Annotated in this window: 51 protein-coding genes and 1 pseudogene (1 of these 52 only partly in view); 27 read left to right on the top strand and 25 right to left on the bottom strand. The window is 63.6% G+C overall.

What is annotated here, in order from left to right:
- Nucleotides 1–12: 12 nt before the first annotated feature.
- The 3 genes from AB3X89_RS18685 to AB3X89_RS18675 all read right to left on the bottom strand — a co-directional run bounded on the left by AB3X89_RS18685 (nt 13) and on the right by AB3X89_RS18675 (nt 1,491).
- Nucleotides 13–720: a glutathione S-transferase C-terminal domain-containing protein gene (locus AB3X89_RS18685; protein WP_368584590.1), complete on the bottom strand. Its 708-nt coding sequence runs from the start codon at nt 718–720 to the stop codon at nt 13–15.
- Between the two features lie 128 nt (nt 721–848).
- Entirely contained in the window at nt 849–1,070 is a 222-nt protein-coding gene (locus tag AB3X89_RS18680) for a hypothetical protein (protein ID WP_368584589.1), read from the bottom strand.
- A 229-nt stretch (nt 1,071–1,299) separates the two neighbouring features.
- Complete coding sequence (locus AB3X89_RS18675) at nt 1,300–1,491, bottom strand: CsbD family protein (RefSeq protein WP_013088810.1); 192 nt, start codon at nt 1,489–1,491, stop codon at nt 1,300–1,302.
- Between the two features lie 205 nt (nt 1,492–1,696).
- Between AB3X89_RS18675 and AB3X89_RS18670 the strand changes: the two genes are divergently transcribed.
- From AB3X89_RS18670 to AB3X89_RS18650, 5 genes are all read left to right on the top strand, one after another.
- Nucleotides 1,697–2,023, top strand: a complete 327-nt coding sequence (locus AB3X89_RS18670) for a hypothetical protein (protein ID WP_368584588.1) — start codon at nt 1,697–1,699, stop codon at nt 2,021–2,023.
- Nucleotides 2,024–2,181: 158 nt separating this feature from the next.
- On the top strand, nt 2,182–3,486 hold the full coding sequence (gene dcm / locus AB3X89_RS18665) for a DNA (cytosine-5-)-methyltransferase (RefSeq protein WP_368584587.1): 1,305 nt from the start codon (nt 2,182–2,184) through the stop codon (nt 3,484–3,486).
- 30 nt (nt 3,487–3,516) lie between these two features.
- Entirely contained in the window at nt 3,517–3,963 is a 447-nt protein-coding gene (locus AB3X89_RS18660; protein WP_368584586.1) for a very short patch repair endonuclease, read from the top strand.
- Nucleotides 3,964–4,200: 237 nt separating this feature from the next.
- The gene (locus AB3X89_RS18655; protein WP_013088806.1) at nt 4,201–4,704 is read left to right on the top strand and encodes a YbhB/YbcL family Raf kinase inhibitor-like protein; all 504 of its coding nucleotides are present in this window, start codon (nt 4,201–4,203) and stop codon (nt 4,702–4,704) included.
- 118 nt (nt 4,705–4,822) lie between these two features.
- The gene (locus tag AB3X89_RS18650) at nt 4,823–6,241 is read left to right on the top strand and encodes an MFS transporter (protein ID WP_368584585.1); all 1,419 of its coding nucleotides are present in this window, start codon (nt 4,823–4,825) and stop codon (nt 6,239–6,241) included.
- Between the two features lie 179 nt (nt 6,242–6,420).
- On the opposite strand, the gene otsA is transcribed toward AB3X89_RS18650, so the two are convergent.
- From otsA to AB3X89_RS18620, 6 genes are all read right to left on the bottom strand, one after another.
- Nucleotides 6,421–7,848 carry an alpha,alpha-trehalose-phosphate synthase (UDP-forming) gene (gene otsA / locus AB3X89_RS18645; RefSeq protein ID WP_368584584.1) on the bottom strand — a complete coding sequence of 476 codons (1,428 nt, stop codon included), beginning with the start codon at nt 7,846–7,848 and terminating at the stop codon, nt 6,421–6,423.
- A 231-nt stretch (nt 7,849–8,079) separates the two neighbouring features.
- A complete protein-coding gene (locus AB3X89_RS18640) occupies nt 8,080–8,292 on the bottom strand; it encodes a hypothetical protein (RefSeq protein WP_013088803.1) in 213 nt (70 codons plus the stop codon).
- A 191-nt stretch (nt 8,293–8,483) separates the two neighbouring features.
- Complete coding sequence (locus AB3X89_RS18635; RefSeq protein WP_368584607.1) at nt 8,484–8,729, bottom strand: hypothetical protein; 246 nt, start codon at nt 8,727–8,729, stop codon at nt 8,484–8,486.
- Between the two features lie 120 nt (nt 8,730–8,849).
- Nucleotides 8,850–10,250, bottom strand: coding sequence for a sigma-54-dependent transcriptional regulator (locus AB3X89_RS18630; protein WP_368584583.1), 1,401 nt, complete (start codon nt 10,248–10,250; stop codon nt 8,850–8,852).
- A 287-nt stretch (nt 10,251–10,537) separates the two neighbouring features.
- Nucleotides 10,538–10,789, bottom strand: coding sequence for a hypothetical protein (locus AB3X89_RS18625; protein WP_368584606.1), 252 nt, complete (start codon nt 10,787–10,789; stop codon nt 10,538–10,540).
- A gap of 99 nt (nt 10,790–10,888) precedes the next feature.
- Entirely contained in the window at nt 10,889–11,206 is a 318-nt protein-coding gene (locus AB3X89_RS18620) for a YqjD family protein (RefSeq protein WP_368584582.1), read from the bottom strand.
- 408 nt (nt 11,207–11,614) lie between these two features.
- Between AB3X89_RS18620 and AB3X89_RS18615 the strand changes: the two genes are divergently transcribed.
- The 3 genes from AB3X89_RS18615 (at nt 11,615) to AB3X89_RS18605 (ending at nt 14,034) form a co-directional block, all read left to right on the top strand.
- Nucleotides 11,615–12,673 carry a sigma-54 interaction domain-containing protein gene (locus AB3X89_RS18615; RefSeq protein ID WP_368584581.1) on the top strand — a complete coding sequence of 353 codons (1,059 nt, stop codon included), beginning with the start codon at nt 11,615–11,617 and terminating at the stop codon, nt 12,671–12,673.
- Between the two features lie 249 nt (nt 12,674–12,922).
- Nucleotides 12,923–13,501 (top strand): hypothetical protein, encoded by a 579-nt coding sequence (locus tag AB3X89_RS18610; RefSeq protein ID WP_368584580.1) that lies wholly within the window; start codon nt 12,923–12,925, stop codon nt 13,499–13,501.
- Nucleotides 13,498–14,034 carry a hypothetical protein gene (locus AB3X89_RS18605; protein ID WP_368584579.1) on the top strand — a complete coding sequence of 179 codons (537 nt, stop codon included), beginning with the start codon at nt 13,498–13,500 and terminating at the stop codon, nt 14,032–14,034. Before AB3X89_RS18610 ends, AB3X89_RS18605 begins: the two co-directional genes overlap by 4 nt.
- Before the next feature lie 67 nt (nt 14,035–14,101).
- On the opposite strand, the gene AB3X89_RS18600 is transcribed toward AB3X89_RS18605, so the two are convergent.
- A complete protein-coding gene (locus tag AB3X89_RS18600) occupies nt 14,102–15,448 on the bottom strand; it encodes an AAA-associated domain-containing protein (RefSeq protein ID WP_176109243.1) in 1,347 nt (448 codons plus the stop codon).
- 19 nt (nt 15,449–15,467) lie between these two features.
- The gene (locus AB3X89_RS18595) at nt 15,468–17,219 is read right to left on the bottom strand and encodes an ABC transporter permease (protein WP_368584578.1); all 1,752 of its coding nucleotides are present in this window, start codon (nt 17,217–17,219) and stop codon (nt 15,468–15,470) included.
- A 781-nt stretch (nt 17,220–18,000) separates the two neighbouring features.
- Between AB3X89_RS18595 and AB3X89_RS18590 the strand changes: the two genes are divergently transcribed.
- A complete protein-coding gene (locus tag AB3X89_RS18590) occupies nt 18,001–19,692 on the top strand; it encodes a diguanylate cyclase (protein ID WP_368584577.1) in 1,692 nt (563 codons plus the stop codon).
- 167 nt (nt 19,693–19,859) lie between these two features.
- Entirely contained in the window at nt 19,860–20,126 is a 267-nt protein-coding gene (locus AB3X89_RS18585; protein ID WP_013088792.1) for a hypothetical protein, read from the top strand.
- A 61-nt stretch (nt 20,127–20,187) separates the two neighbouring features.
- Here the strand turns inward: AB3X89_RS18585 and AB3X89_RS18580 are convergent, their stop codons facing one another.
- A complete protein-coding gene (locus AB3X89_RS18580) occupies nt 20,188–21,504 on the bottom strand; it encodes an ATP-binding protein (RefSeq protein WP_368584576.1) in 1,317 nt (438 codons plus the stop codon).
- Nucleotides 21,488–22,213 (bottom strand): response regulator, encoded by a 726-nt coding sequence (locus tag AB3X89_RS18575; RefSeq protein WP_018419780.1) that lies wholly within the window; start codon nt 22,211–22,213, stop codon nt 21,488–21,490. Before AB3X89_RS18575 ends, AB3X89_RS18580 begins: the two co-directional genes overlap by 17 nt.
- 218 nt (nt 22,214–22,431) lie before the next feature.
- Between AB3X89_RS18575 and AB3X89_RS18570 the strand changes: the two genes are divergently transcribed.
- Nucleotides 22,432–22,965, top strand: coding sequence for a periplasmic heavy metal sensor (locus tag AB3X89_RS18570; protein WP_368584575.1), 534 nt, complete (start codon nt 22,432–22,434; stop codon nt 22,963–22,965).
- Between the two features lie 148 nt (nt 22,966–23,113).
- On the opposite strand, the gene AB3X89_RS18565 is transcribed toward AB3X89_RS18570, so the two are convergent.
- A complete protein-coding gene (locus AB3X89_RS18565; RefSeq protein ID WP_368584574.1) occupies nt 23,114–23,824 on the bottom strand; it encodes a pirin family protein in 711 nt (236 codons plus the stop codon).
- A gap of 568 nt (nt 23,825–24,392) precedes the next feature.
- On the opposite strand from AB3X89_RS18565, the gene AB3X89_RS18560 reads away from it, so the two are divergent.
- The 5 genes from AB3X89_RS18560 to AB3X89_RS18540 all read left to right on the top strand — a co-directional run bounded on the left by AB3X89_RS18560 (nt 24,393) and on the right by AB3X89_RS18540 (nt 29,469).
- Nucleotides 24,393–25,169 (top strand): ABC transporter substrate-binding protein, encoded by a 777-nt coding sequence (locus tag AB3X89_RS18560; protein WP_368584573.1) that lies wholly within the window; start codon nt 24,393–24,395, stop codon nt 25,167–25,169.
- Between the two features lie 307 nt (nt 25,170–25,476).
- Complete coding sequence (locus AB3X89_RS18555; protein WP_013088786.1) at nt 25,477–26,166, top strand: ABC transporter permease; 690 nt, start codon at nt 25,477–25,479, stop codon at nt 26,164–26,166.
- On the top strand, nt 26,163–26,876 hold the full coding sequence (locus tag AB3X89_RS18550) for an ABC transporter permease (RefSeq protein ID WP_368584572.1): 714 nt from the start codon (nt 26,163–26,165) through the stop codon (nt 26,874–26,876). The genes AB3X89_RS18555 and AB3X89_RS18550 overlap by 4 nt, the downstream gene beginning before the upstream one ends.
- A gap of 40 nt (nt 26,877–26,916) precedes the next feature.
- Complete coding sequence (locus AB3X89_RS18545; RefSeq protein ID WP_368584571.1) at nt 26,917–27,696, top strand: ABC transporter ATP-binding protein; 780 nt, start codon at nt 26,917–26,919, stop codon at nt 27,694–27,696.
- A 615-nt stretch (nt 27,697–28,311) separates the two neighbouring features.
- Nucleotides 28,312–29,469 (top strand): porin, encoded by a 1,158-nt coding sequence (locus AB3X89_RS18540; protein ID WP_368584570.1) that lies wholly within the window; start codon nt 28,312–28,314, stop codon nt 29,467–29,469.
- A 184-nt stretch (nt 29,470–29,653) separates the two neighbouring features.
- Here AB3X89_RS18540 and glnK read toward each other — a convergent pair whose 3' ends face one another.
- Together glnK and AB3X89_RS18530 are read right to left on the bottom strand one after the other, a co-directional pair.
- The gene (gene glnK, locus AB3X89_RS18535; protein WP_006048444.1) at nt 29,654–29,992 is read right to left on the bottom strand and encodes a P-II family nitrogen regulator; all 339 of its coding nucleotides are present in this window, start codon (nt 29,990–29,992) and stop codon (nt 29,654–29,656) included.
- Nucleotides 29,993–30,093: 101 nt separating this feature from the next.
- Entirely contained in the window at nt 30,094–31,818 is a 1,725-nt protein-coding gene (locus AB3X89_RS18530) for an NAD+ synthase (RefSeq protein WP_368584569.1), read from the bottom strand.
- A 150-nt stretch (nt 31,819–31,968) separates the two neighbouring features.
- Here AB3X89_RS18530 and AB3X89_RS18525 point away from each other — a divergent pair, with 150 nt between their 5' ends.
- Nucleotides 31,969–33,138 carry a GNAT family N-acetyltransferase gene (locus tag AB3X89_RS18525; RefSeq protein WP_368584568.1) on the top strand — a complete coding sequence of 390 codons (1,170 nt, stop codon included), beginning with the start codon at nt 31,969–31,971 and terminating at the stop codon, nt 33,136–33,138.
- A gap of 10 nt (nt 33,139–33,148) precedes the next feature.
- Nucleotides 33,149–33,466, top strand: a complete 318-nt coding sequence (locus AB3X89_RS18520; RefSeq protein ID WP_368584567.1) for a GIY-YIG nuclease family protein — start codon at nt 33,149–33,151, stop codon at nt 33,464–33,466.
- Nucleotides 33,467–33,472: 6 nt separating this feature from the next.
- Here the strand turns inward: AB3X89_RS18520 and AB3X89_RS18515 are convergent, their stop codons facing one another.
- Together AB3X89_RS18515 and ppa are read right to left on the bottom strand one after the other, a co-directional pair.
- Nucleotides 33,473–35,557: an FUSC family protein gene (locus tag AB3X89_RS18515; protein WP_368584566.1), complete on the bottom strand. Its 2,085-nt coding sequence runs from the start codon at nt 35,555–35,557 to the stop codon at nt 33,473–33,475.
- 287 nt (nt 35,558–35,844) lie between these two features.
- Nucleotides 35,845–36,372, bottom strand: coding sequence for an inorganic diphosphatase (gene ppa, locus AB3X89_RS18510; RefSeq protein WP_013088778.1), 528 nt, complete (start codon nt 36,370–36,372; stop codon nt 35,845–35,847).
- A 297-nt stretch (nt 36,373–36,669) separates the two neighbouring features.
- On the opposite strand from ppa, the gene AB3X89_RS18505 reads away from it, so the two are divergent.
- From AB3X89_RS18505 to AB3X89_RS18490, 4 genes are all read left to right on the top strand, one after another.
- Nucleotides 36,670–38,109 carry an aldehyde dehydrogenase family protein gene (locus tag AB3X89_RS18505; RefSeq protein WP_368584565.1) on the top strand — a complete coding sequence of 480 codons (1,440 nt, stop codon included), beginning with the start codon at nt 36,670–36,672 and terminating at the stop codon, nt 38,107–38,109.
- A gap of 91 nt (nt 38,110–38,200) precedes the next feature.
- The gene (locus AB3X89_RS18500; RefSeq protein ID WP_090803537.1) at nt 38,201–38,959 is read left to right on the top strand and encodes an SDR family oxidoreductase; all 759 of its coding nucleotides are present in this window, start codon (nt 38,201–38,203) and stop codon (nt 38,957–38,959) included.
- 139 nt (nt 38,960–39,098) lie between these two features.
- The gene (locus AB3X89_RS18495) at nt 39,099–40,418 is read left to right on the top strand and encodes an MFS transporter (RefSeq protein ID WP_368584564.1); all 1,320 of its coding nucleotides are present in this window, start codon (nt 39,099–39,101) and stop codon (nt 40,416–40,418) included.
- Between the two features lie 216 nt (nt 40,419–40,634).
- On the top strand, nt 40,635–41,852 hold the full coding sequence (locus AB3X89_RS18490) for an NAD(P)/FAD-dependent oxidoreductase (protein WP_368584563.1): 1,218 nt from the start codon (nt 40,635–40,637) through the stop codon (nt 41,850–41,852).
- 62 nt (nt 41,853–41,914) lie between these two features.
- On the opposite strand, the gene AB3X89_RS18485 is transcribed toward AB3X89_RS18490, so the two are convergent.
- The 3 genes from AB3X89_RS18485 to AB3X89_RS18475 form a co-directional block, all read right to left on the bottom strand.
- A complete protein-coding gene (locus tag AB3X89_RS18485; RefSeq protein ID WP_368584562.1) occupies nt 41,915–42,208 on the bottom strand; it encodes a hypothetical protein in 294 nt (97 codons plus the stop codon).
- Between the two features lie 143 nt (nt 42,209–42,351).
- On the bottom strand, nt 42,352–42,993 hold the full coding sequence (locus AB3X89_RS18480; protein ID WP_368584605.1) for a glycine zipper 2TM domain-containing protein: 642 nt from the start codon (nt 42,991–42,993) through the stop codon (nt 42,352–42,354).
- 181 nt (nt 42,994–43,174) lie between these two features.
- Entirely contained in the window at nt 43,175–45,211 is a 2,037-nt protein-coding gene (locus tag AB3X89_RS18475) for a sigma-54-dependent Fis family transcriptional regulator (protein ID WP_368584561.1), read from the bottom strand.
- Nucleotides 45,212–45,521: 310 nt separating this feature from the next.
- Here AB3X89_RS18475 and AB3X89_RS18470 point away from each other — a divergent pair, with 310 nt between their 5' ends.
- Nucleotides 45,522–47,048, top strand: coding sequence for an aldehyde dehydrogenase family protein (locus tag AB3X89_RS18470; RefSeq protein ID WP_368584560.1), 1,527 nt, complete (start codon nt 45,522–45,524; stop codon nt 47,046–47,048).
- 108 nt (nt 47,049–47,156) lie between these two features.
- Here the strand turns inward: AB3X89_RS18470 and AB3X89_RS18465 are convergent.
- A pseudogene (locus AB3X89_RS18465) lies at nt 47,157–47,434 on the bottom strand (glutamate dehydrogenase); the annotation flags it as partial.
- A gap of 386 nt (nt 47,435–47,820) precedes the next feature.
- Between AB3X89_RS18465 and AB3X89_RS18460 the strand changes: the two are divergent.
- From AB3X89_RS18460 to AB3X89_RS18445, 4 genes are all read left to right on the top strand, one after another.
- A complete protein-coding gene (locus tag AB3X89_RS18460; protein ID WP_368584559.1) occupies nt 47,821–51,597 on the top strand; it encodes a type VI secretion system Vgr family protein in 3,777 nt (1,258 codons plus the stop codon).
- An 8-nt stretch (nt 51,598–51,605) separates the two neighbouring features.
- Nucleotides 51,606–52,196: a hypothetical protein gene (locus tag AB3X89_RS18455; RefSeq protein ID WP_368584558.1), complete on the top strand. Its 591-nt coding sequence runs from the start codon at nt 51,606–51,608 to the stop codon at nt 52,194–52,196.
- Between the two features lie 234 nt (nt 52,197–52,430).
- Nucleotides 52,431–52,667 carry a hypothetical protein gene (locus AB3X89_RS18450; protein WP_368584557.1) on the top strand — a complete coding sequence of 79 codons (237 nt, stop codon included), beginning with the start codon at nt 52,431–52,433 and terminating at the stop codon, nt 52,665–52,667.
- On the top strand, nt 52,664–53,026 hold the full coding sequence (locus AB3X89_RS18445; protein WP_368584556.1) for a hypothetical protein: 363 nt from the start codon (nt 52,664–52,666) through the stop codon (nt 53,024–53,026). Before AB3X89_RS18450 ends, AB3X89_RS18445 begins: the two co-directional genes overlap by 4 nt.
- Nucleotides 53,027–53,047: 21 nt before the next feature.
- Here AB3X89_RS18445 and AB3X89_RS18440 read toward each other — a convergent pair whose 3' ends face one another.
- From AB3X89_RS18440 to AB3X89_RS18430, 3 genes are all read right to left on the bottom strand, one after another.
- Complete coding sequence (locus AB3X89_RS18440) at nt 53,048–54,787, bottom strand: SulP family inorganic anion transporter (RefSeq protein ID WP_368584555.1); 1,740 nt, start codon at nt 54,785–54,787, stop codon at nt 53,048–53,050.
- Between the two features lie 114 nt (nt 54,788–54,901).
- Nucleotides 54,902–55,936 (bottom strand): SDR family oxidoreductase, encoded by a 1,035-nt coding sequence (locus AB3X89_RS18435; RefSeq protein ID WP_368584604.1) that lies wholly within the window; start codon nt 55,934–55,936, stop codon nt 54,902–54,904.
- 158 nt (nt 55,937–56,094) lie between these two features.
- Nucleotides 56,095–56,663 carry the final stretch of a heme biosynthesis protein HemY gene (locus AB3X89_RS18430; protein ID WP_368584554.1) on the bottom strand. Its footprint extends 622 nt past the window's final position, so only the last 569 of its 1,191 coding nucleotides appear in the window; its start codon lies off the right edge, out of view — the gene reads right to left on this strand; the stop codon is at nt 56,095–56,097.

The raw sequence follows: 56,663 nt of genomic DNA, 5'->3' as shown, positions 1-56,663 counted from the left end.
CGACGCAGGCCATCAGGCCGGCCGCTGCGGAATATTCAGGCCGCGCGCTACCGCCGGACGCTCGACGAACGCAGCCAGCACGCGCCGCACGTTCGGGAAGTCCTGAATGCCGACCAGCTCTCCCGCCTCATAAAAGCCGACCAGATTGCGCACCCACGGGAAGATCGCGATATCGGCGATCGAATACTGGTCGCCCATCACCCAGGCGCGTCCGTCGAGGCGTTGTTCCAGCACGCCGAGCAGCCGCTTCGATTCGGCGATGTAGCGATCGCGCGGACGCTTATCCTCGTATTCCTTGCCGGCGAATTTGTGGAAGAAACCGACCTGGCCGAACATCGGACCGATGCCGCCCATCTGGAACATCACCCACTGGATCGTCTCGTAGCGCCCAGCGGCGTCCTTTGGGATCAGCTGGCCGCTTTTGTCGGCCAGATAGATCAGGATCGCGCCCGATTCGAACAGCGGCAGCGGTTTGCCGTCGGGACCGTGCGGATCGAGGATCGCCGGAATCTTGTTGTTCGGGTTCAGCGACAGAAACGCCGGCGTCATCTGATCGTTGGTGTCGAAGCGCACCAGATGCGGCTCGTACGGCAAGCCGGTTTCCTCGAGCATGATCGAGATTTTTACGCCATTGGGCGTCGGCAGCGAATAGAGCTGAATCCGGTCCGGATGCTCGGCCGGCCATTTCTTCGTGATCGCGAAAGCGGATAAATCGGTCATGGGTTCGGGTCGCCCTAGGGTCAGAAATTGCAAGACCGCCCAATATAAACCGACTCGCCACAACGCGTGCGAGGCCGCGCGAAGACCTTACAGACGCCGCGGCAACAGCGCCGTTCGCGATCGGCGGATCACCACAAGTCCTTCGTCGCCGTGCCCGCGCGCAGGTTGAAGCCCTCTCGCCACAACGTCGCGCCGACCGTCACCAGCAGCGTCTTCTCGGTGCCGTCGAGCAGTTCCCACGCGGCCGCAAGCCACGTCGCGAAGCTCGCACAGGTCGCTTCGAGATCGGGCGGCGCCTTGCCTTCCAGGTACTGCCGTTCGAACATCGAAAGTATCTTTTCGGGTGTCATTGGCGCGACCTCCTGCTGGGATTTGCGCCAAGTCTAAAGGGCTCGCGGCGCGTGCGGAATGCCCATCATCGTGATCACGGGTTACTCCCAGGCCGGCCGCCGCGCGAGCGTCAGCCGCGACCCAAACAGTGAAATCGGACTGGCGCGCTCCGATCTGCACCGTCCGAAAAACAAAGGCGCCGCGACAGTCGCGACGCCTCGCCGTTACGGCAACCTACGCCGAACGGGGTCAGTGATGACCGCGCTTTGCATTGTCCTTGGCGTCCTCCTTCGCATCGCCATAGGCCTTCTGCACCTTGCCGGCGCCCTGCTGCACATCGCCCTTGAGTTCCTTCGCGGGGTCGTTCGTGGCCTTGCCGACGGCCTCGTTGACCTTGCCCTTGACCTGCTCGCCAACGCCCTTCACTTGATCCTTGTTCATGTTCGGCTCCCATATGCGTAGTCGACAGAGATGCCGGCGCGGTATTCCGCCGGTATGTGGGAATCAGCAACGGCTGTTCCCGGGGGCCGTGCCGCGCGCGGCGCGGCGCCATCGTCGAATGCCGATGGGCGATCGGGCAAATTTTTTATCAAATTAGGCCTAAAGTCTCGCCGCGCACCGCCGTAAATGCGTTCAGGGAGGAGTCATGGACCATACGGACACTACGATTTCGGGATCATCGCAAGCTGCGTTGATCGACCACGATATCGCGCACATCGCACGCGTGATGCACGTATCGCTGCGTGGCGATTTCGGCGGTCCGATCCTGCCCGCCACCTATTGGCGCAAACGGCTGACCGCGCTGGTCGACAGCGGCCAGCTATCTCCCGCCCAATTGGATAAAGTCGACAGCCTGCTGCTGCAGCTCGATCGGCTCGCCTCGACGCCGCTGCCCGAATGGGAACGCTTCGCGCCCGCTCCGACCTCGCGATTCGAACCGGCTCAGCCGGCGAAGAAGGCGAAGTCGGCCTGATCTCGCCAGCCCACACACTGCCTCACCGCTCCTACGCCGCCGACAATCACAGCAACGCGACATATCGCGAAAAAATCCTGATCAATCCGCGCTAAAAATAGGGAAAGGGGACGACCTTAGGTCATAATGTCCGCAAAAATTCCCAGCCAGGACGCCACGTGACCCTCGTCGCCCCATTCGACCTGCTCAAGCAGGCGCGCGCCCGTTTCACCCAACGCGAAATCGCAGCCCATGTCGGCAAGGACATCAAGACGGTGCGTCGCTGGGAAAAAGGTGAAACGCCTTGTCCCGCGATGCTCGAACCCGCGTTGCGCGATCTGCTGCGGCAAGGCGCGCGTGAGGCGCAACAGGCGGGCGACACGGCGCGCTTCCGCTTCATCGATCTGTTCGCGGGTATCGGCGGCATTCGGATGGGCTTCGAGGCGCACGGCGGCGAATGCGTGTTCACCAGCGAGTGGAACGAATTCTCGACGCGGACTTATCGCGAGAACTACGGTCAGAACTACGGCGACAGCGCCGCGAGCGGCGGCGCGCACGCGCTGATCGGCGACATCGTCACGTTTCCCGCCGAGGACGTGCCGAGCCACGACGTGCTGCTCGGCGGCTTTCCGTGCCAGCCGTTTTCGATCGCCGGCGTCAGCAAGAAAAACGCGCTTGGCCGGCCGCACGGTTTCGAATGCACGACCCAAGGCACGCTGTTTTTCGACGTCGCGCGGATCATCGCCGCGAAGCGCCCCGCCGCATTCCTGCTTGAAAACGTGAAAAATCTGCTGTCGCACGACAAGGGCCGCACCTTCGACGTGATCCTGCAAACGCTGCGCGACGAGCTCGGCTACGAAGTGCACTACCGCGTGATCGATGGCCAGCATTTCACGCCGCAGCATCGCGAGCGCATCATCATCGTCGGCTTTCGCGGCAAGACCGCGTTCACGTGGGACGACCTGCGGCTGCCCGACGAGGGTCCCCGGCTCGGCGCGATCCTGCATCGCACGGACGGCACGGAACCCGTGCTGCCGTGGGACCATGACCGCTTCTTCGACCACGCCGCGCGCCGCGTGCAGCCGAAGTACACGCTCACCCCGAAGCTGTGGGCGTATCTGCAGAACTACGCGGCCAAGCATCGCGCGGCGGGCAACGGCTTCGGTTTCGGCATGGCGTATCCAGATAGCGTGACGCGCACGCTTTCCGCGCGTTATCACAAGGACGGCTCCGAAATACTCGTCTATCAGGGCGAGGCGCTGCGCCCGCGTCGTCTGACGCCACGCGAATGCGCGCGGCTGATGGGCTTTCCCGACACCTTCAGGATTCCGGTCAGCGATACGCAGGCCTACCGGCAGTTCGGCAACAGCGTCGTGATGCCGGTGATGCGCGAAGTGGCGCGTATCATGCTGCCGCATGTGCAAACCCTGCTCGCCCACCCGACCCGCGATGCCTCGAAACACTCCCTGCCGCTGTACGCCTGAGCGGCCGCGCGACCCGTTGGCCCTCTGACGATGGTCGATATCGTCGATAGCGCGACGCGCAGCCGGATGATGTCCGGCATTCGCGGCCGCAACACCAAGCCGGAGGTGCTGATCCGCAGCCTGCTGCATCGGCGGGGTCTGCGCTTCAGGCTCGACGCGCGCGATCTGCCCGGCCGCCCCGACATCGTGCTGCCGCGTTATCGCGCCGTGGTGCTTGTGCATGGCTGCTTCTGGCATGGCCACGACTGTCATCTGTTCAAATGGCCGCAGACGCGGCCCGACTTCTGGCGCGACAAGATCGGCCGCAATCGCAGCAACGACGACAAGGTGCGCGCCGCGCTGATGGCGAGCGGCTGGCGCGTCGCGGTTGTGTGGGAATGCGCTTTGCGGGGTGCGAATCGCGATATCGCGGGTGTGATCGAGCGGCTCGTCGCGTGGATTAGAAGCGACGCGCCGGAGTTCGAGGAACGCGGCTGAAACCACACGCGGGCTGCCTTGTGCGCGAGTCTCCGGCCGCTGGTGCTACACTCGAAAAGCTCACCCGGCATGCTTTCGAGATACCTTCGAGGCACGCTTCGGCGGCGTTTTCCGGGTGCTTTCCCGGCGCTTTCACGGCACGTCCTCACGCGCTCCGGCATGCCGCGAGATGCGCCTCGCCGCCGGGACATCGCGCACTCCGACGATCCCAGAAGCAATCAACAAGGGAGGCACATCATGGCTGACTTCCGTCTCTGGTCCGACGACTTTCCCAACAACGGCTTCATGCCGAGAGACCACGAGTACAACGACAAGGCGTTCGGCGGCGACGGCGAAAACATCTCGCCGTCACTGCAATGGGAAGCGCCACCCGCGGACACGCAAAGCTTCGCGCTCACCGTTCACGATCCCGACGCGCCGACCGGCAGCGGCTTCTGGCATTGGGTCGTCGTCAACATCCCGGCCGACGCGCGCTCTTTGCCGCGCAACGCCGGCAAGGCCGACGGCTCGTTGCTGCCGCAGGGCGCGATACAGTTGCGCAACGACTATGGGACAGTCGGCTTCGGCGGCGCCGCGCCGCCGCGCGGTGATCGCACGCATCGGTTTATTTTCCGGCTGCATGCGCTGAAGGTGCCGCATCTGCCGGTCAGCGCGGAAACCACCAACGCGGTCGCGCGCTTCATGACGCATCTGAACGAAATCGACTCGACGACCCACACCGGCCTTTACGAACTTAAATGACGCGAGCGCGGCGCCGGCGCGCTGGTAACGCCGCCGCCGCGCCGACCGGTATGCCAAGAGCGGCCGGCGCGTGAGCCGCGCACAGGCGCGGCAACATCTCCGACAAATCGAACAATCGATGCACGCACCCTCCCCGCGCACGGATGGCCCGACGCCCTCCACTCCCCGCTTCGAAGGCAAGGAACTAGGCCTGCCGGTTCCACAACGCTACTGGGCGATGCTCGTCATCGCGCTGTCGCTGACGCTCGCGGTGCTCGACAGCGCAATCGCCAACGTCGCGCTACCGACGATCGCGCGCAATCTCAACGCGAGCGCCGCTGCGTCGATCTGGGTCGTCAACGCGTATCAGCTCGCGATCACGATCTCGCTGCTGCCAATGGCGTCGCTCGGCGACCGCATCGGCTATCGGCGCATTTATCTATCCGGTCTGATCCTGTTCACGGTCGCGTCGCTCGGCTGCTCGCTGTCGAACTCGCTCGCGACGCTCGCGCTCGCGCGCGTGGTCCAAGGCTTCGGCGCGGCCGGCATCATGAGCGTGAACACCGCGATCGTCCGCATGATCTATCCGCCGGCGCAGCTCGGGCGCGGCGTCTCGATCAATGCGATGGTGGTGGCGGTGTCGTCGGCGGTCGGACCGACGGTCGCATCTGGCGTGCTCGCGATCGCGACGTGGCCGTGGCTGTTTGCGATCAACGTGCCGATCGGGATCGCGGCGATCGTCGGCGGCTTCAAGGCGCTGCCGATGAACCCCGGCCACGAATCACCGTATGACTATCTGAGCGCGGTGATGAACGCGATCGTGTTCGGCCTGCTGATTTTCGCGGTCGATGGCCTCGGCCACGGCCAGCGCTTCGGCTACGTGACGCTCGAAGCACTCGGTGCTCTGGTGGTCGGCTACTTCTTCGTGCGCCGGCAACTGACGCGGCCCGCGCCGCTGCTGCCGATCGACCTGCTGCGTATTCCGGTGTTCGCGCTGTCGATCGGGACGTCGGTCTGCTCGTTCTGCGCGCAGATGCTCGCGTTCGTGTCGCTACCGTTCCTGCTGCAGGAAACGCTCGGTATGTCGCAGGTCGAAACCGGTCTTTTGATGACGCCGTGGCCCGCGATCATCATCGTCGCGGCGCCCATTGCAGGGGTCCTGTCGGACAGGATATCGTCCGGCTGGCTCGGCGGCGTCGGGCTCGCCGCGATGACGGTCGGCCTGCTGCTGCTCGCAACGCTCGGACCTCACCCGGACGCACTGCAGATTTCGTGGCGCATGGCGCTGTGCGGCGCGGGCTTCGGCATCTTCCAGTCGCCGAACAATCGCACGATGCTGTCGTCCGCGCCGCGCGAACGCAGCGGCGGCGCGAGCGGCATGCTCGGCACCGCGCGCCTGACCGGGCAAACGCTCGGCGCGGCGCTGGTCGCGCTGATCTTCGGCGTCGCGCCGCAAAGCGGGACGGTCATCGCGCTGTATGTGGCCGCGGGGTTCTCGGCGGTCGCGGCGGTCGTCAGCACGATGCGGGTCATGCAGAAGGCGACGCAGCCGGCTTGAGGGTTGTGGCCGCGTTGTGGCTGGGTTTGTGGCCGCTCGACGCGCAACGCACCCACGAAAAAGGGCGCGCATCGCACGACGCGATGCACGCCCTTTTTGCTTCGATCTTCGTTGTCACTTCATTCACGACGTGACCGGCCCACGCATCGCCCGCCCACGCGCGGGCCGCGACTGTCCGCTCAGGACGATGCCGTCACGTCAGCGAGCTTTACCGCTTTGGCCGTCACCGAAGAAGCGGTCGCGACGTGGCGCAGATCGTCCAGGAAGGTATCGCGCCAAACCGACAGATTGTTCTCGCGCATCGGCTCCATCATGTCCGCATGACGCGCCTGACGCTCGGCGAGCGGCATCGACAGCGCGCGTTCGAGCGCTTCGGCCATCTGCGACAGATCGAACGGATTCACGACGAGCGCGCCCGGCAGCTGCTCGGCCGCGCCCGCGAATTGCGATAGCACGAGCACGCCCGGATCGGCCGGGTCCTGCGACGCGACGTACTCCTTGGCCACCAGGTTCATGCCGTCGCGCAGCGGCGTCACATAGCCGACCTGCGACTGGCGGAATAGCGCCATCAGCAGATTGCGCTCGTACTTGCGGTTCAGATACTGGATCGGCGTCCAGTCGAGTTGCGCGAACCGGCCGTTGATGCGGCCCGCTTCGCCTTCGAGCGTCTGCCGGATGCGCTGATAAGTCTGCACGTCCGCGCGGGTCGGCGGCGCAATCTGCACGAGCGACACGCGGCCGTGCCAGCCCGGCGCGTTCTGCAACAGCCGCTCGAATGCCTGGAAGCGCTCGACCAGCCCCTTCGAATAATCGAGCCGGTCGACGCTCATGATCAGCTTGCGCCCGCGCATGCCGTCACGCAGGCTGCGCACCGCCTTGCGGTCGGTGAACTGCTCGGCGGCCTTCGCGATCGCATCCGGATAGATGCCGATCGGGTACGCGCCGACCTTCAGGAAGCGGTTGTACGCGTGCACCATGCCGTCTTCGCTCGACGTGCCGTGGTGACCGCGCTCGATATAGTCGACGAACGACTGGCGATCCGCCTCGGTTTGAAAACCGATCACGTCGTAGCTGCACATCGCCTTGACGAGCTCTTCGTGCGGCGGAATCGTGCGCAGTACCTCGGGCACCGGAAACGGAATGTGCAGGAAGAAGCCGATCGGGTTCTTCACGCCGAGATCGCGCAGGCAACGCGCGAACGGCAGCAGATGGTAGTCGTGCACCCAGATGATGTCGCTGGGCTTGAGCAGTTCCTTCAACTGCTTCGCGAGCGTCGCGTTGACGCGCTGGTAGCCCGCGTAGTCCTCGCGGTTGTAGCGGGACAGGTCGTTGCGATAGTGGAAGGTCGGCCACAACGTGGTGTTCGAAAAACCGCGGTAGTACTCGTCGTAATCGCGCTTGGTGAGGCCCACCGTCGCGTAGGTGACGTTGCCCTGCTTCTCGATCACGGGCGCGGATGGCTCGCTGACCGTTTCGCCGCTCCAGCCGAACCAGACGCCGCCGGTTTCCTTCAGTGCGTCCAGCACGCCGATCGCGAGCCCGCCCGCTGCCGGACGCGCTTCCTGAATCGGTGCGACACGATTCGATACCACGATCAATCTGCTCATTAGTGCTCCATTGTTTCGTTGTATGCGGAATTGCGCCAAAACGGTGCATGCAAGCAACGTGCCGATATTTGAGATATCGGAAATAAAGCTGTATGGAAATGTGACAAACGAGCTAATCCCCGCAATCATCACTTATTGCGAAGAAAATTTTTCTGTTAAATCTGACCAAAGCGGAGGTCTTCTTACCGGCGTCATAGTCGCCGGAACACTCCGCCCGCGTACTGCGCTGCGTCAGGCGTCCTGTTCCGAGCCGAGATCGCGCTGGTATTCGAGGCCTTCCTGACGCACCCCGCCCTGGTTGTGCTCGCCGTCCGGCGGCGTATGCGGGGCGATCCGGTTCTGCGCGGCCGGGTCCGGCGACTCCGCCGGTTCAGTCTTGACATCGGCCGGCCGTGGTCCGCGCTTGGAGTGCCGCGCGGAACGTCGCAATGCGGGGTGTCTCATGATCGTGCCTCCGGGGGAAGCCTGCCGCTTGTTGCGGCATCCCTACAGTCTAGGGGGCGAAACCGTAAATTGCCGGTAAAACATGCGCCGGCTTTGTAACAAGTACAGCAATGCACTGCAGCGGACCAAGGTCCGCTGCAGTGCGGGGGCGGTTGGATCGAGCGCGCGATCGTACGTCATCGAGGGTCGCATCAGCGTTGCGGTGGTCGCGACCGTCGGACGGCGGCTTGAGGCGTTTGGGTTGGCTGCGGCGGCGGATCGCCGATCGGCGGCGTGACCGGTTCCACGGGTTCGATCGGCTCGGGTGTCGGGCCGGGAATCGTGTCGGGTTCGGCCGGGTTCGGCGGCGTGGCGGGAGGCTCGACCGGTTCGGGCCGGTGAGCGCGCAACGGCCCGGACGGCGGGGAAACGGCAGCGGAATGCGGCAGGTGCGGCATGTCGGTGACCTCGTTTTGCGTTCCACTGGAGCGCAGCAAGGCCTGTGCCGTTCGGATGCCCGCCCAGAAGCCCGGGCGGGCGATCGCTGATGATGCAGATGACGCGCGAACGAGCGCGAATCAGGCGTCCGCGTCGCCGAGCGCGCGTGATTCGTCGGTGGGATCGCCGTCGTCGCGCGCATCGTTGCCGTACTCGACGAGCCGGTTGTACAGCGTCTTCAGGCTGATGCCGAGAATTTCCGCGGCGCGCGTCTTCACGCCGCCGCATTGCTCGAGCGTCGCCAGGATCAGCTGACGGTCGGCCTCCGCGAGCGAGGTGCCGAACGGGATCGTGATCGCGGTGCCGGTCGCGGGCTTCGATAGCGTGATCTGCAACGGCACGGTCGCCGTGGTATCCGAATCCGCGCTCGACATGATGTGCGCACGCTGCACGTAGTTTTTCAGCTCGCGCACATTGCCCGGCCACGGATACGACAGCAGCATCTCCTTCACCGCGACCGGGAAATGCTTCTTCGTGCCGTGACGCTCGTTGAGCTCATCGAGGAACGATTGCGCGAGCAGTTCGACGTCCTTGCCGCGATCGCGCAGCGGCGGCAGGCTGATCGGAAACACGTTCAGCCGGTGGTAAAGGTCCAGCCGCAGCTTGCCTTCGAGCACCGCCTGCTCGGGATCGCGATTGGTGGCCGCAATCAGGCGCACATCGGTTTCGATTTCCTTGGTCGTGCCGACACGCATGAACATGCCGGTCTCGAGCACGCGCAGCAGCTTCACCTGCAGCTCGATCGGCATCTCGGTGATTTCGTCGAGGAACAGCGTGCCGCCGTTCGCGCGCTCGAAATAGCCCTTGTGCTGCCGGTCAGCGCCGGTGAACGAACCGCGCTCGTGGCCGAACATTTCCGACTCGATCAAGTTCGGGGAAATCGCGCCGCAGTTGACCGCGAGGAACGCGTGCTTGCGGCGCAGGCTCAGCTCGTGCAGGGTCTGCGCGGCGACTTCCTTGCCGGTGCCCGATTCGCCGACCAGCATCACCGAGGCCGCCGTCGGCGCGACGCGGCTGATCTGGTCGTAGACCTCCTGCATCGCCGGCGAATTGCCGAGCATCAGACCAAAGCGGCCCATGCGGCGCAACTCGCCGCGCAGCGTGCCGATCTCGGCCTTCAGGTCGCCGGCGCGCGGCAGACGCGACAGGATCGCCTTCACCCGCTGCATGTTGATCGGTTTCACGAGGTAGTCGGCCGCGCCCATTTTCAGCGCGCTGACCGCCGACTCGACCGTTGCGTGACCGGTGATCACGATCACTTCGACGCCGGAGCGCGGATCGAGATCTTCGAACAGATCGACCCCGCTGCCGTCGGGCAGCTTCAGGTCGGTAAATACGACGTCCGGCATCTGCCGGATCAGTTGAATACGCGCTTCGCGCAGATCGCCCGCGGTGGCGGTGGTCAGCCCGTCTTCCCCAATGATGGCGGAAAGCGCCTCGCGGGTACTTGCGTCGTCATCGACAATCAGTACATGTGGCATCGCGTTTCGAAAGCCTGCAAGCGTGGGTCAGAAAATATGCGGAACATCCCCATGGGCATGCCGCTGGATCGGGTCGGCTGAATGACGCGGATTCGACGTGTGTCCCGCCTCGCCGACCATTTGATGAAAAAGCGCAACAATAAAGGCCAAATTCCGGCCGATTACTGCGTGATTGTTGTCTATTTGCCTATTATACGGGTTTATAGAACTTCATTTAACAATCCTTCCAGGCGCCGACCGCCGATCTGGCTGCACCGCCGCCCACCCTGGGATTCGAGCGCAGCGCGTTAGCCACGCGGAAACGGCCATGCGCGGTGTTCGCCGTCAGCCTGCCCTGAACCGTTCGTACTCTGGGAGGCGGGCGCGAGCTCCGTCGACAAGGTTGCCGGCGCCGCTACCGCACCGCCCTCGTTTTCCCAGCGGCTGAGTTCTCGGGCCGGGGAAATCTGGCCCGTGCGTTTGTGCTGCACGTAGCGAACCGCCAGAAAGCCGCCGAGTGCCATCAATGCGCCAAAAAAACCAATCGTGGGTCGTGTCATCATGAACTCCTTGGATCGTGATGCGGATGAGTGCGGCTCGTGCCAGACGTGCCCCCGCCATCCAGCGAGCCGATGCGCGCGTCGCTCGCCGCGCCGCCTCTAACGAGCAACCAGCACGCCGAGCAGAAATCCGGTGCCCGCCGCGAGCGCAAGCGAACGCCACGGGTTGTGGCGCACATAGTGCTCGGTGCTAACCGCCGCCTCGCGATAGCGTCGATGCACGTTGCGTTGCGCGTCGCCGAGCGTCGATTGCAGCGTTTCCACATGCGTGCCGAGCCGGTCGCGCAACGCATTGACGCCTTCGCCCGGCACGTTGGCGGCGAGCCGCAGCATTTCCTCCGAGTCCCTCAGCAGCACCCGAAGATCCTCGACGATCTTCTGTCCGCCGAGTGCAAGTTGTTGCGTGGTGTCAGTCATCGTTTACTCCTCGTCTGCTTCGGCGTTCGTGGCGTTGCCGCGGAATTGCCGCTCCAAGCGGTGCGATCGTTTGGGCTTAGCCGCGCGATGCGGGTTGACAGGTTGCCGCTTTGCGCTGGTCGGCAGCGCTGCGACGTAGCCGTCAAAAGCTCGCACGACTCGGTCAAACGGTCAATGATGCAATGCATGTGCCCGGTATATTTACCGCTTCAGCGCGCTGAAAAAGGCCAATTTCGAGCACTTTCGACCGATTGCGCGCACGGCGGCCGCCGCGGCTGCCAGTTCGATTGCGGGAAGCCGTGTCGAAGTGGTTAAATCGTCTTTTATGAGATAGTGGCTGTACGGTCTATCGCATTCAAGGCCTGCGCGCCGCATCACGAACTTCATTTGCACAGGACTCCCCTTTTTATGGCGTCAATCGATCTGGACTCGCCCACCGTGTCCGCCGGCGGCAATGCTTCGCCACAAGCGAAGCAGCGCGTCGGGGATGCCGTCGCGGGACTGAAATCGTACGGGCTGCTGTACGGCTCGTCGCCGGTGATGCTCGATCTGTACGAGCAGATCGAACGCGTCGCCGATACCGACGCGACCGCGCTGATCATCGGCGAATCCGGCACCGGCAAGGAGCTGATCGCCCGCACCATCCACGAGCGCAGCGGCCGCAAGGACGGCGCGTTCGTCGCCGTGAACTGCGGCGCGATTCCCGATGAGCTGATCGAAGCCGAGCTGTTCGGCCACGAAAAAGGCAGCTTCACCGGCGCGGTCCAAGGCCGCATCGGCTACTTCGAACATGCGAACGGCGGCACGCTGTTTCTCGACGAAATCACCGAAATGGCGCCGGTGCGCCAGGTCAAGCTGCTGCGCGCGCTCGAAACCGGCACGTTCTATCGGGTCGGCGGCAACGAGCTGATCAGCGGCAACGTGCGCGTGATCGCCGCGACCAATCGCGACCCGGCGGTGGCGGTCAAGGAAAACGGCTTGCGCGAGGATCTGATGTACCGGCTCGCGGTGTTTCCGCTGCGCGCGCCGCCGCTGCGCGAGCGCGAAAACGATCGCGAGTTGCTTGCGCAATACTTCCTCGCGCAATTGAATCAGCAGGAAACCACCAACAAGAGCTTCAGCAAACGCTCGATCGAAACGCTGCGTTCATGGTCGTGGCCGGGCAACGTGCGAGAGTTGAAGAACGCCGTGTATCGCGCGTTCATTCTCGCGGAGAAGACCGTCGAATTGCCGCATCCGCATCTTGCGTCGCGAGTCAAGAAAGCGGTCACGCAAGGCGACGCGATGAGCGTGTGGATCGGCACGCCGCTCGCCGACGCGCAGAAGCAGATCATTCTCGGCACCCTCAAGTACTGCGGCGGCGACAAGCGGCGCGCGGCCAAGGCGCTCGGCGTGAGCCTCAAAACGCTGTACAACCGGCTGAGCGCATACGGCGACGAAAGCGGCGAAGACGAAGCCGACTCATAGGCGCGCTGCAACGTAGGCCGTTCGCCCATGGCGGCGGCCGTTCCCAAATACCTGGCAGAGCCAGGCAAGCCTTCCCGCCCATGCAGCAGAAAACATCGCGGCGCACGATGTTTTGCAATTTCTTGCATTTTTTCGCTGCCAATTACAAAACGCATCCTGCACAATGCGGCAGCGTAATAATACGACGTGTCCTTCGTTTACACGCGCGACGCGTGAACGCAGGCACCTGTACGGGCAGGGACAGGAGAAATGCAAAAGAACATGGTGTGGGCCGACAACGCGAACTCCGTTGTCGCAGGCAAACGCCCCCACGTAACAGCGCTGATCGCGCTGGCGCTGGCAATATCGTCGGCATTGAGCGGCTGCAGCTCGTTGTACTCGGAAGGCGCGGTCGCGGGCGCCGGTATCGCGGGTGCCGCGGTCGCGGGCAAGGTCACCAGCAATGCGGCGGTCGCGACCGGTATCGGTCTCGGCGCGGTCGCCGCCGCGCGCGCCGGCGTGCAGTATTCGGAGCGCGTGGTCCACACGAATACGCAGAACAGCATCGCGCAGGCGGCCGGTCCGCTCGAGATCGGGGCGGTCGCTCCCTGGAGCATCACCCACTCTTTCCCGATCGAAGACGACGAGCACGGCCGCGTGACCGTCAGCCGCCTGATCAGCACCGGCGCGCTCGACTGCAAGGAAATCGTTTTTTCCGTCGATCAGACCGCAACGCGCGACAAGCCCGCGAGCAGCGCGTTTTACATCGCATCGGTTTGCCGTGACGGTAAGGACTGGCGTTGGGCATCGGCCGAACCCGCCACCGAGCGCTGGGGTGCGCTGCAATGAAATTGCGTTCGCCTGGCGTTCCGTGGGGTGATCGGCTTCGGCTCGTCGCGGCCGGCGCGCTATGCGTCGGCGCGAGCCTGCTGGCGAGCGGCTGCGCGTCGATCGGCGCCGCGAGCGGCGCGGCGGCGGGTGTCGCTTCGGGCATCGTGACCAGCAATCCGGCCGTCGCGCTCGGCGTCGGCGTGGCGGTGCAGGCCGCCACCGACGAAGCGGTCGCGCGCTACATGCGCAGCATGCACAAAGACCAGCAGGATCTGATGGCGGCGCTGGTCGGCACGATGCCGGTCGGCGAAACGAAACCATGGTCGGTCAAGCACACGTTGCCGATCGAGAACGGTCACGGCCAGGTGCGCGTGACGCGCGCGGTTAACTCGGCGCTCGCGCTGTGCAAAGACTTCGTGTTCTCGGTGCAGGACGGCGACGGCCCGAACGCGCCCGAGAGGTGGTTCACGGCCAGCGCGTGCCAGCAGGACAAGGGCTGGAAGTGGGCGACGGCCGAGCCGGCGGTCCCACGCTGGGGCAACCTGCAATAAAAAAGCGGCGAGGTTTTCCTCGCCGCTTTTTTGTCTGAACCGCGATCGTTTCCGCGGCAACCCAGACTCAAGACTCCACGTCTTCCAGACTGAAGATTTCCGTCTGGTCGTTATACGAAAAGATCTCGCCGTAACGGCCCCAGTTGATCACCGCGTCGAGCGTCTCTTCCGCCGCGCTGTCCGACAGGAAGTCTTCCAGCTCCTGCTCGAAGCGCACGCGCGGCGCACGATGCCCCGGCCGCTCGTTCAACACCTTCTTGATCCGCGCCGCGAGCGGCACGTGCCGCAGCAGATGCTCGGCGAACATCATCTTCCGTTCCTGCGTACCGAACTCGGAGAACACGCGCGCCGGCGGCGTCAGGAAAATGTCGCCCTCGCGCACGTCGGCGAAACCGAGGTGCTGCAGCACTTCGGCGATCGGGAACAGATCGTCGACCTCGAGATGCAGAGACCGCGCGATTTCCGGCATGTCCGCGCGGCCGTGATACGGCGCGGCGGCGAGCGTCTCGATCAGACCGGCCATCAGGTTGGTCGACACGTGCGGCAGCCAGCTGCCGAGCTCGAGCCCCTTCTTGGTCTTTTCGTCGGTCTGGCGCGCGGTCATCTTCGCGTAGATCTCGTCGACGAGGCGGCGGAACGCCGGGTCGAGACGATTGCGCGGATGCTTGAACGGCACCTTGATCTCGGCGATCACGCGGCCCGGGTTCGACGACAGCACCAGAATGCGGTCGCACATGAACACCGCTTCCTCGATGTTGTGCGTGACGATCAGCACCGCCTTGATCGGCATGCGCCCTTGCGTCCACAGATCGAGCAGGTCGGTACGCAGCGTTTCCGCGGTCAACACGTCGAGTGCGGAGAACGGCTCGTCCATCAGCAGCAGTGTGGGATCAACGACGAGCGCGCGCGCGAAGCCGACGCGCTGGCGCATGCCTCCCGACAGCTCACGCGGATACGCGTTTTCGAAGCCGTCGAGACCGATCAGGTCGATCGCCGCGAGCGCGCGCGTGCGCCGCTCCGACGCGCCGACACCTTGCGCCTCGAGACCCGCTTCCACGTTCTGCAGCACCGTCAGCCACGGAAACAGCGCGAAGGTCTGGAACACCATCGCGACACCCTTCGCCGGGCCTTCGAGCGGCTTGCCCATGTACGTGACTTCGCCGTCGGTCGGCTCGATCAGGCCGGCGATGATACGCAACAGCGTCGACTTGCCCGAGCCCGAACGGCCGAGCAGACCGACGATCTCGCCTTCGCGCAGCGACAGATTCGCGTCGTCGAGGACGAGCAGTTCACCCTGAGTCTTGTTGAAGCCGCGGCACACGTCCTTGACGCGCAGGATTTCCTCGCCGAGGCGCGGGGGCTTCGGCGGCGTCTGGATCGGCGCGGCGGTCATAGCAGCTTTAGGATTTTGCATCGCGTTAAGCCTTCATTTCTCAATCTAGACGGAGCTTGCCTTCGGCGTAGGCGTACATCGGGCGCCACAGCAGACGGTTGAACAGGGTCACGAACAGGGACATCACGGCGATGCCCACGATGATCTTCGGATAGTCGCCGGCCGCGGTGGTCTGCGCGATATAGGCGCCGAGGCCATGCGCGGCAACCCTGGTATCGCCCCATTGCACGAACTCCGCGACGATGCTCGCGTTCCACGCGCCGCCCGACGCGGTGATCGCGCCCGTCACGTAGTACGGAAAAATGCCCGGCAGCATCGCCTGACGCCACCACTGCCAGCCGCGGATGTGAAAATTCTTGGCCGCCTCGCGGTAGTCGTTCGGATACGAGCTTGCACCGGCAATCACGTTGAACAGGATATACCACTGCGTGCCGAGCACGATCAGCGGTGACAGCCAGATGTCCGGATTCAGGTGAAAGCGCACGATGACGATCACGAACACCGGGAACAGCAGGTTCGCCGGGAACGCCGCGAGGAACTGCGCGAGCGGCTGCACCTTCTCCGCGAGCGCCGGGCGCAGGCCGATCAGCACGCCGACCGGCACCCAGATCACGGACGCGATCGCGATCAGCACGACCACGCGCAGCAGCGTGATCAGGCCCAGCACGAGCACGTGGCCGATTTCGTCGAGCGTCACGCCGGTACGCACATACAGGAACACGCGGTACACCACGTACACCGTGGCGAGCAGCACGATCGTCGCCCAGATGATGTCACCGAGCTTCGAGTTCTTCTCCCGCTGCGGCATGTGAAAGCGCGGCGCGCTGAACGCGGGCAACTGGAAGCGCACGCGAGCCGCGCGCGCGAACATCCAGCCGAGCGGCACCAGCAGGCGGTGAATCAGCCGCGTGCGGCGGATCAGATCGAGCAGCCACGATTCCGGCGCATCGCCCGAACTCGTGAACTCCATGCGGAACTTGTCGGCCCACGCGACGAGCGGACGGAACAGCAGCTGGTCATAGGCGAGGATCACGACCGTCATCGCGAGGATGACCCAGCCTATGGCGTGCAGGTTCTTGTCGCCGATCGCCTGCGCCAGGTAGGCGCCGATGCCCGGCAGCGTAATCGTGTTGTTGCCGACCGTGATCGCTTCGGAAGCGACCACGAAGAACCAGCCGCCCGACATCGACATCATCATGTTCCAGATCAGGCCCGGCATCGAGAACGGCACTTCGAGCTTCCAGAAGCGCTGCCACGCGGTCAGGTGAAAGCCGCGCGACACTTCATCGAGGTCGCGCGGCACCGTGCGCAGCGACTGGTAGAAGCTGAACGTCATGTTCCACGCCTGGCTCGTGAAGATCGCGAAGATCGCGGCGAGTTCCGCGCCGAGCACGCGGCCCGGGAACATCGCGAGGAAGAAGGTGACCGTAAACGAGATGTAGCCGAGCACCGGCACCGACTGCAGGATGTCGAGAATCGGCACCAGCACGAGGCCGGCGCGGCGGCTCTTGGCGGCCAGCGTGCCGTAGACCAGCGTGAAGATCAGCGAGGCGACCATCGCCGCGAGCATGCGCAGCGTGGTGCGCATCGCGTACTCGGGCAGGTTGGCCGGATCGAGCGAGATCGCCTGGGTCTTTAGCGTCGACATCGGCGCGAGCGTCTCGTGAAAGCCGATCGACGCCATCGCGATCAGGCAGATGATCAGCGGGAATGCGACGAAGTCCCAGCGGTTGGGCAACACCCGCCATGCCGACGCATTGGCGGTGCGCTTCAGGTTGAAGCTGAAATCCATCAGATGCCCTCCCTCTTGAAACAGGCATTCGAACGCTCGAAGGAGGCCGCGGCTGCTCCGCGGCGGTCTATGGGTCGGTCCGGAAAGCGGAAATCAGGCATGGCAAAACGCGCGTGCGTGGTAAATCGTTAGCGTTGGAGGCACATGGGCCGGCAATGGACAGCTACGTGGACGCGTCGCCCACGACCACAACCATCACGCCGAACTCCTGTCGCCGCGTGCGCCGCCCGAGGGCTGGCGGGCTTTCCTCGTTTTGGACGGCACGACACTACACCATCCTATGTTTCAGGCACAACCTTTCGCCGCAAATCGCGAGACGGCGTCGCAAGGCCGTGGCGTAAGGCTTCAGCAAGCCCCGGCACGCGCCGCCGCGCCGCACTGTACCCTGCTCGCGCGTACGTCAGCGTGACAGGTCGCGGGACTGTCTCGTCGCGTGGTGCGCAAGCCACATCGGCGCGACACCGCGGCCGTCGCCGCTCATTCGCTCCATCCGTCCACACACCTATCAAGAATGCCGCGCGGATGCCGTTAAGAATCTGATCGGCGCGGCATATGCAGACAGCATCCCAGCAATAACGGTGGCAACGTGCTTCGCGACGGTTAAAATCGGGAAACGACGTACCTGTTTATCAGCGGTTCAATCCGGGCATGGCGACGGCGCAACGCACGTCGCTCGTGACGGAACGAAACCGCAGCTGACGCAGATAACGACACAGCGTTGAGAGCGCGCTGCCCACCAACAAGCAAGTTGCATGTCACAGCCAGACGGATCAGAGGGTCGATGAACAGGACAACCTTGCGCCAGGTAGCCGGGCCGGTCAGTTTCGTGCTGATCGTCCTCGTCTGCTGGTTCGTGGCTGGCATGGTCGCGGACCGGATGGTACAGCAAGAGCTGGACGCGGCGTTGCACACGCAGCGGCAAATGTCCACGTCGATCGTCGACAACATGGCTGAAGTGATTGCCAGCGACCTCGCGATGTCCCGCGCCATCCCCGCAACCATGGCCGAAATGGACGTGGTCCAGCGTGCCCTCGTGCAATCGCAGAATTATGCCGTGAACGGCGAGGCGGCGGAACCCGCCTTGCGCGCCGCATTGCTGAAGGATCCGCAGATGGCCGCGGTCAGCCGATTCCTGCATGAAGCGCAAGGCTTCTCCGGGCTCGATCAGGTCTGGATCGTCAACGCGAACGGCATTTGCGTCGCCTCCAGCAATACGATGTCGAACCCCGAGGGCGCGCAGCAATCGTTCGTCGGCGTGGATATGCGCGCGCGCGGCTATCTGACGAGCGCACTGCTCGGCGCGTTCGCCGAAGCCTACGGCGTCGGTCGCGCGAGCGGCGAGCCGGGCATCTTCATCGCCGCGCCGGTGTACTCGGACGGACTGCTGGTCGGCGCGGTGGTCGCGAAGGTCGGCATCGCGCGGTTGCGCCACTGGGTCGCGCACGCGGGCACCTTCGTCTCCGACGACAACGGCGTCATCATCATGGCGCACAACAGCGCGCTCGAAGGCCACGCATTGCCGAACTCCCGCGTCACGCAGATGAGCCCCGCCGAGCGGCGCATCATCTACCGCCGTGAGACATTCCCCGATATGCTGATCCGCGAAGACACGCAAGTGCGTGAGCAGGCGCCGTGGGTACCGGCCTCGGTCGCCGCGCAGCTATTCGGCATGATCGAGCAGCCGGCCCCGGCGCTCTATCAGAACCGCGGCGGCCTGAACTCCGGACTTTCCGCGCATCTGGTCGATCCGCTCGCCGCGTGGCCGGAGCTGCTGCGCAACCACAAACGCGACCATCTGCTGGTGTTCCTGACACTGTCCGGCACCGTCGCGCTCGCGTGGGTGATCACCGTGTCCTACGTGCGCGAGCGGCGCCACCACCGCGCGACCCGCGATCTCGCCGAGCAGTTGCAGTCGGCCAATACGCTGCTCTCCGCGGAGGCGCGGCACGATGCGTTGACCGGCGCGCTGTCGCGGCGCTATTTCCTCGACCTGCTGCGCCACGAGATCGATCGCGCGCACGCGGGCCGCGAGCCGCTGTGCATGGCGATCGCCGATCTCGACCACTTCAAGCAGATCAACGACCGCTTCGGGCACGCCGCCGGCGACCGCGCGCTCGAACATTTCGTCGATACGTGTCGCGCCGAGCTGCGCAGCTCCGACGCGATCGGCCGGCTCGGCGGCGAAGAGTTCGGCCTGCTGCTGCCGGCCACCGATCTGGCAGGCGGGCGCGAAGTCGTCGAGCGGCTGCGGCTGCGGCTGAAAGCGATACCCTCGCCGAAGCTGCCGGCCGCGGCGGGGCTGAGCGTGAGCATCGGCATCACCGAGCTGTCGCCCGACGATCTGCCCGAGCGCCTGATGAGCCGTGCCGATACCGCGCTGTACGCGGCGAAGACCGGCGGGCGCGACCGCACCGAAGCGCTGCCGCCCGACGATACTGCGCCGCCTGCGCGCACAGCGGTGAATGCATGGTGAATGCCTGACGCTCGCCGAAATACTCAGCGCGACGGTATCGCCCTCTCCGCATAGCCAACCCACGCCAAGCCCTGCCCGCGCGAAAACGACGCCGAGCTTCCCGCAACGAAGCAGGTATCATCAATCCTGATATCGGAGTGTCACTACCGCACTAACGGGAGATTCGCATGAAGGGAAATCTGGTGATCGTCTGTCGCGATCAGGACGCTGAGGCATTCGACCATCTGCTCGCCGAATACGGCGCGTTCCAGACGCGTCTGTCGTCGACCGCGTGGTATCTGAAACTGGAGGTCGCGCCGGAACTGATTCAGGAGGAAATACTCGCGCGTCTCGGCAAATATACGACGCACTATATTTTCGAGGCGGAATCGGTGACGTGGAATACCGTCGATAGCGAAACGGCGAATGCGTTGAATACGCTGTTTTCGGACTGACCGCTCGCCGCGCGCGATGCCGACGCCCCCGCGCGCGCATCGCGACTGCAACACTCTGCTCTTACCACGCGTTTTCCGAGGCCGTCGCAACCCGCGGCAGCACTTCGAACGGAAAGCTCATCAACACCCGCAAACCGCGGCCGTCGTGATTGCCGATTTCCCACTCACCGCCCGCGCGCCGCACCAGCCGCTCGACGATCGCAAGACCCAGCCCGCTGTGGCCGTTGCCGCCGCGCGCCGGATCGAGCCGCACGAACGGCCGGCTCGCGCTGATCAGATCCTGGGCGGCGATGCCCTTGCCGTTGTCGCTAACGGATAGCGTAAAGCCCTGCGGTGTGCGCGCGGTCGCTACAACCACCGGCGGCGCCCCATATGCATGCGCGTTGTCGATCAGATTCGACAGGATCCGGTCGAGCGTGGCGGCCGGCAACAGAAACGACGGCCCGGCGTTCAGCTCCGTGTAAACGGTCGGAGCATCGCTGGACACCGCCCGATAGCTGCGCACGACACGCTCGCACTGCGCATCGACTTCCACGGGTTCGCTGCGGTCCGCGCCGTCGTGCGCGAACAGCAGGAACTGCTCGACGATATGCGTCATCGAATCGACGTCGCGCACGACGCCGTCGCGCGTCTTCGCGTCGTCCATCATTTCGGCGCGCAGCCGCAGACGCGCGAGCGGCGTCTTCAGGTCATGCGCGACACCGGCCAGCATCACCGCGCGATCGTTCTCGGTGCGCGCGACTTCCTGCACCATCTGATTGAAGCCGTGCGTGAGTTGCCGCAATTCGCGCGGCCCGCGCTCCGGCACCGGCGGCACCGGCAGCCCGCGGCCGAAGCGCGCGACCGCCTGCGCGAGCAAGCGCAGTGGCCGCTGCAGCGCCCAGGCGGCGAACAGCGCCGCCATCACCGCGAACGAGAAAATAATGACGAGCCACAACACCGTGCGGTCGAGCGAGCGCGGCATGCGCAGCGGCTGAACCGGCACGACGATCCAGTTCTGATCAGTCGCGGCGCGCACCCATAGCGTGGGCGGTCCGCCGGGCGGACCGACGCGCACCTGGGTGTCGGCCGGCATGCGGTCGCGCACGTCCTCGACGAAACGCTCGAGCGGCGGCGGCATGCTCGCGCGGGCTGCCGGCACGTCCGGGCTGGCAGGGTCGACCAGTTGCACTCGCGATGGCAGCGGTTGATCCGGTGTGCGGGCGACGTGCTGACGCACCGCGTCGACGAGGAAGGTCGCTTCCTCGACCGCGTAGCGCGCTTGCAGTTGCGAGCGTTCGAGCCGCATCAGCGCGTACCACGCGAAATGAGACAGCATCAGCACCGCGACGACGAGTAGTGCGAGCCGCCCGAACAGCGAATCAATGGGCCGACGCATGCTGCTCGCCGTCCGGCACGAACACGTAACCGCGGCCGCGCACAGTCTGGATGAAGCGCGGTGTGGATGGATCGGTTTCGAGAATGCGACGCAGGCGCCACACCTGCACGTCGATGCCGCGGTCGGTGCCGTCGTACTCGGGACCGTGCAGCAGTTCCAGCAGGCGCTCGCGCGTGAGCGTGCGCATGGGGTGATTGACGAAGATCTTCAGCAGCGCGAACTCGCTGCCCGACAGCGTGAGCGGCTTGTCTTCGAGATGCAGCGTGCGCGATTGGAAATCGAGCGTGAAGCGGCCGAAGCTGAACGGCTCGCGCTGCTCGGGCGCAGCGGCCGACGGCAGCGTGCGGCGGCGGCGCAGCACCGCCTGCACGCGCGCGAGCAGTTCGCGCGGATTGAACGGCTTGCCGAGGTAGTCGTCCGCGCCGAGTTCGAGTCCGACGATACGGTCGACGTCGTCGGCGCGCGCGGTCAGCATGATGACGGGAATATCGTCGCCCGATGCGCGCAGCTTGCGCAGCGCGGTGAGGCCGTCCACGCCGGGCATCATCAGGTCCAGCACGATGAGGTCGGGGCGCTCGCGCTCGAGGCGCCGTTCGAGTGAGCCCGCGTCGTGCAGCACCGAAACTTCGATGCCCTGACGGGCCAGATAGTCGCGCAGCAGATCGCGCAATTCGACGTCGTCGTCGACGACCAGGATTTGAGTAGCCATGGAATGAAGTTTAACGCGCGGCAGAAAGGGATTTCGTTTTCCAAACGGTCTGAAGGGTTACCGGGTGTTACGGTGAAAGCCGCGCGTAATTGCTGGTAATGGCGGCGTCCTGGCGCGTAACACAGCGGCGCACGCGGTTCTCTACGCTGTGCCTTACCGAGTGCAGGCAGTCCAAAGACCGGTTGCATCGTCGGCTATTCCATTACAAGGAGCCTCATATGTCCACCAAAAAGATGTCGCGCGTTCTCGCCGTTGCTGCCACCGCTCTCGCCATCGGCGCGGGCGCCGCTTACGCCGCTCAACCCGCCGAGCAGGCGCAAGGCGGCCCCGGCGGCTGGCACGGCCACTTCATGAAGGAACTGACCCAACTCCACGATCAGCTGAAGCTGAACGCGGATCAGGAAAAGCTGTGGCAAAGCGCGCTCGATACGATGAAGCAGAATCACGAAGCGATGCGCGCGAATCATAAGCAGGCTCACGACCAGTTCAAGGCCGCGCAGCAACAGCCGATCCTCGATCTGAACCCGATGGCCGCGACGCATCAGCAGATCGAGCAGAAGGACGCCCAACTGCGTCAGCAAACCACCGACGCATGGCTCAAGTTCTATAACGGCCTGAACGACCAGCAGAAGACCACTGTCAGCACGGCGATCAAGCAGCGCTTCGCGCGGATGGAACAGCGTCACGAGAAGATGCGCGAGGGTTGGGAGCATCACAAGGGCGCGGCGTCGGCGCCGGCCGCTAATCAGTAAGCGGCTCGTTGCATCCGCGAGGCGTGCCAGGGAGGGCGCCTCGCTAATAGAAAAAACGCCACGGAAGAGGTTTTCCGTGGCGTCGTCGTTTTGGTGCTGCTCGCGGCTCGATCCGCGGGCCGCGGGCCGCGCGAATCAACCGCTCGGATCAGCCGTTTAACTGACCGAGATCGAACAGCAGCACTTCCGCGCCGTCGCCCTTTTCGAGCGTCACCGTGTCGACGTCGCTGAGCTTCGCGGCATCGCCCGCTTCGAGCACCGTGCCGTTCACGCCCAGCGTGCCGCGCGCGACGTGCAGATAGGCGAGACGCCCCGCCGGTATGGCGAACGTCGCGTGTTCGGCGCCGTCGAACAGTCCCGCATAGATCGACGCGTCCGCATGGATCGTCACCGAGCCGTCGCGGCCGTCGGGCGACGCGATCACGCGCAGACGGCCGCGCTTGCTGTCGGCGTCAAAGCGCTTTTCCTCGTAGCCGGGCTGATCGCCCGCGCGGCGCGGAATGATCCAGATCTGCAGCAGATGCGCGGGTTCGTCGCGCGACGCGTTGAACTCGCTATGCTGCACCCCGGTGCCCGCGCTCATGCGCTGCACGTCGCCGGGACGGATCGTCGAGCCGTTGCCCATGCTGTCGCGATGCGCGAGCGCGCCCTCGAGCACATACGTGACGATCTCCATGTCGCGATGCCCATGCGCGCCGAAACCCTGGCCGCCGGCGATGCGGTCTTCGTTGATTACGCGCAACGGCCCGAAGTGCACATGCTCGGGGTCGCGGTAATCGGCAAACGAGAAGCTGTGATACGAGTCGAGCCAGCCGTGGTTGGCGTGACCGCGTTCGGCGGAACGGCGAATCTCGATCATGGAAAGTCTCCCGGTAAGTACTCAATCAGAGCGATGCGTGGAATGTAGGGGCTGCGTGGGCACTAAACAATCGTGCGCGACCGCACCGCAGCGTTCCACCGCTGCATGCAATCGCGCGGACGGCACGGATGCCCGGCGCCCGGCAGCCCGGCGCCCCCAAAACCGCGCCGGCGTCGCGCACGCACAACGCGCTGCGCGGCGTCTTGCCGCTCGCTGCCGCCCCGCGCTGGCAGCTTGCCGCTCTTCGGGTAAAATACCGCGCTTTTCAAGCCGCGTGGACGTCCAGCGGGGCGTGCAGGCCGCGCCGGCAAGCCTCTCCGGGCCGGCCGCAACCGGCGCGCGACGGGCTCCGACCCGGCGCCACGCCCGCGCGAGGCATGTCCGGCAAACACGGAACGCGCCGGAGCAGCGCGCCGCGTCGCACGAACCGCCCGCGCAAGGAAGACGAGCGCGCGGCGACAATCCCTGCGGCACGGCAATTTTGACCGCCTAGAATAGCGACCGTCGGCCCTCGGCCGGCGCTCGTCGGGTCGAGTCATCACGACGATCAGTTTGGTTCAGGAGAAACATGAAGAAGTTCGCACTGTGCGTGGCTCTGGCAGTCATGGCCACCAGCGCGATGGCGAAAGAATGGAAGACGGTGCGCATCGGGGTCGACGCCAGTTATCCGCCATTCGAATCGAAGGCGCCTAATGGCGACATCCTCGGTTTCGATGCCGACCTCGCCCGCGCGCTGTGCGCGAAGATGAACGTGAAGTGCGTGTGGGTCGCGCAGGATCTGGACGGCCTCATTCCGGCGCTGAAAGCTCGCAAGTTCGACGCGATCATCTCCTCGCTCAGCGTCACCGACAAGCGCCGCGAGCAGATCGACTTCTCCGACAAGATGTTCGACGCGCCCGCCCGCATGATCGCGAAGACCGGTTCTCCGCTTCTGCCCACCCCTGAATCGCTGAAAGGCAAGCGCGTCGGCGTCGAGCAGGGCTCGACGCAGGAACAGTACGCGAAGGTCTGGTGGGAACCGAAGGGTGTGGTCGTCGTGCCGTACCAGAATCAGGACCAGGTGTACGCGGATCTCGCATCGGGCCGTCTCGACGCCGCGCTGCAGGACGAAGTGCAGGCCGACGCCGGCTTTCTGAAGACACCGCGCGGCAAGGGCTTCGGCTGGGCCGGTCCGGAAGTGAAGGACCCGAAGACGATCGGCGAAGGCACCGCGATCGGTCTGCGCAAGAGCGATGCCGAACTGAAGGCGAAGTTCAATCAGGCGCTCGCCGAGGTTCATCGGGACGGCACGTTCAAAAAGCTCGAGAAGCAGTACTTCGACTTCGACATTTATCCTGGCCGTTGAGCAAAACAGGCAGGATACTGAGTGGTAGGCCAGCTCGGGCCGGTGGCGATGGCAGTGCAAGTGGCACCGAAGGCGGCAATCGAAGGTAGCAATCGCAGGTAGCAACACAAGGCAGTAGATTCAAAACAATCCGAGACGAAAGTCCCAAAAGCGCGCTGCAGGAGCCACCAACGTTTCTGCGGCATGATTTGCACAGCGGCACGCTGTGCGCCGCGGATCACGGCGAGCCAGGCGCTCGTCCCCGACGCGGCGCAGCGCGGGCCGCGTCTTTCGCGGTGCGCGAGAAACGCATCGTCGAGGACTTCCTATGTTCCTTCAAGGCTACGGCCCGCTACTCCTCAGCGGCACCTGGCAAACCGTCAAGCTGGCGGTGTTCTCGCTCGCGCTCGCGTTCGTGCTCGGCCTGCTCGGCGCAGCGGCGAAACTGTCGAAGAATCGCCTGTCGAACGGCGTCGGCACCGTCTACACGACGCTCGTGCGCGGCGTGCCCGATCTCGTGCTGATGCTGCTGCTGTTCTATAGCATCCAGATCTGGCTGAACAACCTGACCGACGCGATGGGCTGGGACCAGATCGACATCGACCCGTTCGTGGCCGGCGTCGCGGTACTTGGCTTCATCTACGGCGCGTACTTCACCGAGACGTTCCGCGGCGCGTTTCTCGCGGTGCCGCGCGGCCAGCTCGAAGCGGGTGCGGCGTATGGCATGACGAGCTGGCAGGTGTTCTCGCGCGTGATGTTCCCGCAGATGATGCGCTTCGCGCTGCCCGGCATCGGCAACAACTGGCAGGTGATGGTCAAGGCGACCGCGCTCGTGTCGATCATCGGTCTCGCCGACGTCGTCAAGGCCTCGCAGGACGCCGGCAAGGGCACCCTGCGGTTCTTCTTCTTCACCCTGCTCGCGGGGGCGATCTATCTCGTCATCACCACAGTGTCGAACTTCGTGCTGATGTACCTCGAAAAGCGTTACTCGACCGGCGTGCGAAAGGCGGATCTATGATCGAGATCATTCAGCAATACTGGCGCAACTATCTGTTCACCGACGGCTATCGCTTTACCGGTGTCGCCATCACGTTGTGGCTGCTGGTCGTGTCGATCGGCCTGGGCTTCTGTCTGTCGGTGCCGCTCGCGGTCGCGCGCGTGTCGAAGAAGAAATGGCTCGCGGGCCTCGTGTGGCTCTATACCTATATCTTCCGCGGCACGCCGCTCTATGTGCAGCTGCTGCTGTGCTACACGGGCCTCTACAGCCTCGAGATCATCCGCAACAACGAGCTGACCAACGCGTTTTTCCGTGACGGCATGCACTGCACGCTGCTCGCGTTCACGCTGAACACCTGCGCGTACACCACCGAAATCTTCGCGGGCGCGATCAAGGCAACGCCCTTTGGCGAAATCGAAGCGGCGCGCGCGTACGGCATGTCGTCGTTCACGCTGTACCGGCGCGTGATTCTGCCGTCGGCGCTGCGCCGCGCACTGCCCTACTACAGCAACGAAGTGATCCTGATGCTGCACGCGACCACGGTCGCGTTCACGGCCACGGTGCCGGACATCCTGAAGATCGCGCGCGACGTGAACTCCGCGACGTATCAGTCGTTCAACGCCTTCGGCATCGCCGCGCTGCTGTATCTCTGTATTTCTTTCGCGCTCGTGTGGCTGTTCCGCCGCGCCGAGCGTCGCTGGCTCGCTTACCTGCGGCCGCAAGGCAAGTAACTGCGCGTCCCTGGACAAGCAAGAAGCGTTAAGGATCCTGATGAACTCCAAGAAGCAGAAGCTCTTCGTCGACGAGCTTCACAAAAAGTATGGCGACAACGAAGTCCTCAAGGGCGTGTCGCTGAAAGCCAATGCCGGCGACGTGATCAGCGTGATCGGTTCGTCCGGTTCGGGCAAGAGCACGATGCTCCGCTGCATCAACTTTCTGGAACAGCCGAACGCGGGGCGCATTTTCGTCGACGGCGAGGAAGTGCGCACGCAGACCGCCAAGGACGGCGCGTTGCGCGTGTCGGACCCGAAGCAGTTGCAGCGCGTGCGCACCAAGCTTTCGATGGTGTTCCAGCACTTCAACCTGTGGTCGCACATGAACGTGCTCGAGAACATCATCGAGGCGCCGGTGCATGTACTCGGTCTGAAGCGCAAAGAAGCCGAGGAACGCGCGCGCGAATATCTGGAGAAGGTCGGTCTCGCGCCGCGTCTCGAGAAGCAATATCCGTCGCATCTGTCGGGCGGCCAGCAGCAGCGCGTGGCGATTGCGCGGGCGCTGGCGATGCACCCGGACGTGATGCTGTTCGACGAACCCACCTCGGCGCTCGACCCGGAGCTCGTCGGCGAAGTGCTGAAGGTGATGCAGAAGCTCGCCGAGGAAGGCCGCACGATGATCGTCGTCACACACGAAATGGGCTTCGCGCGCAACGTGTCGAATCACGTGATGTTCCTGCATCAGGGCCGCGTCGAGGAAGAAGGCCATCCGGACGAAGTGTTCAAAAACACGAAAAGCGAGCGTCTGAAGCAATTCCTGTCGGGCAGTCTCAAGTAATAAAAATTACCCGCGACTTACGATGCGAATAACATCGAAAATGTAGTCAATGTAGTTTTACAAGGCGCTTACGAGCGCCTTTTTCGTTTTTGCCGCGTCCTTTCCCCTGGCCATCCGAACGACGGAAAAGCGCCGAAAATCCCACAGAACGGGCTGTACAGGCCTGGTTTTCGCCCTAACCTGCCACTTTTGGCTCGTCAATAGTGACAATCCTTAATGCGACCCTTTCCGAGCCGCGCTTCCCTTGCCGGACAAGGCGCTGCGCCATTTTCCGAGGGGTTCCTCCGGGTCCGGGCGCACATTCGTATTGCAATTTGGCGACACCGCCTGTGGGCGGTACTAATTTCTTCTCCCAGTTAAAGTTATTTTTGATAAATTGGTAACCAAAGTAGCAAAACAAAGTTGATTAAAAGTAGTTTCACTTCAAACACAGAGGAGAACCGGTCGGCGTGGGATCGGCATGACGCAAAGATAGCTCGACGCTACATGTCATGACAGGAGCACCCCTATCCACCCGCCACTCTCCCCTGGTACCGCTTCCTGTTCGGTGCTGATCGCGTCCGAACACCACTCGCAGTACTGGGTTTCTTTTTTTGACAGGGTATGGAGGAGAAGATGAAGAAAGCTTTGCTCGTCGCTGCGCTGATGTCGGCCGGCGTTGTTGCACACGCTCAGAGCAGCGTTACGCTGTATGGTCGTTTGGATGCAGGTCTCGAGTACATGTCGGGCGTCCCGACCGGCGCTAACGCCAACGGCGCGGCCAACACCAGCTCGAACCGCTTCAAGGCGGAAAGCGGCGACTGGGGCACCAGCCTGTGGGGCATGAAGGGTGTCGAAGACATCGGCGCCGGCAACAAGATTCTGTTCCAGTTGGAAGGCTCGTTCAACACGATGACGGGCGCAGGTCCTAGCGGTGGCGGTCTCTTCAATCGCTGGGCAACGGTCGGCATCTCGAACGACCAGTACGGTACGTTCACGATGGGCCGCATGCTCTTCATCTCGAACGGCGTGTGGGACTTCGACCCGTTCGGTCAGTCGTCGTGGTCGTCGGCATCGCTGGTGCGTGGCCGCAACTGGCCGCAGTCGAGCAACAACTTCGCGTACCAGTCGCCGAAGATCGCGGGCTTTGACTTCTACGGTCAATACGCGCTGTCGAATGCGACGAGCTGGAACGGTAACGGCACGACGGCGCAAGGTCGCGAAGCTGGCGCGCAGATCACCTACACGACCTCGCTGTTCCAGATCCGCGGTCTGTACGACGAAATCCGCAACAAGAATAACGGCCAGCTGTGGGGTGGCCCGGTCGCCAACAACGGCATCAATACGGATAACACGGCCAACGGCGTCTTCGCAGCATCGCGCGAGTACTCGGCTCTCGTGAACGTGTTCCTCGGCCAGTTCAAGATTCAGGCCGCTTACCAGGCAATCCGTTCGGCAGGTGCGACGGGCGTTGCACCTGGTCAGCCGACCACCCTGGATCACGAATGGGGCGGTGTGACGTGGCAGGCAACGCCGGCTGCAGCGCTGATCGCGGCGGTCTACCACGTGAACGGCAACAACGGCGCGGGCAATGCGACGATCTACACGATCGGCGGTTCGTACAACCTGTCGAAGCGCACGCTGCTCGACCTGCAGGCAGCAACGGTACGCAACAGCCGCAATGCCAACTTCGGTCTGAACGCGAACAATGCGGGCTTCGCCGCTGCAACGGACAACCCGCTGCAAGGCCGCCAGCAAAGCGGCGTGTACGCAGGTATCCAGCACTCGTTCTAATCGAACGGTGCGCCCCGAGGGTCACACCTCGGGGAGTAACACAGGTTTCTTCGAGAGAATCTTTTTCACGCTGCTGCGAGAGGCGCGTATCGGTGCAATATCCGCAAGGGTATTGCACCGTTTTTTCTTCGGCGGCCGAATTTGAGTTCTTGCGCGCACCGGGCCGGTGCGTGCTTGCGCAGCTTCAGACGGCCGCTTCGTTCTCTTCGCCGGTACGGATGCGGATGACGCGCTCGACGTCCGCGACGAAGATCTTGCCGTCGCCGATCTTGCCGGTGCGCGCCGCGCCGATGATCGCGTCGATGACCTGATCGCACTGGTTATCCGCGACCACGACTTCGATTTTCACTTTCGGGAGAAAGTCGACCACGTACTCCGCACCACGATACAGCTCGGTATGCCCTTTCTGGCGGCCGAATCCCTTGACCTCGGTAACGGTCAGGCCGGTGAGGCCGACTTCCGCGAGCGCCTCGCGCACTTCGTCGAGTTTGAACGGTTTGATGACTGCGGTGATGCGCTTCATGGCGACCTCGTCTCTTGATGGGAAGAGTGGAAAGGGAAAGGATGATTTTTATTCTACGCCGCGCCGGATGCATTGCGGCATCCGCGCGCGGGTGCCGTCTTTCACTCCACCGGTTCGGTGTAGCGCGACGTGATCGGATAACGCCAGTCGCGGCCGAACGCACGATGCGTGACGCGAATGCCGATCGGCGCCTGACGGCGCTTGTACTCGTTGATCTTGATCAGGCGCGTGACGCGCTTCACGTCGTCGACCCGATAGCCCGCCGCGATGATTTCCGCGAGCGAACGGTCCTCCTCCATGTACATGCGCATGATCGCGTCGAGTACTTCGTATTCGGGCAGGCTGTCCTGGTCGGTCTGGTTCTCGCGCAACTCGGCGGACGGCGCGCGCGTCAGAATCCGCTCCGGAATCACGTCGCGCGTCGCAAACGTGGTGGCCGCGTTGCGATAGCGGCACAGCCGGTACACGAGCGTCTTCGCGATGTCCTTGATCACCGCGAAGCCGCCGGCCATGTCGCCGTACAGCGTGCAGTAGCCGACCGCCATCTCGCTCTTGTTGCCGGTGGTCAGCACGATCGAGCCGAACTTGTTCGACAGCGCCATCAACAGCGTGCCGCGAATGCGCGCCTGAATGTTCTCTTCGGTCGCGTCTTCGGCGCGGCCCGCGAACTCTGCGGCGAGCGAGCCGCGAAACGCATCGAACATCGGGGCGATCGCGATCTCGTCGTAACGCACGCCGACGCGGCGCGCCATCTCGGCGGCGTCGGTCGTGGAAATGTCGGCCGTGTAGCGCGATGGCATCATCACCGCACGCACCTTGTCGGCGCCGAGCGCATCGCACGCAACGGCCAGCACGAGCGCCGAATCGACGCCGCCCGACAAACCGATCAGCGCGCCCGGAAAACCGTTCTTGCCGATGTAGTCGCGCACGCCCATCACGAGCGCCGCGTACACCTGCGCTTCGATCGACTGCTCCGGCGCGATTGCGGCCGGCAGCGGCTTGCCGTCCTCGAACTCGACGATCGCCGTGGCTTCCTCGAACTGCGCGAGCTTCGCGACGAGTGCGCCCTGCGCGTCGAGCACGAACGAGCCGCCGTCGAACACGAGTTCGTCCTGCCCGCCGACCATGTTCACGTAGACCATTGGAATACCGGTCTCGCGAATGCGCGCGCGCAGGATGTCGAAGCGCACCGCCTCCTTGTTCAGGTGATACGGCGAGCCGTTCGGAATCAGCAGCACCTGGGCGCCCGCGGCCTTCGCCATCTGCGCGGCCGACGCATGCCATGCGTCTTCGCAGATCACGACGCCGTACTTGAGCCCATCGAGTTCGAACACGAACGGCTGCGGATCGGCTGCGAAGTAGCGCTTCTCGTCGAACACCTCGGTGTTCGGCAGATCCTGCTTGCGATAGGTGCCCTTCACTTCGCCGTCGACGATCAGCGACGCCGCGTTGAACGTATCGACCGGCGGCACGCCGCGCTCGATCGGCGCGTTTGCATTACCATGGCCGTTCGCCGCGTTGTGCACGAGCTTGTGCGCGAGGTTGTCCGACCCGTCGCGCAGCGGATGGCCGACGATCACATGCAGACCGGTGAACGGCTTCAGTTGCGCGGCGAGATCGGCCAACGCGGCCGCGCTTGCGGTATAAAACGCGGGGCGCAGCAGCAGGTCTTCGGGCGGATAACCCGACAGCGCGAGTTCAGGCGCGACCAGCAGCTTCGCACCATCGCCGTGCGCGGCGCGCGCGGCGGCGACGATCTTCGCGACGTTGCCGGCGAAGTCGCCGACGGTGACATTGATTTGAGCAAGAGCGATTCGGGTCTTCATGGCAGGATCGACAGGCAAGCCTTCACGGCTCGCGGTACCGCGGCTCGATGGCTCGACGGAATTGAACAAACCGGATAAACGAACTCAACGAACGACGTGGCAGCTTCAGCTTCATCGCGCCGCGCCGGTCATTGCAAACAGTCACTCAGATTGAACCAGCAACGTATCGATTATCGCACGGGCATTCTGGCATCGCCCTCCGAGGTAGACGCCGCCGAATGGAACGCCCTCCTCGCCGCGCAGCCGCACCCCACGCCGTTTTTGCGGCATGAGTTTCTGAGCGCGCTCAACGCGACGCAATGCGCGGTTCCCGACACCGGTTGGGCGCCGCAATTCGTCACGCTGACCGACGCGCGCACGGGCAAGCTCGCGGCGGCGGCCCCGGTCTATCTGAAGGGTCACTCGTACGGCGAGTACGTGTTCGACTGGGCCTGGGCCGACGCGTACAAGCGCAACGGCCTGCCCTACTACCCGAAGCTGCTGTGCGCGGTGCCGTTCACGCCGGTGCAGGGCAACCGGCTGCTATCGGCGAACGGGCACGCGTTGCGCCATCTCGCGGCCACCTTGATGGCGTTCGCCGAGCAAGCCGAGGTATCGTCGCTGCATGTGCTGTTTCCGACGCAGAGCGAAGCCGACGCGCTCACCGATATCGGCATGATGCAACGCGAAGGCGTGCAGTTTCACTGGCTCAACGACGGCTATCGCGACTTCGAAGACTTTCTGTCGACGCTCGAACAGAAGAAGCGCAAGAACATTCGCGCCGAACGTCGCAAGGTGCGCGAGGCCGGCATCACGATGCGGCGCATCCGCGGTGAAGACATCAAGGATGCCGACTGGCGCTTCTTCAGCAAGTGCTATCGGCAAACCTATCGCGAGCATTTTTCGAGTCCATATCTGAACCTCGATTTCTTCCGGATGATCGGCGAATCGATGCCGGAGAATCTGCTGCTGGTGATCGCCGAATACGAAGGCAAGCCGATCGCGAGTTCGCTCGTCGTCTATCAGCGCGACGACAAAACCGGCGGCACGTTGTACGGCCGCTACTGGGGCGCGCTCGAACACGTGCCGTGCCTGCACTTCGAAACCGCCTACTATCAGCCGCTCGAATTCTGCATCGAAGAGAAGCTCGGCGCATTCGAAGGCGGCGCGCAGGGTGAACACAAGATGGCGCGCGGCTTTCTGCCGACGGTCACGCGTTCGACGCATTGGCTCGCGCATCCTGCGTTCGCCGATGCGGTCGGCCATTTCCTCGACAACGAAAAGAACAGCATCCACTCATACGTGGACGAGCTGCGCGAACACAATCCGTTCAAAGGCTAGAAGCGCGGTTATGGCGTGGTTTCTCTATCTGCTCGAATGCTCGGACGGCAGCGTCTATACCGGCATCGCGACCGACGTCGCTGCCCGCTTCGACCAACACGTGAGCGGCACGGGCGCGCGCTATACGCGCTCGCGCAAGCCGGTGCGGGTACTCGCGTCGTTTGAACTGGCGGACCGCTCGAGCGCATCGAGCGCCGAGTATTGGGTCAAACGGCTCACGGCCGCCGACAAGCGGGCGCTGGCGGCCGGGGTGTTCACGCTGCAGTCGGTGTTGCCGGTGGTGGCGGTGAACGACGCGGCCGAAGACGGCGAGAGTACCGAGGGCTGAGTCGCGCTACCCCCTCGCCTCCCGCATCCTCTCAGTCAACAACCGATGCACGCGCGCCAGTTCGCCCACCACATCCGCTTCCAGCGACGTCAACTGCTCGCGCGCGGGTAACCCGAGCCGCACCGGCCGCAACGTGCGGTTCAGCGCGGCCTCGATCGCCGCGCTCATCGCCACGACCCATTCGTCGAGTTCGCTATGCATGTCGCGACGGTTCGCGGTGAGGCGCAACTGCGTCGCGGTGCCGGCCATCCGTCGCAGCAGGCTCAGCACCGTCAGCGTGACCGTATCGGCCATCGAATCTTCGAGCTTTTCGAGCCGCACGCGGCCGATCGCTTCTTCCGCGTTGTTGCTGGTGAGACCCGCCGCGCGGCGCAATTGCTCGATCTCCTTGCCGCTGTGCCGCGGCGCTTCGAGCGACGCGCGCAGATACGCAAGATTCGCGCGCACCGCGTCGCCGAGATAGACGCGCAGGTCGAGCTTCTCGCGCGTCGGCCACAGAAGGAAGGTCGCGAGCAGCGCGAGCACGCAGCCGAGCACGTTGTTGCCGAGCCGCGTCAGCGCGAACGACAGTTCGTTGGCGCCAGGCGTCGCGAAGTCGGCGACGAGCACGAAGGTCGGCGTCAGGAACAGCACGAACAGGCTGTAGCTGACGGGGCGCAGCGCCATCGTCGCCATCACGAGCGGGAACACCGCGAGCGAGATGCCGAGCGGCGAATGAATCGCATAGCCGATCGCCGCCGCGAGCACGCCGCCGACGATACTGCCCGCCGCGCGTTCGATGCTGCGCGGCCAGGTCGCTGCAATCGACGGCTGCAGGATCAGAAGAGTGGCCATCGTCGCCCAATAGCCGAACGGCAGACCGAGGGCGCGAATCACGACGAAGCCCGCGGTCGTCGTCACGCCGACACGCGCCGCATGGCGCAAGCCGACCGACTGCCACGACAGGTTCGCCTTCAGCGTCGACCATGCGCGCGCCGTATAACGGGCGACGCATGCGCTCCACGGCTCCGCATGCACCTCACGCGGCGCGAAATCGACGAGCTCGAAACCGGATTGCAGCTTCACCGGTTCGAGCAACGCGCTTTCGAGCCGATGCGCGAGACGCCGCAGACGCGCCTGCGGCTCCCCGAGACGTTCCCAACGCGCGTCGCCGGTCGCGCTGCCGATGTCGCTGAGCACTTCGCCGATCGCATTGAGCAGGCGCACCGCGCGTTGCGTGCGGCGCGGATCGTCGGGCAGTTTCTCGCGCGCGGCGCACTCCGCGAACAACGCTTCGCCATCGGTCAGCAAGCCGAGCAGCGTGTCGTAGACGGCCGCGCCGCCTGCTTTCGATGCGGGCACGTTCGCGAGCGCATCGCGCGCGCGTTCGAGCGACGCGCGCGCATCGGCGCGAAAGCGCGCGGCATGCGTGGCCCACTCACGCGGCGCGGCCCGTCCGCCGACGAGCCGCGCGCTATCGAACGCGATATCAGCGAGGCGCAGATACACTGCGCGCAGCGACGCGCGGCTCGCGCCGAACGGATGGATGCGCCATACGGTCAGGCTCAGCACGATCGCGAACAGACAGCCGGCCAGATACACGCCGAGAAACTCGACACCGGAACGCGCGTCGTGCATCGGCCGATCGACCATCACGACGCAGGCGGTCGCCGCGAGGATGGTCACCTGCGAAGTGGCCGCGCCCCAGATGCGGCCGAACGCGCCGAGCGTCGTGAACGCCAGCACCGCGAGCGCGGCCCACGCGGTGCCCGACGCCGATGCGAACGCGGCGATGCCGCCGCACAGCGTCGACAGCAGCGCGAAGCCCATCATCGACATGAAGCGCGCGCGGTTCGAGCCGGCCGCATCGGCGAGGCAGGTCCAGAACGCGCCGATCGCGGCCCACGCGAACACCGGATCGTGCAGCACGTTGCCGAGCGCGAGCATCGCCGTCGACGCGCACGCCGCCCGCAAACCCTCCGACAGATTCGCCTCGCTCGCCGCGAACGACACCATCCAGACCGGCCGCTTGCGATAGATCGCGGTGACGACCGAATGGAAGCGGGTCGACCAGCGCGGCGATGTCGAGTGGGACTTGCTGCGGTTCATCATCCGGACGGTGGTTGTTGAAGTGATGTAAAGGCGCGTAATGCCGTGAGTTCGCGCGCAAGCTCGTGCGGAGAATGATAAGGGTTTACACCTAAATATAAAAATGCGTTCCGTTCATCGGAGCGATGCGTTCAGGTTATGCGCGCAATATGAAGCGTGCGGGACGACGATCGCGGCGCTGGTTGCACGGTAGTCGAGCGCCGCGCAAAGCGCACAAAAAAACCGCGCGGTCCTTGCGGACTCGCGCGGTTTTCGTACTGCATGCAGCGAGCGGATGAACCGCGGCGCGCTTACTTCTTGTAGTTCGCCACGCCTTCGCTGATTTCCTTGTGGGCGGCGTCGACGTCGGCCCAGCCTTCGACCTTGACCCACTTGCCCTTCTCAAGCGCTTTGTATTGCTCGAAGAAGTGCTTGATCTGGTCCTTCAGGTAAGCCGGCACGTCGTCGACCGACTTCAGGTTCGCCGTCATCGGGCAGATCTTGTCGTGCGGCACGGCGATCAGCTTCGCGTCCACGCCCGATTCATCGGTCATCTGCAGCATGCCGAGCGCGCGGGCACGCACGACCGAGCCTGCCAGCAGCGGGAACGGCGTGATCACCAGCACGTCGACCGGGTCGCCGTCGCCCGACAGCGTCTGCGGAATGAAGCCGTAGTTGGCCGGATAGCGCATGCCGGTACCGATGAAACGGTCGACGACGAGCAGGCCCAGCTCCTTGTCGGCTTCGTACTTCACCGGGTCGCTTTGCGCCGGGATTTCGATGATGACGTTGAAATCGTGCGGAAGGTCTTTGCCTGCGGGAACGTGATTGAAGCTCATGAGCGCTCTCTGAAGGGGATGGAAATCGGAAGGCGGCGAACGGCGCGCGGGCTGCGGATGCGGTGCGAACTGCGTGCGAACCGCGAACGCCGGGCCCTGAAACCCTCTCGCCCCGAACGACGGGGCCGCGCACCGGACCGTACGGAATGCGCCATTATAGCCAATCGGCAGGTGGCATCCGCGGTCGGATCGGCGCGATAATCGTCTGGCGAGTCTGGCTTCGCGTCTCTACCGTTTTGTGTCTCCCCTTCGAACCCGCGCCGCCGCACGCCGGCCGCACGTCATCAAGGAGCATGCATGGAAGAAGCACGGCATTTCATCGGCGGCGAGTGGTGCGCCGCTTCCGGCGGCGAGTCGATCGCCGTACTCGATCCATCGGACGGCCAGCCGTTCACGCGCATCGCGCGCGGCACCGAGGCCGATATCGACACCGCCGTGCACGCGGCGCGCCGCGCGTTCGACGGCGCTTGGGGCGCGCTCGCCGCCGCCGAGCGCGGCCGTGTGCTGTATCGGCTGTCGCTGCTGGTGGCCGCGCGCCAGGAAGACCTGGCCCAGCTCGAAGCGCGCGACACCGGCAAGCCGCTCAAGCAGGCGCGCGCCGACGCCGCCGCCCTCACCCGCTACTTCGAGTTCTACGCCGGCGCGGCCGACAAACTGCACGGCGAGACCCTGCCGTACCAATCCGGCTACACGGTGCTGACGATCCGCGAGCCGCACGGCGTGACCGGCCACATCGTGCCGTGGAATTACCCGATGCAGATCTTCGGGCGCAGCGTCGGCGCGGCTCTGGCGACCGGCAATGCGTGCGTCGTCAAACCGGCCGAGGACGCTTGCCTTTCCGTCCTGCGTGTCGCCGAACTCGCCGCCGAAGCCGGCCTGCCGGCCGGTGCGCTGAACATCGTGACCGGCTACGGACACGAAGCGGGCGCCGCGCTCGCGCGTCATCCGGGCATCGATCACATCTCGTTCACGGGCTCGCCCGAAACCGGCAAGCTCGTCACGCAGATGGCCGCCGAAAACCACGTCCCCGTCACGCTCGAACTCGGCGGCAAGTCGCCGCAAATCGTCTTCGCCGACGCCGATCTCGACGCCGCGCTGCCGGTGCTGATCTCCGCAATCGTGCAGAACGCCGGGCAAACCTGCTCGGCGGGCAGTCGCGTGCTGATCGAGCAGGCGATCTACGAGCCGCTGCTCGACCGGCTCAGCAGCGCTTTTCAGGCGCTGCGCGTCGGGCCGTCGAAGGCCGATCTCGATTGCGGACCGCTGATCAGCGCGAAACAGCAGCAACGCGTGTGGGACTTCCTGTCGGATGCGCAACACGACGGCATCGCGATGGCCGCGCACGGCGAGGTGATTCCCGAAGCGCCCGAAAGCGGCTTCTATCAGGCCCCGACCTTGCTGCGCGACGTCCCCGCGAGCCACCGCCTTGCGCGCGACGAAGTGTTCGGCCCGGTGCTCGCCGCGATGTCGTTCCGCGACGAAGCCGAAGCGCTCGCGCTCGCGAACGGCACGCAGTTCGGGCTCGTCGCCGGGATCTGGACTCGCGATGGCGCGCGCCAGATGCGGCTCGCGCGACGCCTGCGCTCGGGCCAGGTGTTCATCAACAACTATGGCGCGGGCGGCGGCGTCGAGTTGCCGTTCGGCGGCGTCAGGCATTCGGGGCATGGCCGCGAGAAAGGCTTCGAGGCGCTGTACGGCTTTACGGTGCTGAAAACGATCGCGATCCGCCACGGCTAGCGGGTCCGGCAGGGATCGCTCGCGATCAACGCGATCAGCGCGTTACATGCAGCAACGCATCGCTCTATCCATCACAAACAACGGAGACATCATGCGGTTGACAGGTAAAACGGCCATCGTCACGGGCGGCGGTTCGGGTTTCGGCGAAGGCATCGCGAAGACCTTTGCGCGCGAAGGCGCGAACGTCGTGGTCAACGACCTCAACGGGCCGGCCGCCGAACGCGTCGCGAGTGAGATCGCGATTGCGGGCGGCAAGGCGATCGCGGTGCCCGGCAACGTCGCGCAACGCGACGACTGGCGCACGCTGCGCGAAGCCGCGCTCGAAGACTTCGGCAGCGTGCAGATCGTCGTCAATAACGCGGGCACTACGCATCGCAACAAGCCGGTGCTCGAAGTGACCGAGGCCGAGTTCGATCGCGTCTATGCGGTGAACGTGAAAAGCATCTACTGGAGCGTGCAGGAGTTCGTGCCGTATTTCCGCGAGCAAGGCGGTGGCAGCTTTATCAATATCGCGTCGACGGCGGGCGTGCGGCCGCGGCCGGGGCTCGTCTGGTACAACGGCAGCAAGGGTGCGGTGATCGTCGCCAGCAAGTCGCTCGCCGTCGAACTCGGGCCGGAGCGGATTCGCGTGAACTGCGTGAATCCGGTGATCGGTGAGACCGCGCTGCTGTCCGAGTTCATGGGGGTCGAGGATACCCCGCAGAATCGGCAGAAGTTCCTCGCGGGGATACCGCTCGGACGGTTTTCGACGCCGCAGGATATTGCGAATGCCGCGCTGTATCTGGCTTCGGATGAGGCGGAGTTCATTACCGGCGTGTGCCTCGAAGTGGATGGCGGGCGCTGCGTGTAGTGATGGGTTAGCCGCTGCGCACGCGCTGCGTGCGCAGTCGGTGTTTTCCCCCAATACCGATTCGTCGTGCAAATGGCCTGGCGCGGATAGAATCGATCGGCGGTGGCATTTCAATTCCATAACAAGAGGAGACACAGTCATGGCGAGTCCTGCGGATCCGCTCCACCATCCCGGCGCTGGCGCGCCGCCTTCCACGTTCGAAGAGGCGACTTATCGCAAGGTTACCTGGCGGCTCGCGCCGCTGTTGATGCTGTGCTACATCGTCGCGTATCTGGACCGCGTGAACGTTGGCTTCGCGAAGCTGGGGATGAGCACGGATCTTGGCTTGAGCGATGCGGTGTACGGCTTCGGCGCGGGGATTTTCTTTATCGGCTATTTCATCTTCGAAGTGCCGAGCAACGTGATTCTGCACAAGGTCGGCGCGCGGGTCTGGATCGCGCGGATCATGGTTTCGTGGGGCGTGATATCGATGCTGACCATGTTCGTCACCACGCCGACGATGTTTTATGTGATGCGCTTTTTGCTCGGGCTCGCCGAGGCGGGGTTCTTTCCTGGGATTATTTTGTACCTCACCTACTGGTATCCGGCGCATCGGCGTGGGCGGATGACGACCTGGTTTATGACGGCGATTGCGCTGTCTGGAGTGATCGGCGGGCCGGTTTCTGGGTACATCCTGAAGAACTTTAATGGCGTGAATGGGTGGCACGGGTGGCAGTGGCTGTTTCTGCTCGAAGGGATACCTTCGGTGCTCGTCGGGATCATCGTGTTCGTGGTGCTCGATGATCGGATTTCGAACGCCAAGTGGCTTACTCGGGAAGAGCAGCAGTTGCTCGAGAGTCAGGTGTCGGCCGAGGAAGCGACCAAGCACGATATGCCGATTCGGCAGGTGTTCACGAGCGGACGGGTGTTGATGCTGAGCCTCACCTACTTCTCGTTTGTGATGGGGCTTTATGGGGTGAGTTTCTGGTTGCCGACGATCATCAAATCGACCGGCGTTACCGATGCGTTTTTGATCGGCTTGCTGTCGGCGGTGCCGTTTGCGGCGGCTGTGGTGGCAATGGTGTTCGTTGCGCGGAGTGCGGACCGGTCGAGGGAACGGCGGTGGCATATTGCGGTTCCGGCGTTTCTTGGTGCTGTGGGGCTCGTGCTTTCCGTCGTTTGGACGCATAACACCGTGCTTGCTATGACCGGCTTGACGCTGGCCACGATGGGCATCCTCACTACCCTGCCGTTGTTCTGGAGTTTGCCGACGGCGATTCTTGCGGGGACTGGGGCTGCTGCGGGGATTGCGATGATCAATTCGATTGGGAACCTGGCGGGGTTCCTTAGTCCCTATGCGGTGGGGTGGTTGAAAGAGGTTACCGCCGCTAATGACTCGGGGATGTATATGCTCGCGGCGTTCATGGTGCTCGGCGGTTTGCTTGCTATCAGTGTGCCGGCGAGGATCGTTAATAGATAAGACAGACTCGCAGATGAGAAAAGCCCTGGCGATGTTTCTTCGCCAGGGCTTTTTTGTTGGCATAGGTGCGAGCATCTAATCATCGAAGGGCCGCTTTTCCGACGTTGTATCGAATGAGCGAGGCAGCAAGGGGCAGAGTCGCGAATGGTTGCCTATCATGTGTGAAGCACCCTTCGTTTTGCAGTTCAGACGACGTGATAGGCAGGAGAAGTATCGATGATCGAATCGGCAGATGTGATCGTCATTGGCTCTGGCGGGTTAGGCGCAGCGACAGCCTTCCACTTCTCGAAGAGAGGCGCTCACCGGGTCGCGATGATCGAGCGGCTCGAAATCGGCTCGCAGACGTCACCGCGAGCGGCTGGTATGGTCAGCTGCCTGCGCAAGAGTGACTTGATGATCGACCTGATCAAGCTGGCGGCTGACAGGCTCAGGCAATTCTCTGAGGACACCGGTCAGCCGCTGGATTGGGTGCACTCGGGCAGCCTCAAAGTGGCGCGCAGACCGGCGGATGCCGAAGTCATTCAGGAAGACATCCTGCGCGGCCGGCGCCACGACCTGGACGTGGAGGAAGTTTCCGTCGACGCGGCCCATCGGCTCAACCCGTTTCTTCAAACAACGGGAGTTGCCGCGGTGATGCACATCGCCGACGACATCTATTTCAATCCCGCACAAGTGGCCATCGGCTTCGCTCGTGCAGCGCAGGCAAACGGAGCTGTGTTACTGCCGAACACTGCGGTGACGCGCGTCCTGATCGACGACGGCGAGGTGACCGGGGTCGACACCACGTGCGGCCGTATCCACGCACCTGCCGTGGTCGATGCGGCCGGCGCCTGGACGCGACAAGTGGCCGAGGCCAGCGGAATTCGAGTTCCTCTTGTTACAACAGCGCAGCAATTGTTCGTCACCGAGCCCGTGCCCGATGCCCGAGCCGAATTGCCGATGGTCCGAATTATGGATGCCGCGGTGTATATGAGACCTTGCGACGGAGGATTTCTGTGGGGCGTCTACGAGGAAAATCCGAGGTTCTTCGACATGAATGGCTTCGACGCCAACTTCGACGTCAAGGATCTGTCGCTCGATGCCGACGTTCTCTGGCACTACGCGCGGGACGTCGAGGCTCAGCTTCCGGTGCTTCTGAACACCGGGATCCGCGAGCATCGTGGCGGGCTGCCAACGATGACGGCCGATGGCCAGCACGTCGTCGGCCCCGCGCCGGCCATTCGGGGGTTTTACTTCGCGAGCGGTTGCAATGTCGCAGGACTCTCAATCGCCCCGGCACTGGGGGAGATGCTCGCCGCGTGGATCGTCGACGGTGCTCCCCTCATCGATTTATCGCCTCTATCGATTGCCAGATTTGGAACCGGGCCATGGCCGGATGACGAGTTGATCAGGCAGTCCGCGTGGCAGTACCGTCATTTCTACGGGGCAAGATAACTCAGGCATCGACGCGTTCTTCATCGAGCGCTGCGATATCGCGAACTGGATGCAGTGCCGGACTAGTCGTCATCGTCCCGGTGATGACGGTGCTCCCAGCCCCTGTGCCAGCCATGATCATGGCGCCAGTGCCTGTCACGGTCGTCGTTGTATTCGTACCCATAGCCATAGCCGTAGCCATAGGCCGGAGCAGGCACGTAGGTCACCGGCGGCGCCTCGTAGACTACTGGGGGCGGCGCGACATAAACCGGCCCCGGCGCGCCGAGGTAGACACCAAGGTCGACATGAGCCAGCGCAGCGCTGGAAGCGCACGCAGCGCAAAGGCCTGCAGTCCACAAAATGAAGCTGCGCTTCATGTTTCTCTCCCTGTTCGCTGGCATCGGGTGTTGATGCGATTTAGCGATATCGATTGTATGTGTAGCTCTAGTTGGCAAATAAACGCGAAGTGTCAGTCTGGTAACCCTTTGTAAGTCCTTGTGCCCCACGGTTGTCCGTGTGCTTACGAAGCACTCAGCGAATCGCCATAGACATGCACCCGCTCACCGACCTGAACGGTAGGCTGCGTGTCGTAGTTGAAGTTTCGATAACTGCCGTCCTGCATCCTGACTTGCACCTGGTAGGTGGCAACTTTGCGTACCGCATGTTCGATGCCGTTACCGGCAAGGCCGCCGCCAACCGCACCCGCAATCGTCGCCAGAACACGGCCGCGACCTTGACCGACCTGATTGCCCAGCAGGCCGCCTGCCACCGCACCGCCTACTGCACCGAGTCCGGTGGTCGGCTCTTGCGTTTGGACTGCGTTGACCGCCACGACTTCACCTGCATCACGGTCGACGGCAACGGGTCGCGGTGACGGCTGGGTGGTATCACGGTAACTATCGTCGTGCGCGTACCTGGGCGCTGGCGACGACGCATTGCTATGGCGGGGATGAACATGTGATTCGAGCGGCGTGCTGGCTGGCTGCACCGCGACCGCGGTAGTTTGCGACGACGGCGGCGTTACCGCTCGGGATGTCGGAAGCAGGCCGGTCATCGCGGCAATGCCGGTGCCGCTGGCGAGAATCACGGCAACGGCAGCTGCGGCGACCAGAGGATGAATGCGGCTGCGCGGGGATGAATCGGAAGGCAAGTTGGTGTTCATTGCTGGCTCCGTGGTATGTGCCTGCAAGAACGCGGATGCCATCGAGCCGGTGGACCGGGCTATTGTGAGATGTGTAAGCAGTTGTAGATCGCCGGGACACGCTGACATCCAAATCGACTTATTGAAAAAACAATGGCCGGTCTCCCGGCCATCGTCGATTGGTGCCGCGAAAACTCCCGCGTCAATCCTTTTCCGCAACCCGCCCCGCTTGGGCCGCTGGCATCCGGCGATAAATGGTGTTCCGCGACACCCCAAGCGCACGCGCCGCCGCCGAAACGTTGCCGCCGTATCGCGCCAGCGTCATCGCGACTACCGATGCGGCGACATCCTGCAGCCGCGAGCCGTCGCGCACCGACGCTTCGCCTGTGGCCAGCGCGTCCGCATTCGCAACGTCCGAGACGGCCGAGACGGCAGAATCGCCTTCACTTGCGTGGCCGCCGCCACAAGCCGTACCACGAACATCATCCAAAAAATCATCCGGCAAATGCTCCCACCGGATCACCCCATCCTCTTCCACCATCGCCGCAGCAGTCCGCAGCAGATTAGCCAGTTGCCGGCAGTTACCCGGCCACGCATGCCGCCCGAACGCCGCCATCACATCAGCCGCAACGCTAAGCGCCTGCCGCCCCCCGCTTTCCACCGATTCCCACTGCAACATCTTTTGAACGACGACCGCCAGATCGCTCCGCTCACGCAACGCCGGCAACCGAACCGCAAGCCCGTTGATCCGATAGTAGAGGTCTTCACGAAACTGATTCTGCGCAATCATCTCGCGCAAGTTGCGGTGTGTCGCGCAGATAACGGAGACATCGACAGGAACCGCCCGCGTCGCCCCAAGCGGCGTCACCACCCGCTCCTGCAAAACACGCAGCAACCGCACCTGCAACGAATACGGCATATCCCCGATCTCATCGAGAAACAGCGTGCCTCCATTCGCTTGCATCAGCCTGCCGATCGCCCCTTTACGCCGCGCGCCGGTAAACGCGCCATCTTCATATCCGAATAGCTCGGATTCGATCAGCGACTCCGGAATCGAAGCACAGTTGACCGCCACAAACGGCCCGTCACGTCGCGGCGAATCGTTGTGAATCGCCTGCGCGAGCAGCTCCTTGCCGGTACCGGTCTCGCCGGTGATAAGGATCGGAATATCCTTGCCGAGCACCTTGCGAACCTTCGCAATCAGTGCGGACACACGAGCATCACCGGTATCGAGATCGCTGAGCCGCGACAGTCCCGCAGCCGGTTGACGCGCATTCACACACACCGGTCGCGGCGCGGCTGCACCCAGCACATCGACGGCCCCGCGCTCGAGCCCAAACGAGGCCCGCCTGAACTGTCCACGCGCGCATACCACCGCACCGTTGTGCAGATTCAGCATCAGATGCGGTGCAACGCCATGCGTCAAACGATCGATCAGTTGCGCATACGAGATCTGAAACAGCGACGACAGCGTATGCGCGCGCAGCGCAGCGAGCGACAAGCCCAACTGAAATTGCGCACTCCGGTTCGCGGACAGAAAGCGGCCATCGTCGGTAAACGCAATGATCCCTTCCATCAGCGTGCCGAGAAACTCCGGCCGTCCGTGAAAAGACACTTGCAGCACGTTGCGAAACGCAGTCGAGAACAGATGGTTTTCGATCATCTGCACCGACATCTTCGCAAGCGCCATCGTGTGCTGGTGATAGCTGCGGTGGTCGCCCGTCACGTCGAGCACGCCGATCAGATCACCATACGGATCGAGAATCGGCACACTCGAACAGGTCAGGAAGCGGTTCGCCGCCAGATAGTGCTGATCGCCATGAACGACCATCGCACACCCCTCGGCGAGCGAGGTACCGATTGCATTGGTGCCTTGACGATCCTCGGCCCAGTTCGCGCCAGGCCGCAGCGCCACTTTTTCCGCGCGATGCAAAAAGTCGTCGTCTCCGATCGAATGCAGGATCAAGCCTTCGGCGTTGGTCAACACGATCATGCTTTGCGTATTGACGATCTGCTCGCGCAGCGTCTCCATGACCGGCATCGCATGCGCGCACAGCACCTGGTTCTGCTCGCGCTTCAGCGCGAGTCCCGTGTCGGACAGGATGTCGTAATCCGGCCGGAACGATGCGCGCAGGCCGAACGTCTCGGAACGTTCGTGGGCTTTCTGGATCGCCGGTGCAGGCCAACCTTTGGGGCGGTTAGCCGCCGCCACGCTGAGCGGATGAACGTCGTCGCGCATTGTCTCCTCCTGAATGCGCCCGGGTCGTGCCGGACGCTTTGATGCATGTCGACAGAATACTCCGTTTGACAGTCCGCCCGACGCCCGCCGTGACCCCGCGCGGGCTCGCATCGTTGATCTGTATCAGCGTCGGCCGAATCTGCGGCGTTTCTGAACAACCGCTGCCCGCGCAACTGCTCCGAAACGGAACACTTCCGTTTTATAGCCCGGCGCAATCCCTGAAATTTCGCATGCCGATGCATTGGTACGGTTCCTGCCTGATATGGTCCCGCGCAGTCACCCGATCACCATCACAAAACGGAGACAAGTGATGAATCCATTTGACCTGAAAGCTCTTGGCATCGACATCGAGTATCCCTATCGCCAGCGTTATGAAAACTACATCGGCGGCAAGTGGGTGCCGCCGGTCGGCGGCGACTATTTCGACAATGTGTCGCCGATCAACGGGCAGCCGTTTTGCCGCGTGCCTCGCTCGAGCGCCGCGGACATCGACCTCGCGATCGACGCCGCGCACGCGGCGCGCCGCAAATGGGCGAAGACGTCGGTGACAGAGCGCGCGAATCTGCTGCTCGCGGTGGCCGAGCGCATGGAAAAGAACCTGAAGCTGCTCGCGGTCGCGGAGACGATCGATAACGGCAAGCCGCTGCGCGAAACCATGGCCGCGGACCTGCCGCTCGCCGTCGATCATTTCCGCTATTTCGCGGGCTGCATCCGCGCGCAGGAAGGCGGCATCTCCGAGATCGACGACAACACGGTCGCTTATCACTTTCACGAGCCGGCTGGCGTGGTGGGTCAGATCATCCCGTGGAATTTCCCGCTGCTGATGGCCGCATGGAAGCTCGCGCCCGCGCTCGCGGCCGGCTGCTGCATCGTGATGAAACCCGCCGAGCAGACGCCGGCTTCGGTACTCGTGCTGATCGAACTGATCGGCGACCTGTTCCCTGCCGGGGTCATCAATATCGTCAACGGCTTCGGCAGGGAAGCGGGCGAAGCGCTCGCCACCAGCAAGCGCATCGCGAAGATCGCGTTCACCGGCTCGACGCCGGTCGGCAGGCGCATCCTGCACGCAGCCGCGGACAACCTGATTCCGTCGACGGTCGAACTCGGCGGCAAGAGCCCGAACATCTTCTTCGCCGACGTGCTCGATCGCGACGACGCGTTCCTCGACAAGGCGCTCGAAGGTCTCGCGATGTTCGCGCTGAATCAGGGCGAGGTTTGCACGTGCCCGTCGCGCGTGCTGGTCCAGGAGTCGATTTACGAGCGCTTCATCGAGAAGGCGATTGCCCGTGTGGAACGCATCAAGGCCGGCCATCCGCTGAACCTCGAAACGATGATCGGCGCGCAGGCCTCGCAGCAGCAGCTCGACAAGATCCTGTCGTATATCGACATCGGCCGGGACGAAGGCGCGCAGTGCCTCGTCGGTGGCGAGCGCGCGACGCCCGGCGCGGGGCTCGGCGAAGGCTTCTACGTGAAGCCGACGATGCTGTTCGGCAACAACGATATGCGCGTGTTCCAGGAGGAAATCTTCGGGCCGGTCGCCTCGGTGATGACGTTCAAGGACGAACAGCAAGCGATCGAACTCGCGAACGACACATACTATGGGTTAGGTGCGGGCGTGTGGACGCGCGACGGTACCCGCGCTTACAAGATGGGACGGGAGATCGAGGCGGGACGCGTGTGGACCAACTGCTATCACCTGTATCCGGCGCACGCGGCATTCGGTGGCTATAAGCAGTCGGGGATCGGGCGGGAAACGCACAAGATGGCGTTGTCGAATTATCAGCAGACGAAGTGTCTGCTGGTCAGCTATCAGGCTGAGGCGCTTGGCTTCTTCTGAGCGGAGGGCGCGCGTCGTTCACTGACGACGCGCGCTCTACCCCGCGCGTGCCACAGAGGTTGTGGTATGCGCGGGAGCCAGCAATTGCGCTGGCATCCCACCCGTCGCTCAGATCACGCCCTGCGCCAGCACGCGTCGGCGACCCGCACAAAGCCGGCGATATTCGCTCCGTTCACATAGCTGACCGAACCGTCGTCGCGACGGCCATGTCGCAGGCAGACCTCATGAATGCTGCGCATGATGTCGTGCAGACGCGCATCGACTTCTTCCCGCGGCCAGGAGATGCGCATAGCGTTCTGACTCATTTCCAGACCCGACGTGGCGACACCACCCGCGTTGCTGGCCTTGCCAGGGGCGTACAGAACGCCATTGCTTTCGAAGCACCTGGTAGGAATCGAGCTTGTCCCGGGATGTAGTGCCAAATGAACCGACTCGTGGCATAACGATCGCCGGCAATTGGCAGGAACCCATGATGGCCGTGAGGCATCCGTTCGCCCGACGAATCAACATTCTTGCCTAGTCACGCTAAAAATTCATCCAATTCCGATCGCCGCGGGCCATCTCCCTCCCGATACTTGTCGTTCGCACATAACAAGGAACGACGATGACGAACGGCAACGGCCGGCCAATGATCCGGCTCGCAGGCAATAGCACGGGCTGCGGCGCGATTCTGATTGCATCGTGAGCGTGCCAATTGCGAGAACTTGCTCACCTCCGTGAACACATCCTGGGTCTTTCCTGTGACGCACTACCCACATGGGGCAATGCGCCTTTGTTGTTTCCGCTCCGTCTGCGCGGCACCGAAACCTTAGGCAAGCTTTATCGATACACGCTCGATGTCGCGACGATCGAAAGTCCGACGCTCGGAGTGTGGCAAGCACAGGAACTCGTCGTGCCTGATCACCTGATCGGCAAGGTCATCGACATTTCGATCGCTTTGGACGGCAACGGATCGGTCGGTCGTGACGGGTTGGTACGCGGCGACGCGGCATACGCGAGCGCCGACCGCCGCACGATGTCGGGCCTCATCACAGGCATCAAACAGATGGGCGCCGACGAACGGCGCGCCTATTACCGGCTCGTCGTCCGTCCCTGGCTGTGGCTGGCCACGAAGAATTGCGACAGCAGGATCTTCCAGGACGCCAGCGTGGTGGACATCACTGACCGGGTGCTCAAGGAGCGATATCACTTTCCGGTCGTGATGGAATTCGGCGCACCGGGCCTGCGCAACGGCTACCCGAAGCGGGACTATGTCCGGCAGATGTGGGAATCCGACTTCAATTTCCTCACGCGGATCTGGAGAGAATGGGGAATCTACTACCTGTTCGACGGAATGACCCTGGTACTGTGCGATTCGCCCGGCTCGCACAAACGACACGACAACGCATACGACACACTGCGCTACCACGCGCCGGACAGCAGGCACGTCGACGAGGAGCACGTTCACAAGCTCGAGGCATCGCATCAGATCACGACAGGCAAGGTCAGCCTCATCGATTACGACTACACGCGCCCCGGCGCGCGCTTCGAGGGCGAGTACGAAAGCCACAGCGAGCGGGCCTACGACAACAGCGAGCAATACGGCTGGGGCGACTACTCGCAGCCGCTTGCCGGTGCGACGGGACTGTCAGGTGAGCGAAGCGACTTCCGCGATGAAGCCGGGCACCTCGCGAGCGTGCGTGTCGATGCAATGCGCGGTCATCGTCTGCGACTGAAGGGTCAAGGGAATCTGCGCGGTCTGACAACGGGGAAAACATTCTGGCTCGACAATCATCCGCAGCGGGAAGTCAACGCCGAGTATCTGGTCGTATCGACGACCCTCGATATCCGCAACGCACTGCAGAACACGCAGTCACCCGGCGCAGACACGAACGATGCGCCGCGCCAGTGCGTGACCGATTTCGTGCTCCAACCCGCCAATACGTTCTTCAAGAACCGTCCGAAGAAAAAGCCGCGTTGCGCGGCGGAAACGGCAATCGTGGTCGGCCCCGAGGATCAGCCGATATGGGTCGATGGATATGCACGCGTGAAGGTGCGCTTTGGGTGGGAGCGGCGTGCCCCGAAGAACGACAGCGCCAGTTGCTGGCTGCGGGTGTCGTCGCCGTGGCAAGGCAACGGCTTCGGCGCGATCTATCCGCCGCGCGTCGGTCAAGAGGTCACGGTCAGTTATCACGAAGGCGACCCGGACAAGCCTTACGTGTCGGACCGGATGGTCAACGGCCAGAATCAGCCGCCATGGAAGCTGCCCGACAACCAGGCGCTCTCGGGCGTCCTTAGCAGCGAACTTAAAGCGGGCTGTGCGAGCCAGACCAATCACGTCGTACTGGATGACACGCCGGGGCAACTGCAGGCACAGATCGCCAGCGACCACGCACAGTCGCGCCTCGTGCTGGGTTACAACACGCATGTCGTGCGCGACGCAGGCCGGCAGCAGGCACGCGGTGAAGGCTGGGAACTCGCGACGAACGCATGGGGTGTTGCGCGGGCCAACCGAGGCATGCTGATCACCACCGAGGCGCGTCACGGCGCGAGCGCGCCGGCAAAGGATGCCGGTGAGACCGTGGCGCGCCTCGCTCAGGCGCGCGACTCCCACGAGAACCTCGCGAGTCTCGCGCGGCGGCACGAGGCACAGGAACAGCAGACCAGTCAAAGCGAGGTCGCGCAGGCCATCAAGGCGCAGAACGACGCGATTCGCGGCGGCAAGGCAAGCGCGGAGCTTCCCTTTCCGCAACTGACCCAGCCCGAGTTGGTGCTGGCCAGCGCGGCGGGTGTCGGTCTCACGGCAGCGCAAAGCACGCACGTGGCGAGTGCCGAACACATCGCGCTCAGCGCGGGCGGACACGTCAGCGTCGCGGCGGTGAGATCGCTGCTGGCGTCCGCGGTCAACGGCGTGCGGGTGTTTGCGCAACATCTCGGCATCCGGCTCAAGGCCGCATCGGGCAAGGTGCAGATCGACGCGCAAAGCAATGACGTCGAGGTCATCGCGCAACGCGTCGTCAGCATCATCAGTAGAACCGATTCGATCAATCTGATGGCCAGCAAGGAAATCGTCTTCCATGCGGGCAACACGAAGGTGGTCATCAATTCTGATGGGTACAAGGTCTATACGGCTGGGGAGCATCGGGTTCATGCGAGCGGTCATCGGACCGAGGGGCCAGCGGCACGGCCTGTCAGTCTGCCCGTCACGCCAGACGATCCCGGCAGGCTGGCGGCGCATCATGTGCTGATCGAACACGATTCCGGCTTCGCGCTGCCGAACCAGCCGTATCGGATCACGCTCGACGATGGTCAACTGATTCAAGGTGTGACCAACGCGCTTGGCGAGGCGAGTCTCGTCACCAGCAACATGCTTGCGTTCGCGACGGTCGAACTGCTTGCCGCCAGCGAGCCGGATAAAGTGATTGCGGTTAGCAGAGGCGCGGTGATCAGGGCGGCGAACGAGCCGTTCGCTGGCGCGGTACCCAATGCCGAGAAGCGCGGTGCGACGGTCGCAGGAAAGGACGTGACCTCTCCCAACCAGAGCGCGACGACGGAACATAGACCACCCGAATTCGTCTCGTGCGATCCGATGAACTTCGGGCTGCGGTTTTATCACTTCGTCAACGGTGCGGCCGAGAGCGACACGCCAGTAGGTATGTCGATGCGCAAGGGTGTCGAGTACCCGGTGACCAAGGCTTATGCGGCTGCGATTAAGGCCGCGTTGCAGGGGATTGATTGGGGCGGGGTGGCTTGGCCGTTGACTCCCAATTCGATAAGAATGATTCAAAACGCGGTCATGCCGAAATTGGAAGACGCACTCGGTGCCGGGCCCTTTGGATTGCCGCGAGGCTTTGCTGCTAGCCCGGAAACCAGCGGCGCCATGCCACGGGTTGTGATTGTCGATCCAGAGCGTGCAACGCAGTACAAGCTGCGACAGGATGTTAGCGCCGCATTCATCGGTGGGGATTGGGCGATCGTCGTCAACGAGAGCGAGATTGCGCGCATTGTTGAACTTAGGGACAAACCGGCCTCTCTCGATAGCCGTCTCAGAGCATTTGCCGACACGTTGTATCACGAGTCTCGCCACTGCCAGCAGTACTTCTGGATGTTCTCTTTGCTTCAGCACTTTCCAGACGACTACAGGGACCTGCCGAACATTCGGTCGTTGTATTGGACAACGATGCTGAAAAAGGCCTACACAGCGGCTGAAAACACGCCGCTACCCGACGATCATCGCGTTCACATTGGTCTGCACAGGATGCTTGTATTTCACTACTACTGGCTAATTTCCTACCTACAGAACAAGCCAGGCTGGGAATACGTCAAGCGAGATATCCAGCGTGCTGAAAGGCAGGTGTGTGAGCTGCTGAATGTCTCTGCTGAAACAGCTCAAAGAATGGCGCAATTCGAAACTGGGTACAGGAGCCAACTTCACGAAGAAGATGCCTACGCCTGCGCGGAAGTGGTTCAGGCCTACTGGCGCAATTCTGCTGATCCTCTTGTTCGCAATCCCGGTACATGCACGGCTCAGTATGCCGACGCTCTCAGGACCGTCAGGGAGCTGAGATGAGACAGGCTGTGACTGACACCCAGCGCGACATGGCATTCAGAATATTGACCACCGCAATGGCGATCCTGCGGGACGACCAGCCCTTCGATCCCGCGCACACGATATTCGGGCAGATTCTTGCGGCTGATCCTCTGCGTGGTCAAGTAGGTGGTACGGAGTATTCCTTCGTGAATCCGGCTTTCCCGCGGACGCAAATTATTCTATTTGTGGCGCCGGATCCTGCCTCCCCCTCTGCCGACCGCACGAAAGTCACGCGAGTCGTAACCCACTTCACAGTCCGCTTCAGTCCGCTTTTGACAGACATTAACCGCTCGACGCTGGAAGATCTCCTCCAGGTCGATATCGGCTACTGGATCGACGGCAACGGCGAGCGGCGCCCGGGCAATGATATGGGAACGGTGCCGCCGCAGGTTCGTCTGCATCACTATCGCTATCGCGCTTCCACTCTGCCAACGAGCCGGTTCCCAGTGGACGTCGAATTTGCTTTCGGCGACCCGGACCCAAACGATCCGGCGCCTGACGAACCCAACACGCCGGTCCTGATGGACGTTCACCTTGATCGTGACTATTCCGCGCTGCGCCCGCGACACCATGATTAGAGGCCGTCTTGATGTGACCTGCTAAACGTGCCTGCTCCCACACAAAAAATGGCGAAATTCGAAACCGGCTATAGAGCCAACTTCATGAAGAACATGCCGACGCTTGCGCGGAGGTGGTTAAGACCTACTGACAGAATTCTGATGATCCTCTCGTTCGCAACCTCAGTACCTGCACAGCCCAGTACGTCGACGCTCACAGGACCGTCAGCGCCAGAAACTGAGACGAGAGAGACTGTGACCGACGCGCAGCGCGACATTGCCTTCAGCATATCGACCACTGCAATCCTGCGGGACGACCAGTCCTTCGATCCCGCTCGTACGATATTCGGCCGCATTCTTGCGGCGCGGCCTGAGCGCGGCGTGGCGGGTGTTACGGAGTATTCCTTCGTGAATCCGGTCTTGCCGGATACGCAAATCATCGTAGTTGCGATACCCGATCCGCTGCCCCCTCCGCCGACCGCGCAAAAGTGAAGCAAGTCGCGACGCACTTCACGATCCGCTTCAGTCCACTATCGACCGACATTAACCGCTCGACACTGGAAGATCTCCTCCAGGTCGATATCGGTTACTGGATCGACGGCAGTGGCGAGCGGCGGCCCGGCAATGATATGGGCACGGCTCTGCCGCAGATCCGGCTGCATAGCTATCGCTATCGTGCTTCGAATCTGCCGACGAGCCGATTTCCGGTGGACGTCGAATTTGCTTTCGGCGCCCCCGATCCAAAGGATCCGGCGCCGGACGCACCCAAAACGCCCGTCCTGATGGACGTTCTTCTGAATCGCGACTATTCCGCGCTGCGACCGCGACACCGTGAACAGAATCCGTCGTGAACGACCGGTGGCAAAGGGCGTCTATTCCTCCCCAACCGTCTCGACATAGTTATCAACCGCACTACTGACCGTCGGATGAAAGCGCGCATCGCCAATCAGATCGGTTAACTCGAAGCGTTTTAGCTTGTCGCGAACCGGATCTTTCATCTCCGCGAAGTGCAATGCAATCCCGCGCTCGTCGAGCGTGCGCGTCAGCTCCCGCAGCATATCGGCCGAGGTGACGTCCACGCTCGTCACCGGTTCGGCCGCCACCACCACGCGCTTGACCGGTGCCGGCGATTCCGCGACGGCTTCGAGCAGGCGCTCCTGAAACTGCTCGGCATTCGCAAAGAACAGCGGCGCATCCCAGCGAAACAGCACCAGTCCGGGGATTCGCTTCGCGTCCGGATAACGCTCCACGTCGTGATAGCCGCGCAAACCCTCGACGCGGCCGAGCACCGCATAGTGTGGTCGCCAGCCGTCCCACAGAAACTCGATAACCGCGATCACCACCGCGAAGCCGATGCCCGGAATCGCGCCGAACACCGCGACGCCGGCAAAGCAGGCCATCGACAGCCAGAACTCCCATTGCTGGATGCGAAATATCCGCTTCAGGTCCGTGATCTCGAACAGACCGATCGCCGCCGCGATGACAACCGCGGCAAGCGCGCTGTTGGGCAGGTAGTGCATCAGGTTCGGCGCGACCAGCAGCAGCGCCGCGACCGCCAGCGCGCCGACGACGCCCGTCAGTTGCGTCTTCGCGCCCGCCGCCTCGGCGACCGGCGTGCGCGACGAACTGCTGCTGATCGGGAAACCGTGGAACAGGCCGGCCGCGAGATTGGCCGCGCCGAGCCCGACCATCTCCTGATTAGGGTCGACGCGGCTGCGAAAACGTGCCGCGAAAGTCCGCGACAGCACGCTGGTATCGGCGAACGAAATCAGCGCGACCGCGCAGCCGCCGAGCAGTATCTTCACCAGATCGGCGTCGGTGACCCACGGTAGCGCAAAGGTCGGCAGGCCTTGAGGGATCTTGCCGAGCACTTTCACGCCGACGCTATCGAGGTGCAATGCGGTCACGCACAACGTCGCGACGATCACGGCGATCAGAATGCCCGGCAACTTCTCGAAGCGCTTGAGAAACAGGATCAGCACGAGGCTTCCCGCGCCCACCGCGAAGCTGTACCAGTTGGATTTGCCATCGGCGATGGCCTGCACGAGGCTCACGATGTCCCGCAATGGCCCGCGCTCTTCGATCGAAATGGCAAACAGTTTGGGCAGCTGACTGATCAGCACCGCGAGCGCGATGCCGTTCATATAGCCGTATCGAATGGGCTTAGACAGCAATTCAGTGATGAATCCCAGCCGCAGCAAACCCATCACGATACAGAACACGCCGGACACGATCGCCATCATGCTGGCCGCCGCAATCGCGCGCGACGGGTCGCCCGCCGCGACTTGCACGACCACCGCCAGAATCGGAGCCGCGAGCGCGGAGTCGGGGCCGAGCACGAGAATCCGGCTCGGGCCGAACAGCGCATACGCCAACAACGGGACGATCGTCGCGTAGAGGCCGAACACGCCGGGGACCCCCGATGCCTCCGCGTAAGCGATCCCGACTGGCACCAGCATCGTGGTCAGTACCAGTCCGGCCGTCAGATCGCTCGGCAGCCAGCTCAAGCGGTACGCCTTGAGCACCGTCAGTCCCGGCAGCCAGCGCATCCAGCGGTGCGCGCTGCTTGCAATGGTCTGCTCTTTGTGAGGAACGGGCCTGTCCGCTTCCATTTTTGGAATGTTCGCAGTCGAGGACGCCGCGCCACGGATTGCGGGCGGCACTGTCCTTCGTAGGATAGTCCAGAGCTTTCATCGGCGACAGGGAGGACGCACACCGATTGCGCATCAAGGCCGCCTGCGCCTCAGCAGCCACCCGACGCCCCCAGCCAGCGCCAGCACCGCCGCGCCATACACCGCATTGCGATGGCGGTCGGTAAACAGCTCCCAGCAGTACGCGCGCGCTTCATCATCGAAGCGGCCATGCGCGGTGTAGTGGCCGGGCACCGGCTCGTAGAGATTCGCGGGCGCATCGGCGGGCAATGGTTCATCGGTCAGTTGCCCGTCGTAACCCGCCCGCGCGAGATAGTGGTCGAGCAGCGTCGGCGCGATCCGGTTCGCGAGGATCGCCTTGACCGTCGACCACCCGACCCACACCTGCCGCCGCCGATGGGTGGCCGCAAAGTAAATCGCCCGCGCCGCCACCTCGGGCTGAAATACCGGCGCCACCGGCCGCGCCCTGCGCCCCGTGCGATTGAGCGCCCAGTCGAATTGCGGAGTATTGACCGCGGGCAGATCGACCATCGTCAGATGGATATCGACTCCGTCGTGCAGCAACTCGGAACGCAATGAATCGGTAAAGCCGCGCACGGCGAACTTCGCGCCGCAATAGATCGACTGCAATGGCACCGACCGGTACCCGAGCGCCGAGCCGACATTGACGATCGTCCCGTGCCCCCGCGCGCGCATCACGGGGAGCGCCGCCAGCATGCCGTTGACCTGGCCCAGATAGGTCACCTGCGTGCCGCGTTCGACATCGCGCGCACTGAGCGCGGACACCGGCGCAAACGCGGTCGCCATCGCGACGTTGACCCACACGTCGATGCCGCCCAACTCGCGATCCACGCGCTGCGCGGCGCGCTCGATCGCATCCGCATCGGCGACGTCGGCGGGCAGCGCGAGTGCGCGCACGCCATAGGTCGCGGCGATCTCCTCGGCGGCACGCGCGAGCCGTCGCGGTTCGCGCGCGATCAGCCCAACGTCATAGCCCTGCCGCGCGAACTCGGACGCGGTGGCGCGCCCCACGCCGGCACTTGCCCCAGTAATGACGACGACGCCCTTCCGCTCGACGTCGCCGCTGCGGGTGTCGGTTTGCACCGTCATAGTGTCGCTGGCCACTTTGAACACCTCCCAGGTTGCGCATCCGATGAGGTGTGAAGCAAAGCGCAGTCCCGCCGATTCGAGCCGGACAGCGGCGCCGGAAAAACAAATGGCCGCAGCACGAGGCTGCGGCCATCTAGTAGCGGCTAAAGAGACTTAACTCACGTCACGTTCATCGCCAACGCACTCTCGCGATAGTGCTCGCTCGCCTTATCGGTGTCTCCAAGCTGCTCGTGCAGACGCGCGAGCGCGCGATGCGAGCGGATTTTCAGCGTCTCGTTGTCGGCGAGCTTCAGCGCGCGTTCGAGGAACGACTGCGCCTTGCCCCACAACTGCTGATGCAGGCACAGACGCCCCAGCGCGAACATCAGGTCCGCGTCTTCCGGCCGATCCTTCTGCCACGCCTCGGCCTTCTGGATCAGCGGCAACGCATCGCCGCCGGCCGTGTCCGGATAGCGGCGCAACAGCCGCGCATCCCAGTTCTGTGCAAGCGCTTCCTCGACGATCTTGCGCGCCTCCTGCGGGCGGTTCAGCGCGACCAGCAGTTCGGCGGCGGTATCGGCGAGGCGCGGCGAATGACGCTCGGTCGCCGACAGCGAATTCCACAATTCGAGCAGCGCCTCGGCATTGTGACGACGATCGCGCAGCAGATTTTCCGCCGCCAGCTGACGCAGCCGCACCGCGACCGCCGGATGGATCGCCTCGCGCTTCTCCAGCGTCTTCACGAGCT

The organism is Paraburkholderia sp. BR14320, assembly GCF_040948665.1.
GTDB classification, from domain to species: domain Bacteria; phylum Pseudomonadota; class Gammaproteobacteria; order Burkholderiales; family Burkholderiaceae; genus Paraburkholderia; species Paraburkholderia youngii.
The sequence above is the reverse complement of the archived record's forward strand: the minus strand, read 5'-3'. Positions and strand labels throughout refer to the sequence as shown.

What these genes read in the sequence shown, in the direction of transcription:
- AB3X89_RS18640 (WP_013088803.1), bottom strand. Translation starts at nt 8,292, where the DNA reads ATGAGACACCCCGCATTGCGACGTTCCGCGCGGCACTCCAAGCGCGGA.
- AB3X89_RS18490 (WP_368584563.1), top strand. Translation starts at nt 40,635, where the DNA reads ATGATCGAATCGGCAGATGTGATCGTCATTGGCTCTGGCGGGTTAGGC.
- AB3X89_RS18480 (WP_368584605.1), bottom strand. Translation starts at nt 42,993, where the DNA reads ATGAACACCAACTTGCCTTCCGATTCATCCCCGCGCAGCCGCATTCAT.
- AB3X89_RS18540 (WP_368584570.1), top strand. Translation starts at nt 28,312, where the DNA reads ATGAAGAAAGCTTTGCTCGTCGCTGCGCTGATGTCGGCCGGCGTTGTT.
- AB3X89_RS18595 (WP_368584578.1), bottom strand. Translation starts at nt 17,219, where the DNA reads ATGGATTTCAGCTTCAACCTGAAGCGCACCGCCAATGCGTCGGCATGG.
- AB3X89_RS18575 (WP_018419780.1), bottom strand. Translation starts at nt 22,213, where the DNA reads ATGGCTACTCAAATCCTGGTCGTCGACGACGACGTCGAATTGCGCGAT.
- AB3X89_RS18485 (WP_368584562.1), bottom strand. Translation starts at nt 42,208, where the DNA reads ATGAAGCGCAGCTTCATTTTGTGGACTGCAGGCCTTTGCGCTGCGTGC.
- AB3X89_RS18600 (WP_176109243.1), bottom strand. Translation starts at nt 15,448, where the DNA reads ATGCAAAATCCTAAAGCTGCTATGACCGCCGCGCCGATCCAGACGCCG.
- AB3X89_RS18615 (WP_368584581.1), top strand. Translation starts at nt 11,615, where the DNA reads ATGGCGTCAATCGATCTGGACTCGCCCACCGTGTCCGCCGGCGGCAAT.
- AB3X89_RS18495 (WP_368584564.1), top strand. Translation starts at nt 39,099, where the DNA reads ATGGCGAGTCCTGCGGATCCGCTCCACCATCCCGGCGCTGGCGCGCCG.
- AB3X89_RS18505 (WP_368584565.1), top strand. Translation starts at nt 36,670, where the DNA reads ATGGAAGAAGCACGGCATTTCATCGGCGGCGAGTGGTGCGCCGCTTCC.
- AB3X89_RS18550 (WP_368584572.1), top strand. Translation starts at nt 26,163, where the DNA reads ATGATCGAGATCATTCAGCAATACTGGCGCAACTATCTGTTCACCGAC.
- AB3X89_RS18475 (WP_368584561.1), bottom strand. Translation starts at nt 45,211, where the DNA reads ATGCGCGACGACGTTCATCCGCTCAGCGTGGCGGCGGCTAACCGCCCC.
- AB3X89_RS18440 (WP_368584555.1), bottom strand. Translation starts at nt 54,787, where the DNA reads ATGGAAGCGGACAGGCCCGTTCCTCACAAAGAGCAGACCATTGCAAGC.
- AB3X89_RS18635 (WP_368584607.1), bottom strand. Translation starts at nt 8,729, where the DNA reads ATGCCGCACCTGCCGCATTCCGCTGCCGTTTCCCCGCCGTCCGGGCCG.
- AB3X89_RS18470 (WP_368584560.1), top strand. Translation starts at nt 45,522, where the DNA reads ATGAATCCATTTGACCTGAAAGCTCTTGGCATCGACATCGAGTATCCC.
- AB3X89_RS18580 (WP_368584576.1), bottom strand. Translation starts at nt 21,504, where the DNA reads ATGCGTCGGCCCATTGATTCGCTGTTCGGGCGGCTCGCACTACTCGTC.
- AB3X89_RS18660 (WP_368584586.1), top strand. Translation starts at nt 3,517, where the DNA reads ATGGTCGATATCGTCGATAGCGCGACGCGCAGCCGGATGATGTCCGGC.
- AB3X89_RS18620 (WP_368584582.1), bottom strand. Translation starts at nt 11,206, where the DNA reads ATGACTGACACCACGCAACAACTTGCACTCGGCGGACAGAAGATCGTC.
- AB3X89_RS18670 (WP_368584588.1), top strand. Translation starts at nt 1,697, where the DNA reads ATGGACCATACGGACACTACGATTTCGGGATCATCGCAAGCTGCGTTG.
- AB3X89_RS18570 (WP_368584575.1), top strand. Translation starts at nt 22,432, where the DNA reads ATGTCCACCAAAAAGATGTCGCGCGTTCTCGCCGTTGCTGCCACCGCT.
- AB3X89_RS18610 (WP_368584580.1), top strand. Translation starts at nt 12,923, where the DNA reads ATGCAAAAGAACATGGTGTGGGCCGACAACGCGAACTCCGTTGTCGCA.
- ppa (WP_013088778.1), bottom strand. Translation starts at nt 36,372, where the DNA reads ATGAGCTTCAATCACGTTCCCGCAGGCAAAGACCTTCCGCACGATTTC.
- AB3X89_RS18675 (WP_013088810.1), bottom strand. Translation starts at nt 1,491, where the DNA reads ATGAACAAGGATCAAGTGAAGGGCGTTGGCGAGCAGGTCAAGGGCAAG.
- AB3X89_RS18520 (WP_368584567.1), top strand. Translation starts at nt 33,149, where the DNA reads ATGGCGTGGTTTCTCTATCTGCTCGAATGCTCGGACGGCAGCGTCTAT.
- AB3X89_RS18605 (WP_368584579.1), top strand. Translation starts at nt 13,498, where the DNA reads ATGAAATTGCGTTCGCCTGGCGTTCCGTGGGGTGATCGGCTTCGGCTC.
- AB3X89_RS18625 (WP_368584606.1), bottom strand. Translation starts at nt 10,789, where the DNA reads ATGACACGACCCACGATTGGTTTTTTTGGCGCATTGATGGCACTCGGC.
- AB3X89_RS18585 (WP_013088792.1), top strand. Translation starts at nt 19,860, where the DNA reads ATGAAGGGAAATCTGGTGATCGTCTGTCGCGATCAGGACGCTGAGGCA.
- AB3X89_RS18560 (WP_368584573.1), top strand. Translation starts at nt 24,393, where the DNA reads ATGAAGAAGTTCGCACTGTGCGTGGCTCTGGCAGTCATGGCCACCAGC.
- AB3X89_RS18630 (WP_368584583.1), bottom strand. Translation starts at nt 10,250, where the DNA reads ATGCCACATGTACTGATTGTCGATGACGACGCAAGTACCCGCGAGGCG.
- AB3X89_RS18435 (WP_368584604.1), bottom strand. Translation starts at nt 55,936, where the DNA reads ATGACGGTGCAAACCGACACCCGCAGCGGCGACGTCGAGCGGAAGGGC.
- AB3X89_RS18655 (WP_013088806.1), top strand. Translation starts at nt 4,201, where the DNA reads ATGGCTGACTTCCGTCTCTGGTCCGACGACTTTCCCAACAACGGCTTC.
- AB3X89_RS18590 (WP_368584577.1), top strand. Translation starts at nt 18,001, where the DNA reads ATGAACAGGACAACCTTGCGCCAGGTAGCCGGGCCGGTCAGTTTCGTG.
- AB3X89_RS18565 (WP_368584574.1), bottom strand. Translation starts at nt 23,824, where the DNA reads ATGATCGAGATTCGCCGTTCCGCCGAACGCGGTCACGCCAACCACGGC.
- otsA (WP_368584584.1), bottom strand. Translation starts at nt 7,848, where the DNA reads ATGAGCAGATTGATCGTGGTATCGAATCGTGTCGCACCGATTCAGGAA.
- AB3X89_RS18500 (WP_090803537.1), top strand. Translation starts at nt 38,201, where the DNA reads ATGCGGTTGACAGGTAAAACGGCCATCGTCACGGGCGGCGGTTCGGGT.
- AB3X89_RS18650 (WP_368584585.1), top strand. Translation starts at nt 4,823, where the DNA reads ATGCACGCACCCTCCCCGCGCACGGATGGCCCGACGCCCTCCACTCCC.
- AB3X89_RS18515 (WP_368584566.1), bottom strand. Translation starts at nt 35,557, where the DNA reads ATGATGAACCGCAGCAAGTCCCACTCGACATCGCCGCGCTGGTCGACC.
- AB3X89_RS18685 (WP_368584590.1), bottom strand. Translation starts at nt 720, where the DNA reads ATGACCGATTTATCCGCTTTCGCGATCACGAAGAAATGGCCGGCCGAG.
- AB3X89_RS18530 (WP_368584569.1), bottom strand. Translation starts at nt 31,818, where the DNA reads ATGAAGACCCGAATCGCTCTTGCTCAAATCAATGTCACCGTCGGCGAC.
- AB3X89_RS18680 (WP_368584589.1), bottom strand. Translation starts at nt 1,070, where the DNA reads ATGACACCCGAAAAGATACTTTCGATGTTCGAACGGCAGTACCTGGAA.
- glnK (WP_006048444.1), bottom strand. Translation starts at nt 29,992, where the DNA reads ATGAAGCGCATCACCGCAGTCATCAAACCGTTCAAACTCGACGAAGTG.
- AB3X89_RS18545 (WP_368584571.1), top strand. Translation starts at nt 26,917, where the DNA reads ATGAACTCCAAGAAGCAGAAGCTCTTCGTCGACGAGCTTCACAAAAAG.
- AB3X89_RS18555 (WP_013088786.1), top strand. Translation starts at nt 25,477, where the DNA reads ATGTTCCTTCAAGGCTACGGCCCGCTACTCCTCAGCGGCACCTGGCAA.